Raw genomic sequence first — 57,671 nt, 5'->3', positions numbered from 1 at the left:
AGCTTTGGTTGTCGTAATGATTTATATATGGATGCTCATATGAAATGCTTTCATTTGCTTCGTCACAGCCCTTAGGAGGACCAATATATGTTGATGGCTGAACGGGAGCGACTGCTTTTTTCCATACATTTTCATCAATACAATAGGTGTGCGCCATGATATTCGCAGGTGTAAATTTCAAAATATCTGAACCCAGAATTACCTCAGGTGTTGGAGCATTAAAAATAGCCAGTATATGTGTGTGATCGACAGTAGCAATTTCGTAATGCCACCAACCTTGGGGGACGTTTGCTACCTGTCCGGGTGTAATCGGATAATTTTGAAGTTGTTTTGTAAAAGGGTTCAGTATTGAAACAATAACAGCTCCAGAAATACAATAAACTAACTCTGCAGCATTTTGGTGGTAATGGGGCTCAACAACATTACTAGCACTAAGAAAAATATCAAGTAATGATACATTATCTAGTGTGTTTAATTGGTTGATGCCTAGCACATTAATAAAGTTTTGATTATCTTTCTTGAAAAGTGTACTTTTATTTACATCAAAAGTGTACTGCGTTGTTGGTAAAGTGTAATCCATAGATGATGAACTCATAATTACTTCCTTTCTTAATCATTTCAAATGTGCATGGTTAGAACATTTTATACAGGATATGTATGATTTTGATTTAAGGATGAGCCATTTTATCTTTTTTCTTATGAGTAATGGAAATTTACACTTAGAAATTAATACAACTAAAAATCCGAAATCTGCATCAGCCTAGCGAAGTGACAAAATCTCATCGTTCAGCTTTTTCAAAGCAATCAGGAAACAAACATTATCGATTTAGTTGTAAAAAAGGGACATTTAGATGTAAAAAATCACGTATCTAGTTATAAAATTTAATTAATGGAAACTATAACGAAAGGTTAGGCTGCATTGATATCAATCACAAAAATAGTTACTCAATCCGGAATGCCTCGCATAAATGAAATAGAAGAACTACTAAAATTCTGCGGAAATGTGTCAAAGATGAGCAGTGACTAAGTCGCTGCTTGTTTTTTTCGTAAGATAAGCAGAAGTTATAAACTTGAGACTACAGCGAACCCAGTGATCATGGTAGTTTTTTAGTTTCGCGAATAGAAGCGACCAAACCGCGCATAGTCGACAAAGAACCGCTGATAGTCGACAAAAATTCGCGCATAGACGACACGAATGCGCGCATAGACATGCAATTCAATGAAACCGCTCGCGAATAATATTTATTCACTTAATTAAACATAGTAATTTCTTTTTTGGACAACCTTATAAGAAAGATAAAGTTGTCTGAGGTGATGTTTATGATAATTGAAAAGTCGTCTGAGTGGAAAGAAGGCTTTATAGAACGATTGGAGAATCGTGAAGCTTGGGATAATTGGACATTATACAATATGAGTTACGAAGTAGTGAAAAACAGCTTGATTACTGATTTTGCTGGTCTTCAATCGCCTAAATATCTACCCAATCTGACACCTCTTCAACATCAATTGGAAGTGGCACAGACGGTTATTGAAAGAATGAATGGTAAAGCAATTCTTGCAGACGAAGTAGGACTCGGTAAAACGATTGAAGCTGGTTTGATTTTGAAAGAGTACCTAATCAGAGGCCTTGTGAAAAAAGCGTTAATTTTGGTCCCAGCTTCTTTAGTCAATCAATGGATTGAAGAACTGAACCAAAAATTTTATATTCCAGCCATGCAATATAAAAAGAATTACGATTTAAACACTTGTAATATCGTCGTCATGAGTATGGATATGGCAAAAAGAAGTCCACACAAAGAAAACATATATGAACAAAATTATGATTTAATCATCATTGATGAAGCACATAAATTAAAAAATCATAAAACTAAAAACTACGAGTTTGTTCAAAATTTAAAGAAAAAGTTTTGTCTATTGTTAACTGCAACGCCCATTCAAAACGATGTGTTTGAATTGTTTTATCTCATTTCCTTACTTAAACCGGGTCACCTTGGAAACTACGAGACGTTTCAATCTGCGTTTTCCGCTAGTAAACACAATGTGGAACACGACGACTTTTTAAAAGAACTGGTGAATCAAGTTATGGTGAGAAATAGAAGGCAGGATACAGGTATTGAGTGGACAAAACGTCGCGTTCAAACTATTCCCATCCATTTTACACAAGAAGAAAAAGAAATCTACGAAATGATTCTAGAACTTAAAAATATTTCTCCTGTTTTTTCGGGTGCCTTCTCCATGATCACTCTACAAAAAGAAATGTGTAGTAGCAAAGAAGCTACGTATATGACCTTAAATAAAATGCGACAAAAATGCACCGATCCACAAGAGATTGATTATGTTGAAGGAATTATTCAAAAGCTGATGGTACTCGAAGTAAACTCGAAAGCGGAAAAGGCTTATGAAATTATTTCCGAGGCAAATGATAAGGTCATCATCTTTACCGAATACCGAGCTAGTCAAGCTTATTTGCAGTGGTACTTATATACAAAAGGAATCACAAGCGTCCTCTTTAACGGGAAATTCAAGAAAAACAAACGAGACTGGATGAAGCAATTATTTAAGGATCAAGCGCAAGTCCTCATTGCGACAGAATCCGGAGGCGAAGGAATTAACTTGCAATTTTGTCACCATGTCATAAACTATGATTTACCTTGGAATCCCATGAAGTTAGAACAACGAATTGGACGTGTCCACCGGTTAGGACAAGAACATGACGTTCATATATACAATCTAGCTATTCACAATACCATCGAAGAAGATATATTGGATCTGCTCTATGTGAAACTTGATGTCTTTGAAAAAGTAGTGGGTGACTTAGACGATATTTTATCATCATTCAAAAAAACCATTTGAGATAAAAGTGGCAGCTCATTCTAGGGAGGATGTACATTGTATCCACAACAAATTCATGGTTATTTAGAAAAGTTTTTCACAGAAAACAATTGCGATATTATTATTGGTAATGACCATTATATGACCGTGCAATTAACGATTGATATGGATAAAAAAATTATGAACCGGCCATTCTATTGGAAATACTTAGAAAATATAGATGGCGTGCCAAACCCAGCAAAACTAACCTTCATCACCGATCAAAATCAGCTAGAAGAAGAGATTAAAGGGGAAGTTGTCCATTTTGGTTCCCCTCGGCTCAATCAATTGTTTCAAACAACTAAAAAGCTTGGTTCTTATGTGCAAATGTATGAAAGGGTATTAGATAATCCCAAAACTAAAACCATTTTAACCCCTTGGTTAGGCGTGAATTATAAAGTATCGTATTACAGCGATCAAACGAAAGAGATGTTTCATTCTTTAGGCATAAACTTAATTACAGGGAATATGATAGACAGTTTTCAGGAATGGATAAGTGGCGTGGATTTGGATTCAACCATGTCAAAAGATGCGTTTAATATAACGTATATAATAAAGCCCCTTCGTGCCCTGGAACGGTTAGATGGGGCAATCGAAAATATCATACAACGAGATGATCACACATGGGCTGACGAAGCAAAAATGAGATGGAAAAAGGATCGAGAAGTATTAGAATACTTCTACGAAGGGGTAGAAAACAAGCCAGAATGCTACGATATGGAAAAAGAAGCAATGGACCAACAATACGAAGCAAGAATTAAAATTGAAATCATAAATGGTGGATTGTTTTATTTGAAATGAAATGGCTTCCTTGTTCAATCATAGCAATTGGTGTTTTCAAATCTCTTTGCGAATAATATTTACCGTGATTTTATTGATCCAAAAGTAACTCTTGCAAAATTAACGATGATTACTCGTTCAATGGTATTTGTCGTTATTGGACTAGCATTAATCTTCGGCATTATTTTCCCAACAGCACTAGTTTCTCTTCAACTTCTAGGAGTATCTGGTATGGTTCAAATGTTCCCAGCCGTGGTCTTTAGTATGTTCTAGAGAAACCAAAACCAATTGAAGCAACCATAATTGGATTGCTTGTTGGGCTTTCTGTAACATTTGCTGTGTACGCAACAGGAAATTCATTCGGGATTTATGAAGGGTTCTGGGGACTGACGGCAAACATCATCGCGTAGATTGTCCTATATTCGTTAATAAGGCAAAAAATAAATCCAATCCAATCATGGATCAACTATTTACTAAACAATAAGAGGAGGGAAGTGACTTGGTCACTTTCCTCCTTTGTCATCCTTTCGCTTTTAGCAGTTTTCACAATATTCGTCTTTTTTGCTATCTTTTCGATTGCTGAAAATTTTCTTGAACAGTTCAAACAGAGTCAATTTTGCATTGTTTTTATCTATTTGACGATAAGAAGACTGTTGTTGGATTCGGAGATCTATCTCCATTTTTTTCGCTTCGATTATTTTCTGCATTTCAAAATGATTAATCATGTACTCACCCTTTTCTAAAGTATTTTTTCTTGCAAATATGATCAGTTTATTAAATGTCCATTTAAAGAAAACTGTATTTCAATTTTGACCACATTCAATAGTTATATGCTCGGTAGATAAAAGATGACACTAAAAACACCTTTTTTATTGGTGAAAATAAATCAGTCAATAAATGGTCGATTACCCTAAAAAGTAAGAAGACATTCGTGAACTTAGATAAATCAACAAAAAAGAGACATTCAATTAGAGGTTAATTGAACGTCTCTTTCATCTTTTAGGTTGAATCATACTCGTCAGTACGATTCCTAGTTCTCAATGGTCTTAATACTTCCAGAGTTAAGTAGTATGTCTTGCTGGGCGTGGCCAGATAAAGTAGCTCAATGTGATGAGCAAATCAAGGCCGAGTACAAGCGCCCATACGCGAAGAATTTGTTGGAAAGCTTCCGTTCTTTCGGCATCTCCAACCCATATTGTTAAAACAAACAATAAACCAGCGCCGATCATAAAGGCGAAAAGATGTCTTAGCCAATTGAGGAAATCTTGTTTAGCAAAAGCCATTCCCGTCTTTTTGGCGGGCTTTTCCCTCGTTTTGAGGATATAAAAACAAAACTGATCATCAGCCCAGCGAATCATCGATTTACCGTAAGCGATGGAAACGCCGATGTAGATAGCGGCAATTCCGTGGGCCATCGTGGCAGTCGAACCCTTGTATAAGTCGTAACCTGTCAATCCAAGTAAAGCTAAATCAACCAAAGGTGTCATTGCTAATAGGGCAAAACCGAGTTTTTCTCTTTTTCCTATATATCGAGCGGCAAGACCACTGACAATGAAGACCCAAAATAAAATTTCACAGATGACAATAGCCCAAGCAATTCCATTCATGTGTGCACCTCCATTTTTTATTTAGTACGTTTGTATTAATTAAAATATACCACCGTGTTTTATTTAATACAAGTGTTCTATTTAGATTGTATGCTTGTATATTAGTCGCTATAATGAACCTATGCCAAAACAAGTGAATCACGAAGAACGCAGACAAATTATTGCAGAAGCCACGTGGGAATTGATTATGAAGAAAGGGATTGAAGGGACAACTGTCCGATCGATTGCCGAGGAAGCCAATCTGTCGTTAGGCTCTTTGCGCCATTATTTTTCTTCTCAGGAAGAACTGTTGAGTTATTCGATGGAGCTGGTGAAAGAAAGAGTGACGGAACGGCTTGAGAAGAAGTTTGCACAAGACATGCCTATGGATGAGTTGCTTGTTCATTTCTTTTTGGAAATTATTCCTTTGGATGACCAGTCCCGCCTCGAAATGACGGTTTGGTTCCACTTCATCGCCAATGTCCAGTTCCGCCATAAATTCGAGGGGGATGATGGGATTTTGCAGGCACTCCAGCAACTCCTCCCTGTGCTTGAAGCAAACGGAAGATTGAAACCGGGAATTGATTTCCAGGAAGAAATCGAAACATTGTATGCGCTGGTAGATGGACTGGCCATTCATTGTCTGTTTGCACCGGAACGTCTGACGAAAGAACGAATCGTTCCAATTATCGTCAAGCACGTTAATCGCCTCCTTATACACCCATTGAACAGTTCCCGATTTTTGTAATGTGAATGAAAATAGAAGCACCGCCAATCGACTGTCAATCCGATTGGCGGTGCTTTCTTATATTCGCATAGAAGTTTTTGCCATCGGGAAATAGCTTTATGGGGCAATGGAAAATCATGACATAATCGACTGGAAACAGGTAGGGGTTTGAGAGATAAACCAAAACCCGGCCATCAATCCTTTCTCGCTAGCCAAGATATGGTTAGTCATATCTTCATATTTCACGTGAATTTTTCATTTGTGTTTTAAAATCGTTTTACATGACTGTCCCTTAACTGAGGCGTTATTGAAACGTTAGGGAGGGTAGAAGCTCCAAGTGGGTTAAGAAAAAAGTGCTTAAATCATGATTGGATTGCAATACAAAAGACGAGCTGTGACTTAGTCACAGCTCGTCTTTCTTTAGGTTGTGGAGCAGTAAGTTTTGCGGTCCTAAGCGACCCGGAAACCATTAAGGATACAATTCAATATCCGTATTGTTTTTCTCATTTCTCACACGAAGTGCGACATCAGGTCGGTCTGTAAAAATGCCGTTTACGTCATAGTTCATAAGACTACGCATTGTTTCTTCATCATTGACGGTATAAGGATGAACAAGCAAGTTTTCGCTGTGCATCTTATCGATGAATTTACGATTAATCGCTTCAACATTTACGCCAACGCCTGATGCATATTCGGTCAGTTCTTTAAGTTCTTTTTTAGAAAGATGCGCTTTTTTGCCGAAGGTATATAGTTTAATTAAGGGAATGGATGGCTCCATAGCAAATATTTCTTGCAAGCTTTTTGTGTTAAAGGACTGGATAATCACTTTTGGAATGGGGTCAACTCTATTAAGAAGTTGATGTTCCTGTAGCTGTCGTAACAGTTCTTCTTCAATACCCGGATACACTTTTGGCGATTTTATTTCAATGTAGTAATTGACTCTGTCCCCGAAGTAATTAAGAATCTCCGACAAATCAACAATACGTAACTCAAGAAAATTCGGTAACGTATATGATAAATGGTTTTTATCGAACTCTTTGCCAGGTGAGAGAAGTTGAATTTCGTCAAACGTGACATCAGCCACAGCTTGTTGAGCATTATGTAGCGTGACTACCGAGTCGTGTAAAGCAACAAGTTTTCCATCTTTGGTCATTTGTAAATCAATTTCAATATAGTCCGCACCCATTAGAACAGCCATTTCATAAGCAGCCAGAGTGTGCCCTGCTGCATAAGCTGAAGCGCCACGATGACCTATGATCAGAAAACCATTTTCTGGCAAAGGAGTTGGTGGAATAGTTTGAGGTTGTGGTTTTGATTGTTGTGGGGTACACCCACAAATGAATAAAAGGATTATCAAAAACTTCATTATTTTCATGTAATTCCTCCAACGATGGAATGCAAAATCATTAGTCTAACAAATTATATGATAGATAAGTTGATGTTATTTCCGATACTTTCGTAAGGCTCCTACTTACAAAACGGATTGCCTCTAATAGTCGCCGAATCAATATTCAGAAATTTATGTTTATATCCATTTTATAAGGGGTAAAATTCAATAAGAACGCAAGACATATTCTAAACACATTAAAGGAGGAACATGAACATGGCAGATTATAAAAAGGCATTACTAGCTAGTGGTATTGTTGGCGGATTACTATTTGGTGGTTTAGCAGGTTGTGGCGATGGAGTGGACCAAGATAATGGTATTGATGACGGCGAAGAAAATGACGATATAGATGATGCAAACAAGAATAAAGAAAGCGATGAGTAAGTAGGAAAAAGGAGCAAATTGCTCCTTTTTTCTTGGCTAAAAAATGTGAAATATCAATCCCTTATTGATGTGGAAAAAATTGGTTGATCAAATAAATGCCGATTTCTGTGACCATTTCCTCTCCCAAACGTCTATTATATAATGCACCGATAAAGGGAGTGAGAAGATGAAGAAATTATTTATAACAATTGTGATTTTAGGAGCAATTGGTTATGGTATTTATTATTTTGGAACTAATGTCGCCTCGGATAAACTTCTAGATTCAGCTTCAACTGAACTTGAGAATAGTGGACAAATAAATGACTTAAAGGCCTATATAGAAAGTGATCCAGAATTATCAAGGATGATTAAAGAAGCGGAGTCCGCAGATGAAAGCACTTTGCCATTTACATCTAAAGGAGAAGCTACACGTGTCCTTATCAAAAAGGTGGGCATCACCAAACTCCAAGAAGTTCAGTCACAAGTTCAAAATGGAACAGCATCTAAAGATGAAGTATTACAGGTTCTGAATGAGAAACTAACAGATGAAGAAATGTTGGCGTTACAAGTCATTGCCTATAAAGAAATTTATAAGAAGTAGGTAATAAATTAATATAAGAAAAAGGCGGCTGAATTTACTTCTTCAGCGGTCTTTTTGTGTTTCCCCTATTTTACATTTAATCAAAAAGAACAGCGGTTCACTCCTATGGAATGCGTTAATTAAGGTAACTTGCAGTCTATTTCACTAAAGGTGCAATACGATCGATTCGATTTGTCCATATTCCACCAGAATAATTTGTGGGTAATCTTTTAAAATCTTCTTCTGAATCAAACCCTTCTGACCAATTACCATCACCTGCAACTAAAATAACCCTTGTATCGACCGCATCCATTCGATTCGAAAGTTTATCGGGCCAACCCCAAATCCAAGGAGCATATTTTTCAGGGATATGCACTTCGGTATGTTTACACTCCTCAGGCATCACTCCAGTCCAGCCAATGCCAATATAGGGTAGTAGGCAGCTTTTTAACGTTTCCATCGACATGACGCGTAAATTTGGCAAACGATTCTTTAAGGTGGCGATTGGTTGATCACCACCATAGACGGTTAGTTGCTCTAGTCGATCATTTGAAAGCGTCGAAAGGAAATCAGCCAGTTGCTCTCCCTCTTTCGGGTCATCGCTTTTGATATGAATCAAAAATAATTGATCTGGAAACTGGCTTAATGCTTCGTTCAGTGAAGGCATGAGACCTATACCTTTTCCACGGAAGGGAAATGTTTTCCCATTATCAGCTGTATAACCATAGCCAATATCAATTTTTTTCAGTTCATCCATTGTGTAATCGACTATCATTCCTTTGACGTTTGTTCGACAATCGAGTATCCAGTCATGAAATACTGCGAATTGAGGTTTATCTGATGGAATTTTTGGTGAGCGATTGCTCAGTTGGAAAATATAAGCGCCAAGTTGGAAAAATGGGGAGCCAAGTTGGAAAAAATGAATACCAAGTTGGAATCGATGCAGCCTGGTCGAAGTGTCCGCCTATAAACGATATTTCGGCTGAAGCTGCACCATCTTCAAATGACCTTAAAAGCTTAGTTGTAAAAATTACGACTTAAGTAGTAATAGTGAAATATTAAAGACAGGATGTCACCAACAGAAAAGGCTCTTGGCTGGAGCCAAAAGCAGTAATAAAGCTTTTAAAAGAATAGAGAGCAATTTCAGCCGCAACTCTCGGTGTAAGGAGGCGACGATTCATTATTTCCCAAAACTGACAAAAAAGTTTGTGGATGAGTGGTCGATTTGAAGGCGGCAATCCTTTACAATAGGAAGATATGGTTTTGGACGGGTTAGGAGTTGTAAGGCAGTGAATGTGGTGAAAAGTACAGATGTGACGCGGTGTAATTTGTCCGTGAGCAGCCGGTTTAGGAAAAGTAAACCGAAAATGGCAGATGAATTAACGAGCTTGTTGAATGTGTCGCCTATTCTTGATGTTCATATGGAACGTCTAACAGATGGTCAGGCGAATCAACGACGAGTCTCTTTATATATAGAATCAGAAGTAGTCTCAGGCACCCCAGTAATGGAGTGCGAATGGATTGGAAACGGACTTGAAGTCGCTCATTTCTATGTGACCAAGAAGCGTTTGCAATTAGGAAATAATCGACATATGCAGTTGAAAATGTCGTTTGATCGGAAGGGTTTAGTGTCAACGGAAATGACGCTCTCACTTTACAGAATCATTCAGTCTTTACCGATAGCATCCGATCGATCGGAGTACATAAAGAAGCGGATTTCCGGTTGGGAATCGTATTTGCGTGTGATGGAACGAAATGCAGATGTAGAAAGACTTGAAATTGGGATTCGGAACGCTCGGACAAGTCCGGATTTTCGTAAAGTAACGTTTGAGCTACAAAAGCTGCCGAACGGTTTTGATAAGTATTATAAAAAATCAGCGGTTAAATTGGTTGAGACGAACCAAAGCCTTGGGAATGTCGTGCAAGTCCAAATGGGCAAGCGAACAATCGATGTGGAACTCAGTAAGGATCTTCAAGAAAAAGCGAGAGAAGGAAAATGGAGAGTTCCGGTTAACGGCAAGCTCGCTTTCGATAATGTAGCAGAAATGGCGCAAATCAATCGTCTTAAAGATGGATTTAAACGTCTCGAAAACGGCTGGGCTGTCAATCCCAATCTAGAAAAACTCCTTTTTGAGAAACGTCCGACAGTGCGAAAAGGGAAAGTCCCAGAAGATTTAGCGTTTAAGCAAAATCTCAATGATTTTCAACGACAAGCAGTAGAAGGTGCGATTGCTGCACAAGATTTGTATGTCATTCAAGGTCCTCCTGGAACGGGGAAGACCACGGTTATTTCTGAAATTTGCTATCAACATGCGAAGATGGGGTTAAAAACGCTAGTTGCGTCACAATCAAATTTGGCGGTAGATAATGCACTCGGGAAACTGCTGACAGATCAAGACATTCGGATTTTACGAATTGGTCGTAGCGAGAGTATCGAGGAAGAGGGGCAACGTTTTGTTGAAGAAAAAGTCGCTCTTTACTGGAAACAGCAGACACTATCTTCAATTCAAACACATGTAAGTCAGTTCGAAAAAGAGGGACAGGACCTACTTGTTTCTATTAAAGAAACGGAAAAAACAGTAGAAAATTTGAAAACTGAAATAGCGGAATTGGAATCGCAGAAAATCGAAAAGATTCAAGCGAAAGAAAAGCTAAGTAAGCTTAAGCTCGATTTGACTACTAGTCAGTCTCACGTTCAAGAATTGAATCGTAAAAAAGCCCAAGTCGATTTTCATTTTGACATGGGCAAGGATTTATTTGAAGATGCACAAAGTCGGTATGAGAGATTACAAGGCCAAGTATCTCTCTTTTCAGAATCCGGTGAATTTGCAAAGCTACAAACTCGACTTCAAGATGAGATCCGAGAACTTCAGAAACAGTTGACGTTTGCACAAACGGAAACATCTCTACAACAAAGTAGAACCGATCATCAACAAATAGCGGATAAGCTAAAGACCTTCTCAGCTAAGCACATGATTTTGCAAAACATAACCAAGCAAATCCCAAGCATTAAAAAAATAACAGACCTTCAAGCCTTGATTGGCAATGAACCATGGACACGCGCTTCGGAAATCCGCTCGATTATACATCACATGGACCGATTGCGTTTGAACTATCAAGCTGCTAACCAAACGGGAGGCAAACTTTCCGAAGTAGATGTTACTTTGAATAAAGCCATTGTCTATGCGGAACAGCAGCTGAATGCGCATCAATATAACATGAAGATGTTAGCAAAGAAAATCTCGATGCTCCCAACATTAGAAGGGTCTAAACTAGAGGCACCTTATGTGAACAAAGTGGTGGATGCATTTCGGGAGTATGCAAAAAAAATGAACGGGTTCCGTGAACCTTTAAATCAAGCTGATCGACAAAAACTATCTACTATTTATGAACATATGATGGTTCTAAAAGTGTCGAGATCAGAGGTATCAAAAAGGCGCGATGCACAAGAAAAAGGCAATGAGCAAATAAAGGACGAAATTAAAACTACTTTTGAAAAGTTGAAAGATGTTGTTGGACAAGCATTGGTGAAATATCAGCAAGAAATAGATGCCGAGATTTCTTTATTAACCCCACAACTTAAGGAACTAGACGATGTGATTTCTTCTTTTGAAAAGACTCTTGGCGAAATGTCTGCTATTAAAGATGGGTTAACATCTATGGTTGAAGTGGAAAAGGTTTTAGCAGAAAAAGAGCTTGAACTTGAGCAGATGGGGACAGAAGAAAGCTACGTGGAAGGTTTAGTTCAAGCAACTTCCGTGCAGCAAGCAGTTGTGCAAAAACGAACGCACGAAATGACCCAATTCCAGAATACGATTGATGATATCAAGCAAAAGATTGCTGATGAACAGATGAAACAAACGGCTTTCGTTAAGGAAGTGGCTGATTTAGAAGTAATCGCCCAAATCGACGTGGAAGCTTTATTAATCAAAGTTAAATCGACGCATGAACAAACCTCTTTGCAATTAAATGAGTTAAAGAGAAAAGAAACCTTCCTGAGTGTATCGAACGACATTCGTTTGGAATGGCAAGAAATGCTTGGTGAATCAACGGCTTACGATTTAGACGAAATTAAGAAGTTGTATATCCAGTACGCGAATGTGATTGGTGTAACATGTTCGATTTCAGCCAGTAAAGATTTTGTGAACCAGTATCCCGATTTTGACGTAGTCATAATTGATGAGGTATCAAAAGCGACGCCACCTGAATTATTACTGCCGATGTTAAAAGGGAAGAAAATCATTTTGGTGGGCGACCATCATCAATTGCCTCCTTTAGTTGGGCAGGATACGATGGATGAATTGTTGGAGGATATGGAAGATCCAGCAGAAAAAGCCGAATTGAAATCAATCTTGAAAGAATCGATTTTTGAACGTTTGTTTAAAGATTTACCTGACGACAGCAAGACGACGCTTCGTATTCAATATCGAATGCATGAACACATCATGGAAACGATTAATCCTTTTTACCGTGAGAAAAATTATGGACTCGAGTGCGGTCTAGTTAATTCAAATAAAGACCGAGACCACTTGCTTGACGGGAAATTGTTCAAACGGGGGCAACATATTTTGTGGTATGACATGCCGAATGAGCGAGGCTTCTTAGAGGAGCGGGAACAACATAGCCGAAGCTTTTTCAATGCAGCGGAGCTGAAGAAAACCCGTGAATTGTTGCTCGATTTGAACCAGGCTACAGCAATGGCGAAACAAGAAGGTCGCTTGGACGCAAATGTGAAGAAAAAAGTGGGCATCATCAGTTTTTACGGGGAACAAGTGAAGAAAGTAAATCGCTTGCTCAGTCAAGAACTGGACCTGCCACATCTACATTGCAGAACGGGTACTGTCGACAAATTCCAGGGGATGGAGATGGACGTTATTATCTTGAGCTTCGTACGTAATCATCTTCAGCCTGACGGAAACATTGGTTTCTTGAAAGATTACCGACGATTGAACGTTGCACTCTCTAGAGCTCGTGAACTTCTGATGATTGTCGGAAGCGTGGATATGTTTACACAAAAAGCACACGGTGAATCACAAAAAGCCATGTTCCACCACGTTTTAAAAGTAGTGAAGCAACACGAAGGACTGAAAGAATTGGAAACAAGCGTAAGTAGGAGGTAATGGTTTGAGCAAGAATCTGCAAATCGAGAAAGAGATGTCTCGAATATCTGCCATGTTGCTAGAGCAATCCCATTTGCGTTTACTTGGCAGCGACAGTTGGGCTTTTCCTCTTCAACAAGCAGAAATTCAGATGAAAACGGTTGTTAGGAGTCAAATGGACGTCCTGATGAAAATGATTCTGAAGATATTAGACAGATTGGAAGTAAAAGAGCCGAACGAAATCAGTGAGTTATTGGCGGTTGAAACCATTTTTGTCGACCATATGCTAGAGTTGATGATGCAAAATAACATGGTTGAGAAAATAGATACTATCTATCGACTAACCACTAGTGGTTCTATGCATTTAACCAAAGGTACATTTGCGCATGATCCGATGGATGAAGATATGGAAATCGCTTATAGCTCCTATCATAATGAATCACTAAAACGTGATCACGGTTTTAAAATAGTAGATGAGGACGAAAGTGTACCGGATTTTCGTTTTAAAGAAGTGGCCGAAATGATGGATGTCACTCAACTGGACGATTCAAAGATTAGACAGATGATACAGGACTCAGACTATGAATTTTTAGTTGAGAATGGTCAGAAATTGATCGAAGAAATTTGTTCCGTTGAACTAAAGGAAAACTTGCGAGCGGTGTGCCTAGAATTCCATTTACACGACCGCACGGAAGACACTGTGTTTATAAGAGTTTGGAATACATGGACGGGCAAATTTGATCCATTATTTGAAAACGAACTCAATCAGAAAGATGCCACTAGATTGCGGAAGTTGTATATCGGTTAGGTGATATAGTTACGCATGAATGAATAAGTTGAAAAAATCCCCCCACCAATCGGTCATCAACCTGATTGGTGGGGGGATTTGTGTAAAGAAATATATTTATCTTTGTTTTTGAAGTATCGGTCTTAATCTAAAACCGAACAATCCAGCGAGTACTGCGAGAATGAGATCTTTTGGCAAGGGAACGGCCATCCAAGCCCAAGCCATTTTGTATGAAAAGCCTTCTGGTGCTGCAAACCAAAGCTTATAAGCAGCGTACATCCAGTTAGTACCGAAAAGGTAGTTAAATGCAGTTCCAGCTAATGCGGCTACTACAAATCCAACTTTTGTTGGGAATTTTTCAACAATGAAACCAGCTATGTAAGCGACAAATATAAAGGAAAGAATAAAGCCGAAAGTAGGGCTTATGATTGTATCTAAACCTCCAGAAAAGTTAGCGAAGACAGGTAATCCAGCTAAACCAATCAATGCATATACAAGCATGGCGATTGCACCAGTACGTTTTCCTAATAGGAGACCCGCTAGTATAGCAAAGAATGTTTGGAGTGTAATCGGTACACCACCGATGATTAGAAATGAAGAAATATTGGCGCCAATCATCATTAATGCGGCAAACATCGCGGTTTGTACCAATAGTAACGTACGTGAATAGTTTGCAGTTGTTGTTGCTGTAGAACTAGTCATGTGAACCCTCCAAAAACTCAATATAGCAACAGTATAAAAGAAAATGAATTTATACGTCAACGTAATTTTTTTTTCAGTTTACACAAGTGTGTATCGAAAGATTTGATAAAGAATAATATCTATTGAATTTTAATTAGGTAATAAACTTTAATATATTAACTAATATTTGGATAAAGTTGAAGTATAAGTTAGTATTGTTAAAAAGGGGGTTGAAGTAATGAATCGTGAAGAAATTCCATCTTAGATTTTGTCTTTAGATAAAGAGTCCCTTGAATTTATTAGGAAATTCATTTTAAATTCTTGTTCTCTAAAAAATAGGTCTGCCGTGTAAAAGGATAAAAGAAAGAGCTAGAGAAAATAGAGTTACATGACATATAAAGAATTTAGAGGGGTTTACATATTTTTAAAGAATGGATGGACAAAGGTTTTTTGTTCTTAATAAGAGTTAAAAGGAGATTTCAAGATGTTTGCAATATGTTTACGAGAATTTAAGAGTCTATTCAAAAGTATTCGTTCGATTTTTATTATCATTATAATTCTTGGGGTTACTGTAGGATCGGCAAAAATGTTAAGTAACTTTGGTAATGAATTGCAAGAACTGGGTCTTGAAGATGCTTATATGACTGGGCTGTTCATTATTTTAATGCTTGCTGGTCCTTTATTCGTGACAAGCTTATCCCATGATGTGATAAATGGAGAAATTCACTCTAGAACCATGCGTTTTTTAGTAACAAAGATGTCCCGAGACAAAATTGTTATCGGTAAATTTTTAGGTGTTTCGCTCTTCTGGTTTGTTTGTATTTTGGCTTCTCTGATTCTGGTAGTTCCCTTCGCTAAAACATTCTACTTTGCAGAGTTTGCTGAATCATTTATCTTTATTACATACTTTGTAGCACTTTCTCTATTTCTGTCTACTGTCATTAGTAAGCCTGGACTAAGTATGTTTATAGGCATTGTTCTATCAATTACAATTCCAGTTTTAGGAACCATTGGAATTTTTAGAGATGATTTAATTTTGATAAGAGTATTTAGTTTTATAACTCCTTATTATTATATTGGTCAAGAACAAACAATGTATGTTTATTTTATCCCAATCTTATCCCTTGGTTTTCTTCTTGCGAGTGTAATGATTCTTAGAAAGAGGGACTTTTAATGTATGCTTTTGAAACGAATCAATTAACAAAAAAATATGGACATCATACAGTTGTTAATAAGGTTGATTTGAATGTCACACAAGGTCATATCTTTGGCTTCTTAGGTAAAAACGGGGCAGGTAAATCTACCTTAATCAATATGGTAACGGGTATCATTAAGCCGACATCAGGTGAATTTAAGATACTTGGTTCAAGTGAAATTACGCATGAAAAAGTCAAGAGAAGAATAGGTGTACTTCCGGATTACTCTAAATTTTATGACGAATTAACTGGTATTGAACACTTGAAATATTTTGCAGGTATATTAGGGATGTCTAAGTCTACTTCTGATTTAATAAAGCTATTAGAACTGGTGGAACTTGGAGATGCCATGAAAATTAAAACCAAAAAATATTCATTTGGTATGAAGAAAAAATTGGGTATTGCCCAAACGCTCATCAATGATCCTGAATTAATTTTTCTTGATGAACCTACTTCAGGTGTAGATGCCAACGCCGTTTTAAATATCCATTCCTTAATTAAAAATGTTGCTGCAGATGGGAAGACGATTTTCCTGACATCCCACAACTTAGATGAAGTGGAGAAACTGTGTGATGAAATCGCAATTATGGATAAAGGTGTTATCCGGGCTCAGGGGAGTATGAATCAATTAAGACGCGAGTATCAGTCTCAATTAACGGTTAAAATTAAACATTCACCTTACCCAGAAAAGCAGAAGCCAGAGTTATTACAAATCTTCAATAAAGTTGGAAGAGATGTTCATTTGGGTGAAGAAAATATTACAATAGTGATTGAAGAGGAATCAGATATTCCTGTGATTAATAAAGCTTTAATAAGTGCGGAAATTGACGTTTATCGCATAGAAGTCGATGAACCCTCACTCGAAGACATATTCCTAGACCTTGATTCTAGCCAGTAGATTTGGAAAGGAACATGACTCTCTTCATCAAGTGACTGAAACGCAAGTCGATTTTTACATCAGATGAAAATCAATAGGAATACAAAAAACGAGCGATGACCTAGTCATCGCTCGTTTTCATTATTGAGGATATGATGCAATAAGGTTGCCAGCTAAAGCAATTTGGTACCCCTAGCTATTTCTCTTTGATGGCAATTTATAATCAATTCATCCTTTTTTAACAAATTCGGATTTTAATTTCATAGCGCCAAAACCATCTATCTTACAATCAATATCATGATCTCCATCAACTAGGCGGATACTTTTTACTTTTGTTCCTATTTTTAAAGTTGAAGAACTTCCTTTTACTTTAAGATCTTTTATGATCGTTACAGAATCACCATCGTTTAAGACGTTGCCATTTGCATCTTTAACAACTTTTGTTTCTTCATTCGATTCAGTTTCCCCTACTAACGTCCACTCATGGGCACATTCTGGGCAAATTAAAAGATTTCCATCCTCGTACGTGTATGCTGAATTACATTTTGGGCAATGTGGTAAATCAACCATAATTTCATTTCCTCCATTCATTATTGCAAATTCTGTCTTATAAGAATTATTTTCAATTTCCTTTAGAACCTCGTAAAAAAACCTTACGAAGTAAATTGTATAAAGTGAAATAGATTCTTCTATTATATATGTAAACTTGGGATGATTCATGGTTATATATAAAGATATACTAATAAATGCAAAGGAAAATTAGGGGAAATCAATTTAAGGATAATCATAGTAAGTAAAGTATTCACCTAGATTCTCTTTATTGAGAGCGGTGAATACTTTTTTGGTTTAAATATAACATTACTACCAGAGTTGTGAGATTCAATGAATAAACTATGCGAGATACGCATAGTTTAGAGAATTGAGAGTTGCTGTTGACGACGTAGTCGAAAGTGATTTTTCAGTCCCCGGATCATTCTACTGATTTCAGATGGACAAACATCATATAGAAGGAAATCTTGATTGATTCTATTCCTCGAAACGCACGCGAAATAGGGATGTAGAAGAAATGAAATAGTTTTAAAAATAGAAAGGGGAATGGAAATGAAAAAGAAAGTCATATTGCTGATCATCACTTTTTTTCTAATTAGCCTGATTGAAGGTTGTAATTTTTTTGGAGTAAAAGAAGAAAGTAGTGAAGGGAAAAGTAATGATGACCAGAGTGTATTGGCTCGTATCGAAAAATCCCAAGAATTGAATGTTGCTTTTGAAGGCACGTATCCACCATTTAACTTCTTAGATGACAATGATGAATTTCAAGGTTTTGATGTAGATATTTCGAATGAAATTGCTGAAAGATTAGGTGTTAAAGCCAACTTTATTGCGACAAAATGGGATGGTTTAATTGGTGGACTAAAAGCTGATAAATTCGATATCATTATCGGACAAATGACCGTTACAGAAGAACGGAAAAAAAGTGTCGATTTCACGGATCCCTACGTTATTACTGGTTCTGTTTTAGTCACTCGAGAGGATACGAACGACATTACTAAACTTGAAGATATTAAAGGAAAGAAAGTCGGCGTAGGTGGCGGAACAACTTTTGAAGAAGTTGCAAATAGCGTTGAAGGTGCAGACGTGAAATTATACAAAGCAGTCAGTGATTATATTCAAGATCTTACGAATGAACGATTAGATGTCATCATTAACGACCAGTTATTAATTAGCTACAACATCAAAGAAAATAAGCTTCCAATAAAAATAGCTAGCGATATTGTCAATAAAGACGAAATCGGAATGGCGGTTAATAAAGGCAATGAAGATTTTATTAAAAAGGTTAATACAGCTTTAACGGAAATGAAAGATGATGGGACATATAATGAAATTTATAAAAAATGGTTCGGAACAGAACCGATAAAAAACTAGTAATAGCTTAACCTCTTATGAGCATAGAGAAATCAATGGGAAATTCGATTTCTCTATGCTTTATTTAAACAATAGTTCATTGATAGGGAGGCAAATACATTTGCATATAGTTATTTTAGGAACCGGGATGATTGGGACAACCGTGGTGTGTGAAATTGCGAAATTTAATGGGATTGATTCAGTCACTGCTGTGGATGGGAGACAAGAAAGCATTGATAAGTGTTTAACAATCGCAAAAAACCCAAAAGTAGTAGGCAAAGTGGCATCACTTGAAACAGAAGAAGATATTGCAAACGTTTTAAAAGGTGCTGACGTTGCAGTGGCATGCCTTCCGCATTCTTTGAGTCTTCTCACCATTAAAGCAGCCATTGCATCAAAATGTCATTTAGTAGATTTAGTTGGTTCTAGGTTTCATGAAAAAAGAGCGTTGCATAAAGAAGCACAAGAGGCAGGAGTAATAATTGTCCCAGGGTGTGGGGTTGCCCCTGGAATCACAAACTTTTTAGCTGCGCAAGGTATTGAGATGCTTGATGAAGCTGAGGAAGCAGTAATGATTTGTGGTGGCATTCCGAGACATCCCATTCCACCTTTATGGTATCAAGTCGTTTTCCGCCTCGAAAGTGTGCTAGGCCTTTATACAAAACCTGCGCTGGCAGTTGAAAACGGGGGACTGGTACAGTTACTTCCTCTTACAGGATTAGAAAAAATAACGTTTCCAGAGCCGGTGGGTGTATGTGAAAGTGTTATTACAGATGCCCATAGCACCGCTTACATTCTCAAGGATAAAGTGAAGCATTTATATGAACGCACAGTTCGCTATCCTGGACATTGGCAACAAATGAATGTTTTAAGTGAATTGGGATTCTTCGATAATGATGCCATTTCAGTGGATGGAGTAAGGATTACTCCAAGAGCATTTACAGAAAAAATTCTTGCACCAAAGATGGTTGGAAACTCAAATGAAGATATCACTGTATTACGTGTAGAAGTAAGTGGAATGAAAGACGGCAAATCTACAAAGTATACGTGGGAAATGGTGGACTTCTATGATCATGGACGGAATATCACTTCTATGGCTAAAACAACAGCTATTCCAGCTGCGTTAATGGCTAAATGGATTGCTATGAAAAATATAACAGAAACCGGAGTTATTCCTATTGAGAGCATTATTGTTAGGGAGAGGTTCGAGCCGTTTATAGAAGAAATGAAAAGCTTAGGAATCACCATTGAATTCAATGAGGCAGTATTTGAATAAATGATGAATCTAACTGATTGCTAGTCTGATAGGAGGAGGATTTATGGACCCCACAATCATTATCGATTCCTTGCCATCCTTACTTGAAGCTACATTAATGACCATTTTTTTGGCAGGAATATCAATCGTAATTGCACTGATAATTGGGTTTTTCACCGCAATCGTCAGAATAGTAAAAGTGAGGGTGCTAAATGGAATTGCGAATATATATGTTTCCATTATTCGAGGAACTCCACTTCTTGTCCAAATTTTTGTTATTTATTACGGTTTGCCTCAAATAGGTATTGCTTTGGATCCAATATCTTCAGGAGTCTTGGCCTTAAGTTTAAATGCAGGTGCATACCTATCTGAATCGTTCCGGGCATCTATACTGTCCGTAGATAATGGGCAGATGGAAGCTTCTATGGCAATGGGGATGACCTATTCGCAAGCGTTAAGAAGAATTATTCTTCCACAAAGTTTGCGAATAGCGATTCCCACATTGTCGAATTCGTTTATCGTGTTGATAAAAGATACATCGCTCGTTTCAGTAATTACTGTAACGGAGTTATTGCAAATGTCGAGCTTGATTATCGCAAAAACCTTTGAACCTCTCACCATTTATTTAGTTGCTGCTACAATTTATTGGGTATTAATATCATTTTTCACCAACTTACTAGATAAATTAGAAATTAAAACATCCAGGTACTTAGTACGATAATCCCACGATTTGAAAATACTAATGTTAGGAGATTGCCATGAGTATTATTCAAATACATCAATTAAAAAAGAGCTTTGGAACGAATGAAGTTTTGCAGGGAATCGACTTAAGCGTTAGTAAAAGCGAAGTGGTCGTTATTATGGGTCCTAGCGGCTCTGGGAAATCCACTTTGCTACGTTGTTTAAACTTTTTAGAAGAACCATCGGAAGGCACCATTCAAATTGGTGAATTTCAAGTAATTACAGGTGGGAAAATAGATAGTAAAAGAAAAAAAGCGATAAGAGAGTTGAGAAAACGAACAGGTTTTGTTTTTCAATCTTTCAATTTATTTCCCCATAAAACGGCAATTGAAAATGTTATGGAAGGTCCGATTGTTATACATGGCGCTAAGAAAGAAGAAGCAAGAAAGTTGGGTGAAGCTCTTCTTACTAAAGTCGGACTTGGCGATCGGTGTGACTACTATCCAGCTCAATTGTCCGGTGGTCAGCAGCAAAGAGTAGCAATAGCTAGATCACTAGCGTTGAATCCGATGGTCATGCTCTATGATGAACCAACTTCTGCCTTAGATCCTGAACTTGTAAGAGAAGTTCTGCAGGTTATTAAAGATTTGGCTCAAGAAGGCATGACGATGATAATTGTTACACACGAAATGAGCTTTGCAAAAGATGTTGCGGACAGGGTCGTTTTTATGGATAACGGAGTAATAGTTGAGCAAGGGACATCAGAAGAAATTTTCGGAAATCCCAAAGAAGAAAGAACAAGACAATTTTTATCATCAGTAGAATAGGAAGGTAACAAGCGGCTGAGATTGCATCTTCAGCTGCTTTTTTGAAAGAAAGTATAAACTTTGGGACTACAGCGAAACCAGCATCATGGTAGCTTTTTATAGTTTCGCGAATAGAAGCGACCAAACCGCGCATAGTCGACAGAGAACCGCTCATAGACGACAAAGAACAGCGCATAGTCGACACGAATGCGCGCATAGAACGGCTAAAACCGCGCATAGGAAAAAAATCGTCAGTCATAGGCCCTTCGCTACAGCAGAAGGGCATTTTTTATTTGCACAAAAATGCAATTCTTTCTGTTCATAGAATCAAAGACACTGTATTGATGATTTCTATTGTTATCGACAGGAAGGAAAAGAATCTGTTTGTTACCTGAACTAGAATGGTTGCAGGAAAATACATTGGATTGGTCGAACATGGAAGTATGTATATTCAATGGAGGAGGAAACGGCTATGGAAAAAATTGTTCCGAACTTGTGGTTTGATGATCAAGCCGAAGAAGCGGTGGATTTTTATGCCTCAGTTTTCAAAGAGGTAAATGTAAAGAATGTATCTCGGTTCGGAGCGGTTGGTCCTAGAGAGAAAGGTAAAGTGATGACGATAGCATTTGCACTAAATGGCCAAGATTTTTTTGCGATTAACGGTGGGCCACATTATTCATTCACACCTGCAGTATCGTTTAGTATCAGTTGCGAAACGCAAGCGGATGTCGATCACTACTGGAATCACCTTTCCGAAGGGGGGGAACCAGGTCAATGTGGATGGCTTACGGACAAATTTGGTGTGTCGTGGCAAGTGGTCCCAACGATTTTAGGCAAGTTGATGCAAGACCCTAATCCAGAAAAAGCCCAACGCGTGACAAAGGCAATGCTTGGAATGAAGAAGCTGGATATCGAACAATTACAACAAGCATAAGGGCAAAGTCAAGCCTGCTAAAGTGGGAACAACTTTACGCTGAGAGTTGTCTTCTCCCTATATCTCTTATTAATAAACTTTATCCAGCAGCTGGCCTAGTTGTTGGATTTATTTTTGTTGTTGAGATATGTACTCGAAAAAGTTACACCATAATCTGGAGTATTTCGATGGATTAGAAGGATTTGCTAGGTTCTTAACGACAGCTTTTATTAAGGACAAGAAAATGCGTTCTTCGAGATGGGGGAACGTGTTATTTCACGAGCAATCTTCAGCTACATCTCCAGTAGTGGTGACTCACTATGATTGCTTTATTAAAGTGGATAGTTGGTATGAAACGCTGGATGAGGTTGTTCCTTCAATATGGTTGAAGGGGTTGAAGCCTATATATAAGTGAGGAGAGAATGTCATGTCGGAAATACCAGTACTTGTACAGAACGTTCTAGACGAGTACATTGCTTTGGTGAATGAACGTTTACCAAATACGCTTGAAGGATTGTATATTCAAGGTTCCATTGCACTAGGTGCCTATGTGGGAAAATCGAGTGATATTGATTTCATTACTATTACAAATCGTCGTTTGCAAGAAGCAGATGCCATGGTTCTTTCTGAAATCCATAGCAGGATAGCTACCCAAAATTAAAATCCTGAAATGGATGGAGTGTACATTATGAGGGAGGATGCAGGTAGGCTGACTTTGGGCAATGACAACTACCTCAATTATAACAGTGGCAAGATAAGTTATCGTTCGGACTTTGATCCGATTATTTGGTGGATATTGAAAACGAGGGGAATAAGAATTTTAGGGACAGAACGACATGCACTCAATTTTGACATCCAATCAACTCATTTACTCTCTTATGTAAATGGAAATATGAATTCTTATTGGGCAGAACGAGTTAAACGAATGGAGAACTCGAGTGCAGAGTTATCTAATTTTCCAGCTGAAGATATCGATGAAGAAATTGAATGGGCCGTACTTGGATTATTACGACAATTTTATACCTTAAAAGAACACGACATCATTTCAAAACTTGGTGCTGGCGAATATGCATTGCTACATCTTCCAGTCGAGTGGTATCCAATAATCAAGGAAGCCATGAATATTCGAAAAGGTGAAAAGGAAATAATTTTCACTTCCGATAAGGAGCGAATTAAAATGGCTATAAGATTTTCGAAGTACATAATTCATTACTGCAACGAGGAGAAATGGCAATAGAGTAGAATAAACAAATAAAGGAGTGAATCAAATGGATTTTCAGTAATATTAGAATCCATTAATTATTTAGCCGTTATCGTTGCAGCATTATCAGCATTTATCATTGGCGGATTGTGGTATTCAGTTTTATTTGCAAAGCCTTGGATGGTGGAAAATGGGTTTGATGAAGGGCAATTAAAGAAAGGCAATATGGGGATGATTTTTGGTGGTTCATTAATATTGTCATTGGTCATTTCCTTTGTACTGGTACTGTTTCTCGGTCGAGATTTGGTGCAATGGCAGGACTATTTTGGGTTGCCACTGCAATGGGAATTACTTATTTATTTGAACGAAAGTCAATAAAATTATTTTTGATTAATGCAGGATATCACGTAATTACCTTTACAGACATGGGGTTCATTTTGGGTATTTGGAAATTATTTTTGAATGATGAAATTAAATAGTTAATGGACGTGAAATTATTGAAGAGGTTTTTATCTAGGTATTCTCATTGGATATTACTTATTGTTATAGGCATAAGTTTGATTGCGGGTTTTACTAGCTTTACGTATTCTCAACAAGACATTATAGCGATTGTTTTTGGTGTTATTGGATTAGTAGGAGTTGCCTATATAACGGCTCAAATAGAAGTTCGGAAAAGAGAGGAACAGGACTCAAAATAAATTATTGGTCGCTATAATGGATTAATAAGAAGTCGATTGTTTGATTTGAGAAATTTTAAAGGGATGGTCAGATGTTGATAATTCAATGCACGAAGAAACTGGGAGATTATTTGAAGAAAAATCTTACGAGCAAGCCAAAAGAAACGCAGGATTTGTTTTACTCTTGGCATGCGCATCTATTTCTAATTAACCGTAAGAAGTACATCATGGTGATGAATAGTCAGACGCGTTATCTGTTTGTACTAGGTCCGGTGGTGGCAAAAGATATAAAGAATTTAGATGAGATGATTTATTCAGGAATCCAAGAGAATTTAGAGGCTGACAAGGTCAATCCAATTTTTATTGAGCAATATGTACAACACATGGATAGAATCGAATACATGAAAACAAGTGAACGCTCTATTATTGGTCAAATGAATGACGCCATCTATTATATTGAATGCGTACAGGAAGATGATGGGATTATGGACGTTCAACAATTAAATCGAACATTAAATGATTTTCCTATGATAAAACTTCCTTTAAAGTTTTCGGGTAGGATGATGATGCAAGAGATGGAGAATCGATTTGCGTAACATTTTGTGATGCTAGACTGAGATTCCTGGCACCGATAGGTATACGACGTTCTTTTTTTTCGCATACTGTTGTCGGAAGGAGTGAGTGTCGTGGTTTTGGATAAAGAGGCAAAGCTTCATTTTTCTTTACTTGTCGTCGTTATCTTGGTTTTTATATGGTCCGTTATTAAGCCTGCAGTATTGTGGACATGGGTGGCAGAGGCTAGCCCGTCAGTGGTGGCTGTAATTATTATCATAATTACTTATAAAAAATTTCGACTCACTTCTCTCTCTTATTGGATTATTGCCATATTATCCATTCTTACGTTTATTGGTGGCCACTACACTTATGCTGAGGTACCGTTGTTTAATTGGATAAAGGACGAATTTAATTTACAGCGAAATCATTATGATCGCTTTGGGCATTTTCTGAAAGGCTTATCTGCGATTGTGGTGAGAGAGATCTTGATTAGAAATACACCACTAACTAAAGGCACTTGGTTGTTTGCGATTTCCACTAGTATCGTTCTGGCTATTGCAGCGTTGTATGAAATCATCGAATGGTTGAGTACGAAATTGCCTCATGCTAAAAAAGCAACGGAAGACTTTTTGGGTATGCAAGGTGATGAGTGGGATGCGCAATGGGATATGTCATTTGCTTTAATAGGAGCGATCCTAGCATTGCTGGTTTTTTCCAACCTACATAATCACCAGTTAAAAAAACTTAACAATAAATCTTAAACGTTAATCAAATATAATCCGAACATATGAAAAACACCTCCATTTTTTAATAGTGAGAGGTGTTTTCACTTTTGGCTTAGGCAAAGTACATGGAGCGTGTTAGTTTTTTTCTGTGTGCTCAAATGAACTTATTTAAACCGTTTGTGGGCTAGTTTATTAGAGTACAAAATGGCTCCTACATAGCCAACGACATAAACAAGTATTAATACTAGTAGCGCTGAACCGTTAAGAGTACTGTTGCCAATATACAATTGACTTAGGATAACGAAGAGAGTTGCGGATATTCCTCCAATATGCTTTGAATTTTTGATGAAAAAATGGCTAGCTACTATCCCACCAACAAGTGCAATAATAAAGAAATTGATTTTAATGAGTAAAGCTGTTGATATAGAGTGATTTACAGAAAGTTCAACGAAGATCAACAATTGTTGGATGATGTATTGTGCAATTAATGAAAACAAGATGACAGGCAGCCAATCAAATTTTCTATTTATGATAATAACCTCCTCTTATTATTATTACTATTGTATGCATAACAAGTGACAGATAATTAGTGACAATACCCCAAGGTGAAAATAAAACTACTAATTTGATACTATGATGATAGGAAGTACGCACTCAGTAACTTGTTCATGGCATTAATTAAGGCAATTTTCTGAAAGAGTGGGTATTTATGATACATAAACTAGAACTTGAAACGAAGAACTTCCATGGTTCTTTTAATAAAGGATATGAACCTATCTTAACCATTGATTCAGGAGATTCGATTCAATTAAAAACCCTTGATATTCAATGGGGATATTCAAGCTCTAAGCATGAGTAAGAAGTATCTTTGATTCAAGGGAGAAGGAAGAAAAGCCTGGACATCCGATAATTGGACCTATTTCAATTCGAAAGGCAAAACCGGGAATGGTGTTAGAAGTAAGAGTAAATGAAGTGATACCTGGTTGGTATGGGCGAAATTGGGCGGGTGGAATTCCAAGCTGGCAAAACGAAAAACTAGGACTGATAGATTCGGAGAGGTTACAGGTAAACTGGGAGCTAGACGCAACCACTATGACAGGTAGTGGAATAATAGGAAATCAGACATTTCATGTAGGTTTATCTCCATTTATGGGGGGAATGGGTGGTTGCACCAGTTGAATCTGGTACTCATTCCACTTCTCCACCTCGCTATTGTGGAGGAAATATTGACTGTAAAGAATTGGTGAGAGGGAGTAGTCTCTTCTTGCCAATTTCGGTGGAGGGAGCTTTATTTTCCATTGGTGAAGGTCATGCATTGCAAGGGGATGGCGAAAGTGCTGGAACTGCTATTGAATGTCGGATGGATGTAGTGGATATCACATTGCGTGTTAGAGATGATATGAAGCTAACTATGCCAAGAGCAAATACACCAGCAGGTTGGATTACTTTTGGATTTATGAGGATTTAAATGAGGTTGCAGCTATGGCACTCGACGAAATGGTTGATGCAAAAGTTTTACGGAATTCAAAAGGTAGAGGCGACAGCTCTGGCTAGCGTTTCTGTAGACTTTCGAATTACTGGAGTGGTAAATGGAGTGAAAGGTGTCCATGCCATCTTACCTCATGATGCAATATGGAAATAATAAAAATGATCTGATTCGTAGCAGTATTAAATTCAAAATCAAAGAGCACTACAACATAAAACTGATTGGATCTGGAGGTTAGACAAAATGCATTATGATGTGATTATCGTGGGTGCAGGTTCGATGGGCATGGCAGCAGGGTATTTTTTAGCGAAGAGTGGGAAGCGAACGTTATTAGTAGATTCCTTTAACCCACCTCATGACAAAGGGAGTCATCATGGCGATACGAGAATTATTCGATATGCATATGGTGAAGGGGAAGAGTATGTCCCTTTAGCGTTGAAGGCTAAAGAGTTATGGGATGATTTAGCGAAAGAGACGGATAGGGACATTTTCCTTCAAACAGGCGTGCTTAATGTCGGTGTGGCAGAATCGGAGTTCATCAAGAGTGTTTTGTCTAGTGCTGAGAAGTTCGCTTTACCAGTAGAAGTGATGGATTCTGCTGAAGTGAATCAGAAATGGTCTGGGATGTCTTTACGGACCGATATGATGGGTTGTTTTGAGTCTACTTCGGGCGTGTTGAAATGTGGAGAATGTATTGAAGCATATAGGGAATTAGCTGAGTTGCATGGAGCTACGATTGTAATGAATAGTAGAGTGAAAGATATTGAGATTCATGATGATAGTGTAACAATTAAGACGGATGAACATACGTTTACAGGAAATTCTTTAGTCATTTCAGCTGGTGCTTGGGCAGGGAGTCTCCTTTCTATGGTAGATTTAGGACTTCCTCTTGCACCTGTTAGAAAGACCTTTGCTTGGTTTGACGCTGATGATATGCTTTACGGTCAACAGGATTATCCTGCCTTTAGTTTTGAGACACCACAAGGATTTTATTATGGGTTCCCTAGTATTGATAGCGTTGGTTTAAAAGTAGGTAGACATGATGGTGGAGAGACAATAAACCCGGACGATCCAAGAAGAACTTTTGGTGAAGATGATAAAGGAGATTTACTTAACTTTCTGCAGCAATACATGCCACAACACGGACAGTTTAAATATGGTGAACCATGCTTGTACACATTGACTCCGGATAAAGATTTTATCATCGACTTGCATCCGAACTATTCACATGTTGCCATTGCAGCTGGTTTTTCGGGACATGGCTTTAAATTCAGCAGTGTGGTGGGACAAATATTGAGTGATTTGATTACCGAAGGGAAATGCGAACTTGACATCTCTCCATTTAGAATTGAAAGATTCATTAAGAGATGAATGAGTCCTTAGTGGAGTTATTGGAGTGGAGTAGAGTATAACAAATCTAATTTAATCATGAACAAACGGATGTGGAGTTACTTTGTTCGCACATCCGTCCACTTAACTACTTACAGTAGGTTTCGAGTCTAGTTGAAGTAATGTTGTTATTCAAGAAGGGACATTGGCGGTGGTTGTTAGACTCACAGAACCTTGATCATTAATAAATTTACATCGGGGAAATGACGAACGTATGCGTTATCACGAATAAACGGAATGATAATTTGACTCCTAATACTATGGAATAGGGACAAGATTTGTTGCGAAATGCATCATTCGGTTTAGTTTGATAATCTACATTTCGTAAGAAGGTGACACTCGGAGTCGAACTTAGGACAAAGGCTGTCTTCACCTTTTCCTTGCAACTTGGCTATGTCACCGTGTCGGATAAATGCTTATCCACCCTGGTAATATTGAATTCCTTGTTCTTCAAGGATATCTAACATTTGAAAATATCCGGGCGTGTTCTCAACCTCATAATTTCTGATGCAATCCAATAATTTCATTTTTAATTCTTGAGATAAATCTTCTCTGTATTGCAATTTAGTTTGCTGCAAAGATCGATCGATTTTTGGTGAAAATAAGTCAATAACGATTTCGAGTGAGTTGTTATCCGTTTTAGATTGCTTTACGAGAGTATACAAGCTTTCACTCATTTCTACCCCTTCTTTCTCTATCCGTTTTCAATTATTTCTCTTAGTTTTTTTAATGCTTTTTTATGACTTCTCGAAACTGCTTGTTGGGATTTATTTAGATAAATAGCAATTTCAGAATCATTTAAATCATAAATATAAGCTAAATTTAGAAGTTGACGCTGATTTTCTGTTAATAGATGAATTGCTTTATATAAGGAATAACTTGTTAAATGATCCGCAATATTGGAGGAATCGATCCACACTTCTTGTCCTTCTTGCCATTCTTTTGAAACTAAATAGTCAATTAATGTTAAATTATCACCTTCTTTTAGCTGGGAATCTAAAATTGATTTATTCCTATCTAAAAACAAGTTTACTTTCTTATCAAAATTTATTGCATTAAAGTATATAGCTTTTGACAAATAGTTAGTAAAACGGATTTTGAAGTAATATTCTCTGAACGTATCATCTAGTTTTTTCTTTGATACGTTCGTTGGATTGTTGATTACATCTACTAATAAATCCATATTTTCCTGTATATCTAAAAATGATTTTATTACAGGATTTTGAAGATGTTTTTCGAATTTAGTTAGATAGTTTTCAACACTTTGATTGATACTGGAACTACTGTATACATCTCCCATATTGCAACCCCCTCTTAAAGAACGTTAGTTCGGTTAAGCGGTAAAAAAAAGATATAATCTTACTTGGGTACGAATCTCCAACTCTTTAACTCATTTTGTGGTATCCGTCTTTTATAACTTCATTTAGCTCAAATATGATAACTTCTAATTTTTCGATTTTTTTCTCGAAGCGATAAAATAGATAAATAGTAATCGCAATCGGAAATCCAAAATTCCCTACAATGGCTGTCCATACAGGTACATCTAATCCATTCATAAAATATCCACTCCTTCTTTTTTTTGGTGTTATTTATTAAAGAAGAACGATTGAAATATTTCACAACGTCTAGAGGACAATTTTAAAAAAATTTTTTTATCAATAAATTGGTTCTAAAAAATGCTTTCTAACATATAAAAAATAGATGTGAATAGGGAAGGTAGGAAGGGAACAAAATGAATAGAACCTCTTTTGCTTTGATAGTCAAATATATGAAAAAACAGATGCCTTATAAGAACGTACTGGCATCTGTTTTTTCTCTATATACTTATCAATGCTCGTACAGTTGGTTGATCGAACACTTTTTTTACGTAATCCAAAAGGGTTAAATAAATCAGACCGTTACCTTCAATATTTGGTGAGTTCCCAAGTGGCACTGTTCTTTTTATGAGTTGGGAATACAACTCAGGAACGGTTAATTCTCTTTCAAAGGCAGTATTAGATAGTATTTTTAATAATGCCAATGCCCCTGAAACATGTGGAGTTGCCATAGATGTTCCACTTAATGTGGCATAAGTTCCATTGAGATAGCATGAAATCACTTTCTCTCCAGGTGCAACTAAATCCACTTGATTATTCGAGTTGGTAAATCCGGAGGACTTCCGCTCTAGATTAACGGCGCCTACGCTAATTACTTCGTTGTAGCATCCCGGATACCCAAATTCATCAGTTGAATCTTTCCCATCGCCATCATTGCCAGCTGCACATACAACAAGAATTTTTTGATCTACCGCTTCTATGATTGCATCATGAAGTTCTTGTTTATCAGTCGGACCGCCAAGAGACATCGAGATTATGTCTACTTTTTGCTCAATAGCGTAGCGGATAGCGTTAATAATCCAGTCATATTGCCCTGAACCATTTTTTCCAAGTACCTTCAAAATTAATAAGTTTGCCTCTGGTGCGACCCCTACTACACCACTATTATTTAAATTTCCGGCAATAGTTCCCGCTACATGTGTCCCATGACCATTATAATCTTCGAATTTTAAAGAATCTCCTCCATCATCCTTTGTGAAATTGTATCCGCCAATGATACGATCCACTAAATCAGGATGATCGGTATCACAGCCTGTATCCAAAACCGCGACGGTAATTCCTTTACCTTTTGTTTCCGACCAAATTTCAGGGGCTTGTATAATCTCGACCCCTTTGGGTATTTCATTTACCATTTCTAGCTGCTCTACTAATTCGTATGGGATTAAGCGTACAAAGTTTTCCACGTTCTCCCTCCTCAAATTATTGTTTAAGCCGCTTCTAGATGTAATTTAATTGTATTAATTTTGAAAAAAAAATAATAGATTACAATGTACGATTTTACAGGAAATAAAAATAGGCTATTTTTCTTGAAATTTCTTAAAATATTCCACAAAATATTATGTTTTGATAATGCTCGACAAGATATGACAATAAAAAATTGTAGATTGCAATAACAAAAAAAGCACGTTATCAGGAGGTGGGGATTTGCCAAAAATGTTGCTTCTAGGCATGCCGATTCCTTCAACCATTGACGTTAATAAAGTGTCCAAAGTTCTTTTTAAAGCAACGCTTCTTTTTTGTTCTGTTAGCAAATTCATGGACGTATGTATGTTTCTCCAGGTTGACGAAGTGTCGCTCCAGGTTGATGGAAGAGCTCTACAGGTTGTACAAAATCCGAAATGTTTAGATTCAGTAAGATAAAGGTAGTCATCTAGGTGGACAGAAAATAGAAAAAGGGGGCTGAAATGTTTCAGTCCCCTTTTTTTGTATTGGTGTATATAGAAAGATTCTTCAATGAGTTGCTATGGTTTCTTTGACCATTTGCTTCACGATTTCTTTATTGCGTTTCTTGAAAACGTCGTTGTGAGAGGACACCATTGCAAAACTGTCAGCAGATGGTTCTATGAATTGCTTTGCTTTATTCACAGCATTTGCAGCATCTTGGAAAGTGCCTGCAATCAAATTCAGTTTGGCATCATGCTTAAGGATATCGCCTGCTGCAAAAATACCTGGAATCGAAGCTTCACTATTAATGCTACCTGCGATAAAGGAACCATCCGATAATTCCAATTGTACAGGGCTGTTTTCAAGCAAAGCGATATCACGTTCGTATCCGTGGTTAATCACAATCTCATCCACTGACAAGTACTGGATTTCACCAGTCGTAGCGTGTGTCACTTCAACAGTTTCAATTTTTGAATTATCCCCAGAAGCAATCAATTTAGAAATCGACGAGTGGAACATGCAGATGGCATTGCTTTCAAAAAGCTTGGTGACCTGTGCTTCATGTCCAGTGAAATCGCCTTTTCTGTAAATCACAATCACTTGTTTGGCAATAGGTGAGAGTTCGTTGGCCCAGTCAATTGCTGAATTTCCGCCACCAGAAATCACAACGGTTTTATCTTTAAAGTGCATCAAGGATTTAATGGTGTAATTCAAGTTGCTTACTTCAAATCGATCCGCGCCTTCAATTTGAAGTTTTTGAGGGGTAAGAATACCGCTGCCGATTGCCACGATAATCGTTTTAGAAAAATGATGCTCATACGAATCAGTGACCAATTCGAAAATTTGATCGTCGCCCTGGTGAATTGCTTCCACTTTCGTATTTAGTACGACGGTTGGTTGGAAGGTCAGTCCTTGTTCAACCAGTTTATCGATTAGCATGGCACCCGGAAGTGGAGGGTGTCCACCAACATCCCAAATCATTTTCTCGGGATAGACGTGAATTTTACCACCAAGTTGAGGTTGGAACTCAATAATTTTCGTTTTTAATCCCCGTAGCCCACTATAAAAACTGGCATATAAGCCTGCAGGGCCTCCGCCAATAATCGTTACATCATACAGTTCTGAATGATTCATTCATTCTTCAATCCTTCCCCAACTGGCTTTAAAATCTGAATATTACTACTAATTCCGATAATCTTGACAGTTTTAGCTTACCCTATTATAGTTGCATTGTAAATGAAATTGAGAATCGTTATCACTTAAAAATAGAATTAAAAATAGAGAGGAGGTAGCAAATGGTTCGGCTTCAAGCAAAGGAATTGCAAATCCGATATGGTGATCGAACAATTGTTGAAAACCTGTCTGTTTCCATTCCAGATGAAAAAATAACGGTCATTATTGGACCTAATGGTTGTGGCAAATCAACTTTGTTGAAAGCTTTAACTCGTATTATTCCACATCAAAACGGCTCTATTGTTCTTGACGGTGAAAGTATTGTTAAAGAACCAACAAAAGGTCTTGCAAAGAAAATTGCCGTACTGCCTCAAACTCCTGAAAGCGCAGGTGCGCTAACTGTTGGCGAACTAGTTTCTTACGGACGGTTTCCACATCAAAATCGGTTTGGTCGATTAACCAAAAGAGATTTAGAAATAATTGACTGGGCACTTGATGTGACAGGAACTAAATTCTTCAAGTCACATCCGGTAGATTCGCTCTCGGGTGGACAGCGTCAACGTGTATGGATTGCCTTAGCCCTTGCACAGGAAACAGATATGATTTTCTTGGACGAGCCGACAACTTATCTCGACATGGCGCATCAGCTCGAAATATTAGAATTACTTCAGCATTTGAATGCCACGGAAAAACGCACAATTGTGATGGTGCTACATGATTTAAACCACGCAGCTCGTTTTGCTGATTATATTATCGGCATGAAGTTTGGAAAAATCGTGAAGTCTGGACCAAGTGAAGAAATTATCACAAAACCAGTATTACGCGAGTTGTTTCAAATTGATGCTGAAATTGGTGAAGATCCACGTACAGGAAAACCGATTTGCATTACCTATAATTTAGTAAGAGGAGATTGACCATAATGAAAAAATTATCATTATTATTAATATCGCTACTTGTGATGTTTGTTCTAGCAGCATGCGGGAGCAATAAAGAAGAAGGTACATCTAGTAGCAAGAAAGAAAAAAGTTCAGAACCAACAACGATTACATATGAATCTGAAAACGGACCAGTTGAAGTACCAGCTGATCCGCAACGAGTATTAGTATTATCTTCATTTGCCGGTAACGTCATGGCACTAGATGTTCCTCTAGTAGGAGTTGACTCTTGGTCGAAAATGAATCCTCGTTTTGAAGAAAAACTTGAAGGTGTAGAAGAAGTAACGGATGAAAATCTTGAAAAAATCATTGAACTAGATCCGGATTTGATAGTTGGTCTGTCTAATATCAAAAATGTTGATAAACTGAAAGAAATTGCTCCGACTGTTACATTTACGTATGGTGCAGTTGACTATTTAACACAACACGTAGAAATCGGGAAATTACTTAATAAAGAAAAAGAAGCACAAACTTGGGTGGACGACTTTGAAACTCGCACAAAACAAGTAGGGGACGATATCAAAGCTGAAATAGGCGAAGATGCAACAGTTACTGTGATTGAAAGTTTTGATAAGCAACTATATGTATTCGGCGATAACTGGGGTCGTGGTACAGAAATTCTTTATCAAGAAATGGGTCTAGGCATGCCAGAGAAAGTGAAAGAAATGGCATTGAAAGATGGTTATTATGCTTTGTCAGCAGAAGTACTACCTGAATATACTGGTGACTATTTAATTTTCAGCAAGCATAAAGATGCAGACAATTCATTTGAAGAAACTGAAACATTTAAAAATATCCCTGCAGTGAAAAACGACCAATTGTTTACAGTGGATGCGATGGAATTCTATTTCAATGATCCATTGACACTTGATTATCAATTGGAATTCTTTAAGGAATCTTTCTTGGGGAACTAAAGCATGTTAAATTATCGGATTCAACGCATTCCTTATTCAATTAAACTTGGAATGAGCGTGATTCTGATGATGGTACTTTTCGGTATGGCTTTAGCTTTCGGAGCAGCCGATACGAGTGTAAAAGATGTGTTATCTGCCTTACTATCAACTGCACCGAATGACCAAGCCATCATGTTGCGGGAAATACGTTTTCCGCGAGAAGTAGCCGCTGCCCTTGTAGGCGCGGCTCTTGCCGTTTCAGGTGCCATTATTCAGGGCATGACTCGAAATCCACTTGCCGATCCTGGGCTACTGGGTTTGACTGCTGGAGCAAATGCAGCACTAGCTATTACCGTCGCTTTTTGGCCGTCAGTTAATTATTTTGGTGTCATGCTGACGTGTTTTGTAGGGGCTGCAGTAGGGGCTATTCTCGTATTTGGCTTCAGTTCATTTCATCCAGAAGGATTTACAACTCTACGAATCGTTCTTGCAGGCGCTACCATTTCAGCTTTTCTATATGCCATTGCAGAAGGAATCGGTATCTATTTTAAAATTTCTCAGCAAGTTTCGATGTGGACTGCAGGAGGCATGATTGGTACTACTTGGAATCAAGTACTGTTAATTGCGCCTATTGTTTTGGTAGGGATTATCATTTCATTGATGTGCTCACGCCAACTAACCATCTTGTCGCTAAGTGAAGAAATGGCGGTTGGTCTCGGACAACGTGTTCGATTAATCAAATCGATTTTGTTTGTTCTTGTCATCGTATTAACGGGTGCATCTGTTGCCCTTGTTGGAAATCTTGCCTTTTTCGGTCTGATGATTCCACATATTGTGAGAGCTATTGTGGGCACAGATTATCGCCATGTACTGCCGATGTCAGCTTTCTTAGGTGCTGCATTTATGTTGCTAGCAGATACGTTAGCACGGACCATTAATGCTCCATATGAAACTCCTGTTGCGGCTGTAGTTGCCATTATGGGCTTGCCGTTCTTCTTATACATTGTGCGTAAAGGAGGGCAAAGTTTCTCATGATTGATGCCTCCATTATTCGAAAGCAACGCTTACTGCTCGTCGTCTTTTCTTTATTGATTATTGCAACTGCTGGGGTAGGTCTTGGCCTAGGGTACTCATCGGTTTCTTACAGTCGCATTATTCCGACCTTGCTTGGACAAGGAGAACTTAAAGAAGAGTTTGTGCTATTTTCAGTGCGTTTGCCACGTATTGTCATTACGCTTTTAGCAGGAATGGCCCTTGCATTGTCAGGTGCCTTGTTACAAGGGATCACACGCAATGAATTAGCTGATCCGGGAATTATTGGGATTAATTCGGGCGCAGGAGTTGCAGTCGCGATATTCTTTTTGTACTTTCCTGCAGAGGCTGGTTCATTCATTTACATGTTGCCATTTGTTGCCTTCCTTGGCGCATTGCTGACGGCAGTCATTATTTATGTTTTTTCTTACAGCCGAACGACTGGCATGCAACCAGTGCGACTAGTATTAGTGGGTGTAGGTATGTCAATGGCTTTATCGGGTGTCATGATTGTGATGATTTCATCCGCGGATCGTGTCAAAGTAGATTTCATTGCACGCTGGCTTGCTGGTGATATCTGGGGAACGGATTGGCCGTTTGTCTTAGCAATCTTGCCATGGTTGCTTGTGCTCGTGCCATTTGCTTTGATGAAAGCGAATCGATTGAACATTCTTGGGTTAGGTGAACCGGTAGCAATTGGCGTTGGCCTGTCGGTACAAAAAGAACGTATGGTTCTGACACTAGCTGCAGTTGCATTAGCTGCTTCAGCTGTTTCAGTGACAGGTGGTATTTCATTTATCGGATTGATGGCACCGCATATTGCTCGTGCATTAATTGGCCCACGTCACCAGTTATTTTTACCCCTTAGTTTGCTGATTGGTGGTTGGCTTTTACTTATTGCGGACACAATCGGACGTAATATCGTAGAACCGATTGGCCTTCCTGCAGGGGTAATGGTTGCGTTAATCGGTGCACCATATTTTATCTATTTACTAACAAAGAAATAAATATCATTAGTAGGAAAATGCTCTGTTCATTCGCAACTTGCGAGTGGGCAGGGCATTTTTATTTTAGGACAAGTTGAACTTTTACTCTATTTTTTGAATGACAATAGCGATTAATACCACAAAATGATTTCGGATTTCAAAATCCTTATCAATTTGTGGTTTATTTTCGATAGAGAATCAACTTCAGGAATAATATGGGTGTTAAACCCATATTATTTAGCGAGAAGATGATACTGTTGTCAATCTTATATTAATAGTTTGGTTGAAAAGAACGCCACCTATAAGAGATATTTTGGACTTTTAGAAGAGAAGAGACAAGCAGACGTAATTCGAAAAAGTAAAATCACCGTTTGAAAATGGACAAGTATTCACCAAAACAAAAGAAGTAAAAGGAGGTAATTTTATGAAGACAAAATGGATAATTGGATTAATATCAATCGCTGTTGTATTAGTTGCAGTGGCTGCTTGGTGGGCAAATAATAGTTCAAAAGATGCGAACACTGGGGCAGGTGCAGAATATAATCTTGTGAATCCTGGAAAATTAACAATTGTTTCTTCAGGGGGATTTGTGCCTTTCACCGACATGGAAGACGGTAAAATGGTAGGTTACGACATCGATGTCGGGACTGAAATTGCGAAAATACTAGGTTTAGAACCGAAGTTTGAAAAAGCCGATTTTAGCGGAATGATTACAGGAATCCAAACTGGTCGTTACGACATTGCGATTAATAGCCATACCATTACAGATGAACGCAAAAAACAAGTGAGTTTCACTCAGCCTTATTACTACTCTGGTTCCATGATTTTTTCAGCACCAGACAGCAGTATCAAGACCGTAGATGATTTAAATGGTGCAACAGTAGCCTTGAATAGAAGTTCAAATTATTATGTTGAGGCTCAAGCGTATACGAAAAAATTCGATTTTTATGATGACGACCTTCGGGCGTTGCAGGCTGTGGCTGAAGGACATGGCGATGCTGGAATCACGGATGCGATATCTGGACAACAAGCGATAGCTAATGGGTTGAAGCTTGAGGCGCAACAACAATTCAGCAAAACTGAACAAGCGATACCGATGGCAAAAGACAATGAGAAATTGCTCAAAGCAATCAATGAAGCTATGGATGAGTTGAAAGCGAATGGAAAATTAAAAGAACTTTCTATTAAATGGATTGGTTTTGATGTGACCCAACCACCAGAAGATGTAGTTGAATAGGACTTTCCTCAAATTAAGTCATGGCCATCTTTCTACTGTAGGGAGTGAAACGCTTGAACTCAATCCATCATTTTTTTGAAACGTTTATCACAAGTTTTGACTTATTTATCGTTGGAATGTATTGGACTTTAGCTGTTACAGTTTGCGCATTTTTGATTGCACTTGTTTTAGGAATGTTTTTTGGTTTTTTAAAAATCACTAACATTAAAATACTTGTGTGGATTTCAGACTTCTATGTTTGGATTGTTCGAGGTACTCCTCTTATCGTGCAAATTTTTGTTTTGTTCTATGGCTTAACGAAAATTATTTTGATTCCAACTTTTTGGGCAGTGACGATTGGTCTTGCTGTTCATGTTGGAGGCTACTTGTCTGAAATTATCCGAGGTTCAGTTAGTTCAATAGATAAAGGTCAGCAGGAAGCTGGTCGATCTTTAGGAATGACTGCTTCGTTAACCATGAGAAGAATTATTTTGCCGCAAGCATTTAGACGCTCCATTCCTTCACTTGGAAATCAATTCATTATTACGTTGAAAGACTCTTCACTTGCTTCATTTATTGGCATGCAAGAGTTGTTTGGTGTGGCGAATCTGGAGGGATCAACCAATTTTGATTTTATGACCTATTTATTGGTAGTAGCGGTCTACTATCTGGTAATTGTATATGTACTTACGGTGTTCGTCAGAATCTTAGAGAACAAACTGTCGGTGAGTGATTAGGGGGCTAACCATGGTCGAACAAAACAAAATAATCATAGTAGAAAAACTCAATAAGTATTTTGGTGATCTCCATGTATTAAAGGATTTTGATATGACAGTATGTGAAAGTGAAGTAGTTGTGTTAATTGGTGCAAGCGGTTCAGGGAAAAGTACGTTGTTACGCTGCCTTAATTTTCTTGAAATTAAAGAAAGCGGAACGATAATGCTCGATGGAGAAAAAATTGAAGCGAAGACTCATGACTTAAACAAAGTGCGTGAACGCGTGGGAATGGTGTTCCAGCATTTTAATCTATTTCCACATAAAACCGTGCTCGGTAATGTAATTGAAGCCTTGTTAAAAGTGAAAAAGATGCCGAAGGAGCAAGCAATTAAAGAAGGTAAGGAGTTGCTTGCAAAAGTAGGACTCAGTGACAAAAGTGATGTGTATCCCTCAAAGCTTTCGGGTGGTCAAAAGCAGCGAGTAGCAATCGCCCGCGCATTGGCAATGAAGCCAGAAGTCATGCTGTTTGATGAGCCAACGTCCGCTCTCGATCCAGAGTTAGTTGGAGAGGTCCTGTTAACCATGAAGCAGCTAGCCAAAGAGGGAATGACGATGGTTGTTGTGACTCATGAAATGGGATTTGCTCGGGAAGTCGCTGATGAGGTCATCTATATGCATGACGGTTACATTGTTGAACGGGGGACGCCAAAAGAGATATTTGAAAACCCTTTAAAAGAAAGAACACAGGAATTTTTAAGCAATGTTTTGTAAGGGATGGTCATGACACCTCACATCGATTCAAGATTTGGGGTGTTTTATATGTGTCTGTACTAACTTGAAAAGGGAGGAAAGAGAATGATTTTACTAAATAGAGGTTTTATGGAACGGGATGATGCGATTGTGGATATTGAAGATCGCGGTTATCAGTTTGGGGATGGAGTATACGAGCTCATTCGTGTTTATGACGGTGTCTGTTTTGAAATGGAAGGACATGTGCAACGTCTAAAACTTAGCTCATTAAAAATTGAATTGGCACTGCCATATCCATTGGAGGATATCGCCCGGAATTTAAAGCAGCTTGTTGAAAAAAATGGTTTGTTGAATGGATATATTTATGTTCAGATTACACGTGGCGTAGCTCAAAGAGTTCACCATTTCCCAGGAAGCGTTTCTTCTGTGCTGGTTGCATATGTTCAACATGCGGAGCGTCCAGTGGAAAAAACTAAGCACGGAATTCATGCTATTCTTACTGAGGATATTCGCTGGAAAAGATGCGATATTAAAAGTTTAAACCTACTGCCAAATGTTCTAGCGAAACAACTGGCAAAAAAGCATGGATGTGATGAAGCAATCATGCATCGTGGCTCGACTGTGTCAGAAGGAAGTTCAACCAATGTGTATATTGTAGAAAGAAATGTCATCTACACTCATCCAATAAATAATCTGATTTTGAACGGGATTACTAGAATCGGAGTACTTCAAATGGCAAGAGAGAATGGTTTCAGAGTCGTTGAAGAAGCGTTTACCGTTAACGAACTACTTGAAACGGACGAAGTTTTTGTCACTAGTACCGCGCTTGAAATATGTCCGGTTATTCAAATCGATCATACGTTAATAGGGAACGGTAAACCTGGTCTTGTTACCCGAACTTTTCAACAAGCTTTTGAACATCGTATTGCTTTTAATAGTGGTATCAATTGACTTGATTTCCACAATAAACTAGTATCCAAGGCACTGGTTTTCTTAATGGGAAAATACAATGGTTAAAATTAAATTGTAGACTAGCTTTTAAAATATGAAAACTGTCTTGTATATATAGGAAAAAATAGGTAGTATTAAGTTGGAATATTCAAATATTATATTTGCGATGCAACTAGAATGATCATATAAAAGGCTTGGTGTCAAAATGGAGCTTATCACGAAAGACTTACTTATCAATTTTTTGTTTATCCTTTTTCCCTTATTTTTATTACAAATGTTTTACTCGCTGAAGTTCGTGTATCGAATCGATAAGTTGAAAAATATTTTGTTCACGATTCTATTCATGGTTTCAATCGGCCTTTGTATGCTTTTTCCATTTTCGATGGGAGACGGTCTTAATTGGGATTTGCGCAGAATTCCATTTATTATTGGGATTTTATACGGAGGTCCCAAAAACGGAGTAATATTATTTACATTCCTTCTTGTGACACGTTTTTTTATAGGAGGAGATCCCGGTTTTTATATTTCTGTTATTACTTGCAGCATCATGGCAATTATTTTAAGTCTTTTGTCTAAATATTATTTAAAGATGCCGTTAGGGCAAAAGGTTTTTATGAGTGGTTTATTGGTTATCTTATACACTCAAATCGCATTTTTTGCTTCGATAAATTTAGGTAATGAAGGTTTTCCTGCAAACATGTGGTCAGAATACTTCGTGATTAATATTCTGGCGATTCTAATGGCAACGCTTCTTATTGAAGTAATCCGAATAAACTCGGATATGTTAAAAAAGCTGATGAAAGCAGAGAAACTGGAAGTTGTAAGCCATCTTGCTGCAAGTATTTCCCATGAAGTGAGAAATCCACTTACTACGTGCAAAGGATTCTTGCAACTTTCCCAACAGGAAGAGCCTTCTCCCTACATAAAACAATACCTTGCTACAGCGATACAAGAACTGGACAGGGCATCGGACATCATTAATGATTATTTAACTTTTGCGAGACCTGCACCGGAGAAAATTGAGCAAATTTCGATTTACCAAGAAGTTCGAAATGTAGTGAATATTCTCACGCCCTTAGCAAATATGAATAATGTTCAAATGCTCGTTAATATTGAAAAAAGAGATCAAGCATATATTTTAGGAGATCGAAAAAAACTCGAACAGTCGTTAATCAATATTGTGAAAAATGGGATAGAGTCGATGGGTAATGGAGGGCGGTTGGAAATTAAAATCGACTATCAGTACCCATTGGTCCGTGTTGAGATTCGTGACGAAGGCAAAGGGATGACTCAACATCAAATTAATCGATTGGGTGAACCTTATTTCACGACGAAGGAAGATGGAACGGGACTTGGAATGATGGTGTCCTACAGTATTATCAAAGGCATGGGTGGACAAATCAATGTGGATAGCGAAATTGGCAATTGGACATCCTTTTCGATTGAATTCCCCGTGGCACATTAAACAGAAGTAGTCACCTCTCATTATGGAGGTGGCTATTTGTTTGCAATCAAACACGTGGTGAATCCTAAGATCAGATGATTCAAATAAATTTCAATGGAAATATGTTACTATAGATGGAGAAATATAACTGTGTTTCCTAATCTATCCCAGACGATACATAGCTTTGAATGGTCGTTATATAAATCATTTTTCCGGTTATGATTATTGAATGCCAAAATGGAGAACTTTTTGAGCAGACTATCTGACACATATGGAGTAAGGAATGAAAAGGAGGTTATAAAATGAAAAAAGGATTAATTGGCGTTTTGTCTCTTCTGCTTGTCATTCTCTTAACGGGTTGTCAGGAGAAAGCAACGCCAGAGGAGCGTTTGGCGGAATATGTAGATCACTGGAATAAAGGTGATTTTGCAACCATGTACAAAGACTACTTAAACAAAGGGACGAAAGAAGTGTTTGGGACCGGAAATTTTGTAGAGAGACAAGAAGGTCTACATAAGGATCTAGGCATTAAAAACGTCAAAGTAACTTATAAGAAGCCAGCTAAGGATACGAAATGGGATACAGAGAAACCAGCAGATTTTCCGATAAAAGTGTCCATGGATACAGCTGCAGGCCCAGTGGAATTTGAGAAAACAATCACGTTGGTGAATGAATCGCGTGATAAGGAAGAAAATTGGTATGTGAAGTGGGATACATCGTTCATTTTTCCTGAACTTGGAGAGAAGGATACGATAGGAATTTCTACTAGCAAGCCGGCACGTGGAGAGATTCTGGACCGAAATGGGATGCCCATTGCGAAAAATGGTGAAGGGGAAGAAATAGGCGTCGTGCAAGAAAAATTCATGGATGAAGCAAGTAAGACGAAGCTGGCAGAGCTGTTAGGTACATCCGTTGAGTATATTGATCGTCAGTTAAATCAGAAATGGGTAAGGCCAACTGATTTTGTACCGATTGAAAAAGTAGCCAAGAATGAAACCGCATTGTTAAAACAGGCGATTGAAATCCCAGGAGTCACGTACAAGAAAACACCGATGCGTGAGTATCCGTATGGAGAAGCATTGTCTCATTTATCGGGTTATATAGGAACTATTACAGGGGAACGATTAGAGAAGCTAAAGGACAAAGGATATACAGAAACTGACTTTATCGGTCGTCAAGGCATGGAGCGGTTATTGGAAGATAGACTTCGTGGTACAAGCGGAACACGTATTTACATCCAGCCTCCTGAAAAAGGTGCTGAGACGATTACGGTTGCTGAGAACCCGGCTATTGATGGGGAAACGGTTAAGTTGACGATTGATGCGGAGTTGCAAAAAAAGACATATCAAGCTATGAAGGGTGAAGCGGGAACAAGTGCTGCTGTTGACCCGAAAACTGGTGAAACGCTTGCGCTTGTTAGTTCTCCAGGATTTGATCCGAGCAAATTGATGCTTGGTATGAGTGGAGATAGTTATAAGAAATTGCAGGAAAATCCTTTGAATCCACTGTTGACGCGGTTTGAACATTCGTATGCACCAGGTTCAACATTAAAGCCAATGACGGCAGCGATTGGAATGGAAGCGGGAACCCTCGACCCAACGGAAGGGTTAACAATTGATGGAGAGACATGGGCAAAGGATAACTGGGTTAATTACAAAGTGACGCGTGTCCATGCTGAGGCACCGAATCCGATTGATTTGAATAAAGCACTTGTCTATTCTGACAATATTTATTTTGCTCAGGAAGCGCTTGATATGGGAAGTAAGACATTCGTTGAGGGGCTAAGAGGCTTTGGTTTTGGAGAAGAAACTCCTTTCTTTTATAATGTGAAGGATTCGCAAATTTCAAATGACGGCAAAATTGATTCTCAAGGACAACTTGCGGATACATCGTTCGGACAAGGGGAGATGTTGACGAATATTTTACATCTTACTTCGATGTATGAAGTCTTTATAACGGACGGTGTAATGTACAAGCCGACGTTGTTAATGGAAGATGAAAAGAGCCAAGTGTGGAAAGAGGGACTTGTCAGTGCAGAAAATGCGGCGATTCTACGAAAGAGTTTACGTAATGTTGTCGTAGATGGCTTTGCCCCAGCTGCCAATCTTCCGTCCATTCCACTAGCAGGAAAGACCGGTACAGCTGAATTAAAAGCAGCCGGAGAAGATAGAGGCAAGGAGAATGGATTTTTTGTTACTTATAACTCCGAAAATCCTACCTTTATACTAGCGATGATGATCGAAAGTGTAGAAGATAACGGTGGCAGTGCTTATGTAGCAGAGCTTGTTTCTACAATATTTAAGACAGGTAGTGCAGAATAGTTGTTTTGAATTTCATAGTAACGTGTAAGGACTCTATTAGCCCAACTTTGGCTTTTAGAGTCTTTTTTGAAAGCCTGTGTTAAAGAATGCTGTTGATATTGAAGAGCAAACAAAAGAGTACATTTGCGCCGAACATGCCACAAGAGCGTGAAGAATGAGTGGTTTACATACTTGTTGGCTTATGCGAAACGAGCGGCGAGCGCAAATGTACGATAAACAACATGCCTTTTGAAAATATTAAACCTTCGAACATTGGGATTATTTTTCATCCATTCACTTTAGGTTTTCATCTGTTCAACTTGGGTTTCCATCCACTCATTTGAGCATTTCGTCCATTAAACTTGGATTTTCATCCACTCGCGTAACGTTTTCATCCATTCGCTTGGAGAAAGACACCATTCCTCTAGAGAAAGACACGGGTTCCTATGTCCAAAGTCGAATTTGGCCTGTTCCCATTCTTAACTAGGAGATTTGCTAGAATGAAATTTCCTTGGATCAATGTGACTCCAATTCAAACTTAATCACAAGCATTTGTACCTAAAGAGCAATGTGAATAATTAACTAATTAGCAGAATATTAAGAAATAAACTTAAATCCCCTCCTTCTTTCATGTTAAACTGTTGTTGAAACGTTTCGACAAATAATCCAATACTTAAGTTTGAGAGGAGAAAATCATGAATAAAGTGAAGTTTGTAAGTTTTCTTATCGTATTTAGTTTTTTTACCAACTTAGTACTTACGCCGAGTGCTTCTGCAAGTGATGTTGGAAAAGAGGTTGCTTTACAAGCAGAATTGAAAGCGATTGCAAAGAAGACATATAAATATTTTCAGGACCATACAGACCCAAATACAGGAATGACTTACGATGAGGTTCGTTTTACTGATGAAGGAAAGACAGAAGCAACTCATACATCTCCAACGAATATTGCGATGTATATGATGAGTACAGTATCAGCGGAGCAGATGGGAATTATTACGAGAAAGGATGCTGTTAAACGCCTTCACGTATCGATAAATACGTTAGAAAAGCTAGATAAATGGAACGGTCTTTATTATAACTGGTACTACACGAAAGACGGATCGCTTAAAAAAGACTGGGGACAATTTATTTCCCAAGTTGACAATGGTTGGCTTTCAGCAGGATTAATTGTTGTAGGACAAGCTTATAAAGAATTAAATGGACAAACTAGTAAACTCGTTGAAAATATGGATTATTCAACACTATATGATGCAGAAGTTGGTCAGTTCCGAGGTGGTTATGATGTTGCAGCAGGAAAACTAACTGATCATCATTATGGAATGTTTTACACAGAGCCACGTGTAGGAAGTTATATTTCGATAGGTAAAGGGGATGTGCCCAAAGAACATTGGTGGAAGATGTACAGAACTCTGCCGCAAGAGTGGGATTGGCAAGCACAAATTCCAAACGGATATACCACACAATATGATGGTATTTCTGTATTTGAAGGACACTATGAATATAGCGGAATTAAGTATGTTCCGAGCTGGGGCGGGAGTATGTTTGAAGGACTTATGCCAGGTATCGTATTAAAGGAAAAAGACCTTGGCACAAAAGCATTAGGATTAAACAATCAACGTCATGTTGATGTTCAGATTGCTTATGCAAAGGAAAAAGGGTATAAAGCTTGGGGCTTCTCGCCTTCTGCTACACCTGACGGATATAGTGAATTCGCTGCTACTCCACTTGGGACATCTGGCTATAAAGATGGAGCAACTGTGACTGCACATGCTACATTTTTAGCTCTAGATTATGCACCACGAGAAGTTCAGAAAAACATAAAAGCATTAAAAGAGTTCGACTTATATGGCAAGTATGGTTTTTATGACTCTGTTAACGTCGTGACTGGGGAAGTCGCAAAAGCATATCTCGCACTTGACCAAGGGATGATCATGGTATCAATTGCGAATTACCTAAAAGATGGGGTAATTCGTGAGTACTTCCATCAAGATCCAATTGGTGAAAGACCAGAAGAATTATTAGAACAAGAAGTGTTCTCGATTGAATAGAATAGGACATCTAAACACCAAAATCTTCGGATTCTGGTGTTTATTTTTTACTGTCCTAGTATAGGTCCTTATTAATATTTTCTGAAATTAAAGTAAGAAGTGGAAATTTGGTTACAATAATATTAAAAGTCGCGAATATAAAAGTTAGAATTTTCAATTATATATTATTAAATATTTTTGTCTTTTTATCAAAAGAGTAAAAAAGGTAGGGTGCTGAATGGAACTAATCACAAAAGATTTGCTTATAAATTTTCTATTCATCCTTCTTCCTTTATTTTTACTGCAAATGTTTTATTCGCTGAAGTTTGTATATAGTATCGATAAGTTGAAAGATACCATTTTCACGATTCTTTGTCTTGTATCAATCATCCTCTGTATGCTGTTTCCTTTTTCGGTTGGGGATGGGCTATTCTGGGATTTACGGAGAATTCCATTCATCATTGGCATTCTGTATGGCGGACGAAAAACTGCCTTCATTCTCCTGTCATCTATTCTTGTCATCCGTTTTTTCCTGTGGGGAGAAAATGTAGGGTTTTATATAGCTGTTATCACTTTCACCATCATGGCGATTATCGTGAGCTATGTATCCAGCTTTTATTCGAAAATGTCATTAGGGAACAAGTTATGGGTGAGTAGTTTATTGGTCTTATTATCGACGCAAATCACGTTTGTAACTGCAACCGTGATTTTCAATGTGAATTTGAATGCTGAAATGTGGATTGAATTTTTTGCCATCGCTACTGTGGGGTCTCTGTTGGCAACTCTTTTGATTGAAGTGATTCGAATGAACTCAGATTTGTTGGAGAAGCTTATGAAAGCAGAGAAGTTGGAAGTGGTTAGTCATCTCGCTGCAAGCATATCCCATGAAGTGAGAAATCCCTTGACTACGTGCAAAGGATTTTTGCAACTTTCTTATGAAGGCGAAAAATCACCTGAGATTAAACAATACTTGGGAACAGCAATAAAAGAGCTCGACCGGGCATCGGATATCGTCAATGATTACTTAACGTTTGCAAAACCCGCACCAGAGAAAGTGGAAAAAGTCTTCATTTTCGAAGAAGTCCAAAGAGTCGTAAAAGTACTGACGCCATTGGCAAATATGCAAGATGTGCAGATTTTCACCAATCTGGATGAGAGTGATAATACCTTTATTTTGGGCGATCGAAGAAAACTCGAACAATCCTTAATCAATATCGTGAAAAATGGAATTGAATCGATGCCCGAAGGCGGGAAATTGGAAATCAACACTGTTGTTGACTATCCTGTGGTTCGTATCGAAATACGCGATGAAGGCAAGGGTATGACTCAACAACAAATCCATCGTTTAGGTGAGCCTTATTTCACAATGAAGGACCATGGAACCGGACTTGGAATGATGGTATCGTTCAGCCTAATTAAGAGCATGCATGGTCAAATTACTGTTCAAAGTGAAGTCGGTAAATGGACATTTTTTACAATAGAATTTCCTGTGGCTTAATAGTAAAAATAAGGTAGACGGCTAAAATTGTATTTGAGCCGTCTTTTCTTATGGGCAAAAAGATTAAAGCGTTTACAATTTTGTTTATGTGGACTATCATACTTGTATACAAGTATGCAGAATGTTAATTGAGGAAGTGAGATCATGTCTAAATCAAGTGAATTTATGTATCCTTCTAAATGGAATGCAAACGCTTCCACCGGAGTTCGTTTAGCATGTGAGCTGAGACTTCGGATCATTTCAGGCGTAATTCAACAAGGCAGCGTATTATCAGAGAATAAATTAGCAGCAGATTTTGAAGTTAGCCGATCCCCAATTAGGGAAGCGCTTAAGATATTGGCATCTGAAAACATTATTCGCTTAGAGAGAATGGGCGCAGTTGTTGTTGGTTTATCCGATCAAGACATTAAGGAAATTTATGATGTTCGCTTACTTATAGAAACGTTTGTATATGAACGGATTTTGAAAATAGATACGAGTGAGTTAGTGAGAGAACTAAGTAAAATACGCGAAATGATGGAAGTCGCCATTAAATATAAAGATGCAGATGAGTTTTCCTATCAAGATGTGTTGTTTCACGAAACAATTATTCGTTCGATAAATCATTCCTATATCTTGCTGATTTGGAATAACACAAAACCAGTGATGGAGAGTTTGATTCTGTTATCGATGCGGGTGCGTTTAGAGGAAAAGTCGGATGATTTTTTACGTATCTTGAAAAATCATGAGATTTATATTAAAGCGATTGAAACAAAGGATAGAGAGATTATGATTCAAGCTTTACATCAAAACTTTGAAGATGTGCAAGGGACAGTAGAAGACCTTTGGATGTCGCAACAAATGCTCACGACAGAAAGGGAGCAATAAAATGACGAATTATATGTTAGGCGTAGATATAGGTACGACGAGTACGAAAGCTGTTCTATTTACCGGAAAAGGTGAAATTATTCAACAAGAGAATATTGGTTATCCCCTTCATACACCAGATATTTCGACGGCAGAACAGAATCCGGAAGAAATCTATCAGGCTGTCTTACTAGCCATTAAAAATATAATGGCACATTCTCAAATATCCCCGGAAAAGTTATTGTTTATAGCATTTAGTAGTGCGATGCATAGCGTGATTGTGATAGATGAACATGATCAACCTCTAACGCAGTGTATTACTTGGGCGGATAATCGAAGTGAAGCTTGGACTCGGAAAATTAAAGAAGAGTTAAATGGTCATGAAGTATACAAACGGACGGGGACACCTATTCATCCCATGTCGCCGTTAAGCAAAATTACGTGGATAGTGAACGATCGACCTGAAATAGCAACCAAAGCAAAGAAATATATTGGCATTAAAGAATTCATATTCAAAAAGTTCTTTGACCGATATGTTGTGGATCATTCTTTGGCTTCAGCAATGGGTATGATGAATCTCAAAAATCTGGACTGGGATGAAGAAGCGTTGCAAATTGCCGGTGTAACACCTGAGCAGCTATCTGAGCTTGTGCCGACCACTGAAATTTTCACGAATTGCAACCCGGACATCGCGCGTAAGCTTGGTATAAATGCTGAAACGGCATTTGTTATAGGTGCTAGTGACGGAGTGCTTTCGAATATCGGTGTGAATGCCATTGGCAAAGGTGAAGTAGCGGTAACCATTGGAACGAGTGGCGCTATCCGGACGATTATTGACCGTCCTCAAACGGACGAAAAAGGTCGGATCTTCTGTTATGCATTGACTGAGAAACATTGGGTTATTGGCGGGCCAGTCAACAATGGTGGGATGGTTCTCCGCTGGATTCGAGATGAATTTGCATCTTCAGAAGTAGAGACAGCCAAGAGACTGGGCATTGACCCATATGAAGTGTTAACCAAGATTGCTGAACGTGTTCGACCAGGGGCTGATGGGTTGTTATTCCATCCTTACCTAGCCGGTGAACGTGCACCATTATGGAATCCTGACGTACGAGGTTCATTCTTTGGTTTGACGATGTCTCATAAGAAAGAACACATGATTCGTGCTGCTTTGGAAGGTGTTATTTACAATTTATACACCGTATTTTTAGCCTTACTAGAAGTGATGGATGAACCTGTTGTTCGTATTCAAGCTACAGGTGGCTTCGCACGGTCGGATGTGTGGCGCCAAATGATGGCTGATATTTTTGATCTCGAAGTGGTTGTTCCAGAAAGTTATGAAAGTTCATGTCTAGGTGCTTGTATTTTAGGATTATATGCTACTGGAAAAGTCGATTCATTTGATGTGGTTTCTGAGATGATTGGTAGCACATTCAAACACACACCTATCGAATCTGATGTACAAGAATACCGTGAGTTATTGCCGATATTTATTAATTTATCGAGAGTATTGGAAAAAGAATATTCTAGTATCGCAAATTATCAAAGAAGATTAATAAATAAAAAATAAAGTATTGGGGGAATTGTCATGCCGTTAGTTATTGTTGCGATTGGAATTGTCGCGTTACTTGTTTTAATCATGGGGTTCAAATTAAACACGTTTGTTTCTTTAATTATTGTCGCTTTCTGTGTCGCTTTAGGTTTAGGTATGCCACTAGATAGTATTGTAGGTTCAATTGAAGCTGGATTAGGTGGAACACTTGGCCATTTAGCTTTAATCTTTGGTCTTGGTGCAATGCTAGGTAGTTTAATTGCAGATTCAGGGGGCGCGCAACGTATTGCGATGACTCTAATCGATAAGTTCGGAGAAAAAAATATTCAATGGGCAGTTGTAGTTGCTTCATTTATTATTGGAGTAGCGTTATTCTTTGAAGTAGGATTAGTATTATTAATTCCGATTGTATTTTCGATTTCAAAACAATTACGAGTTTCTATACTATACTTAGGTATTCCAATGGCTGCTGCACTGTCAGTGACACATGGTTTCTTACCACCTCACCCGGGTCCTACAGTAATAGCTGGAGAGTACGGGGCAAATATTGGGGAAGTATTACTTTACGGATTTATTATTGCTATTCCAACTGTTATCATAGCGGGTCCTTTGTTTACGAAACTTGCTAAAAAACTTGTACCTGATTCATTCACTCGTACAGGAGACATTGCTTCTTTAGGTGAACAAAAAACGTTTAAAATTGAAGATACACCTGGTTTTGGTATCAGTGTATTTACAGCTATGTTCCCAGTTATTTTAATGGCGATAGCGACAATTATTACAATGATTCAAAAAACAAATGCTTTAAATGATAATGTTTTTTTCGAAGTTGTTCGTTTTGTAGGTAATGCTTCAACTGCTATGTTGTTATCTTTACTACTTGCTATATATACAATGGGTCTAGCTAGAAATATTCCAATGAAAACAGTCATGAATACGTGTTCGAAAGCAATAGCGAGTATTGGGATGATGCTACTGATTATCGGTGGTGGTGGGGCTTTCAAACAAGTACTTATTGATGGTGGAGTTGGTGACTACGTTGCCGAATTATTCAGCGACACGACACTATCACCTATCCTACTTGCTTGGACGATCGCCGCTATATTACGTATCGCTTTAGGTTCGGCTACAGTTGCTGCATTAACTACAGCTGGTTTGGTTATACCTTTGTTAGGTGCAACAGATGTTAACCTAGCTTTAGTCGTACTGGCAACAGGAGCAGGAAGTTTAATTGCTTCACATGTAAATGATGCAGGCTTCTGGATGTTTAAAGAGTTTTTCGGTTTAACGATGAAAGAAACATTTGCAACATGGACATTACTTGAAACGATTATTTCCATATCTGGATTAGGGTTTATTCTATTATTAAGTTTATTCGTATAAAAAGGAGTTTGAACTAATATGAGTAATACAATTGGTGTTATGGGTTTAGGTGTCATGGGTAGTAGTATTGCTTTAAACATGGCGAGTAAAGGTGAAAAAGTTTCGGTCTATAATTACACGAGAGATTTAACTGACTTACTTATGCAAAAAAATGAATACGAAGAAATGTATCCTTACTATACACTTGAAGAATTTGTGCAGTCTTTACCATCACCACGGAAAATCTTTGTCATGGTCACAGCAGGTCCAGTGGTAGATGCAGTTATTCAATCACTCGTTCCTTATCTTGAGGTAGGCGACATTATCATGGACGGTGGGAATTCAAATTATCAAGACACTGCCCGTCGATTTGAAGAATTAAAAGCGCAAGGAATCGATTATTTAGGTATCGGTGTTTCTGGTGGAGAAGAAGGAGCTTTGAAAGGTCCTTCCATCATGATCGGTGGAGAAAAAGAAGTATATGACAAAGTGGCACCTATTTTCACGAAGATTGCTGCTCAAGTTGAAGGAACCCCTTGCTGTGCATACATGGGTCCTAAAGGAGCAGGTCATTTTGTGAAAATGGTGCATAACGGAATTGAATATGCCGATATGCAACTTATTGCTGAAGCCTATACTTTTTTAAGAAACAGACTTCATCTGCCGTTACATGAAATTGCTGATATCTTTGAAACTTGGAATCAAGGGGAACTGAAAAGTTATTTAATTGAAATCACTGCGGACATTTTAAGAAAAATGGATGACAAAACAGGCAAACCACTTGTTGACGTAATTCTTGATAAAACGGGTCAAAACGGGACAGGTAAATGGACAAGCATTCAAGCAATCGATAATGGAATCCCCGTATCTATTATTACCGAATCGTTATTTGCTCGTAACATTTCTTCTGTTAAAGACGAGCGAGTTCATGCATCAACAATACTTGCAGGACCAGAGGCTCAACTTGAGGACTTAGATCGTGAGTTGTGGATTGAGTATGTCCGCCAAGGATTATACATGGGTAAAATTTGTGCATATGCTCAAGGGTTTACTCAATATAAAATTACTTCTGAACTTAATGGATGGAATTTGCCGTTACAAGATATCGCGCTTATTTTCCGTGGAGGCTGTATTATTCGAGCGGAGTTCTTAAACACTATTAGTGAAGCGTATGAAGCACAAGAAAAAATCGCTAATTTATTGATTGCTCCAACCTTTGTTGAAAAAACGAAGGAGTATCAGCTAGGAATGAGAAAAGTCGTAGCAGAAAGCATGATCTCTGGTTTGTCGTCTCCAGGATTAAGTGCTGCATTAACTTACTATGATAGTTATCGTACAGGTGATTCTAGTGCGAATCTATTACAAGCACAACGTGATTATTTCGGAGCGCATACATATGAGCGCACTGATATTGAAGGTTCTTTCCATACGAATTGGAAATAACAACTATCGGTTTGTGAAATGAAAATATTTGTAAAATAATAGACCTTTCGAGAGTTCAATTGAACTTTTGAAAGGTCTTTTTTTGTATGTTTCTATGTAGAACACTACTCTGCTCCTAAAACATCCATCAAATTAACTAAATATTTTATAGATTCAAAGAACTATTGATGATTTATTAATTGGGTGTTTTAATTATGGAAAGATTTAACTTGTTAAATATGTATTTCCTAACTGGAGTAGCCGAAAAAGCTGCTATTCAATGATCGGAGCAGGCCTTGCTGAGGATGAATTAAAGGAGAAGAAAATTTAGTTAAATAGTTTGCCTGAATTCTTTCAAAAAAAGTATTTCAGGCAAACTATTTCTGTTATTAAAGCATTCACGGGGGTGAGATTTTGTATGATTTACAAGTACTGGGGAAACAAATCGTGATTGAGCTTGCAAGTTTAATTGAGCAGAGCGTAATTGTTACTGATAAAAATGGGATTGTGATTGCAAGTAAGGATCCATCACGTTTAAATTCGTATCATGAAGGTGCGTTTATTTCGATGGAAAATAGAAAGGAAATTCATATAACGAAAGAGATGTGTGACGAACTTCAAGGAGTAAGACCAGGAATTGTTTTGCCGATTGTCATTTCAGATAAGGCTATTGGAGTTATAGGGATTACGGGGAAACCATTGGAGATTGAAAAGTATGCGAAGTTAGTTAGTAAAGTATCGGAGCTTTTTGTTACAGAGTTTATTATGCGCGAACAAAGAGAACGTGTTATTCGTGAAATTGAATTATTTGTTTTTGATTTATTTATGACAGAAGCTAGTATTGATTCGATAGAAAAACGAGCCACATTATTGGATATTGATACATCAATTTACACGCGTGTAGCTGTCATTCAATCTTTTAAACAGTTTGAAATTACGGATATTGAGAACTTGTTACATATTCAAACCATCCACCCTAATTTAAAAATCGTACGTTGGGGAATGGAAAAACTTGTTCTGTTAATCCCCAATATTTCCAAAGAACAATTACAAATAGGATTAGAAAGTTTATCATCGAAAATTCTGAAAATAACTAAACAAAAAGTAAATATCGGAGTTGGAGAAATAAAATCTTTTTACCAGCTGCCTGAATCATTATCACAAGCTGAAATGGCAGTCGATGTTTCTGCGAGAAAAGGAAATATTATTTTCGAGGAAGATTTAAAACTCGAATTACTCTATCATTCAATTCCGAAAGAGATTCGCGAGGAATTTTTAAGACGCACGATTGCTCCACTTCTTGCAGAAGAAGAATTAATGCACAGTCTTGAAGTATGGCTTCATAAGAAAGGTGCTCTTCAAGAAATCGCTGAAGAATTACATATACATAAAAACACATTAAAATATCGTTTAAATAAGATTGAAATGATGCTTGGGATAGATTTAAATAATAAGAACGATTTAACGATGATGTACACAGCGTTTAGCATTTTAGCAAAAAAGTAAGTCGGCACCCTGATTTTAAGGGTGTTTTTTGTATTATAGGACAAAAAAAGCAAATAATTAAGATGTAAATATGGTCCTCACTCTATAGTAGTCTGACTATTTAAATAATATCATTGGTTATGTAAACTGCTTTCAGTCAGAATCAACCAAATAAGGTTAACTAAAAGTGGAGTGAGGTGATGTTTAATAAAGTCTAGAAGCAGTTATTCGGTGGATGTCACTGGACACGTTTCAGCAGAAGAGTTGCAACTGCTGATCTCATTCTCACTGGTTAAAGAGAGAGTAAAATACGAATTCGAAGGAGAAACAAGATGAAAAAATGGACAAATTGTACACTAATTTCTGTTCTGGCACTCTCGTTATTTATACCTTCCGCATCCTTTGCTCAAACAAATGAAAGTCCTCAAGCAGCGAAAAAGGAGTCCTTTCAATATCCGGTGTTAACAAAAGTGAAAAAACCAGAAGATGTCGGCTTTTCCTCAGAGAAGCTTGAAAAAGTGGATCAATTAATTGAAAAAGAAGTGGCAGCAGGTTTTCCGGGTGCTGCTTTAATTGTCATAAAAGATGGGAAAATCGTTAAAAATGAAAGTTACGGCTACAAAAAGAAGTTTGATGGACATACACCCCTTAAGAATTTTTTGGAGATGGAAAACGATACCCTGTTTGATCTTGCTTCAAATACCAAAATGTATGCAGTAAATTTTGCTCTTCAAAAATTAGTTAGCGAAGGCAAGCTTGATGTACATGCAAGAGTTCAGGAATACATTCCTGATTTTAAAGACACAGAGTTAGATGTAATCAAAGGAAAAGATACTATGAAGATTATCGATGTGCTTCATCACACAGCAGGTTTTAAACCAGATCCGCAATATCATAACCCTAAGGTGTCAAAAGAGCTTTACTCACAGGAGCGTGAGAAAACGATTGAATTCATTAATAAAACTCCACTCACTTATGTACCTGGAACGCAAAATGTTTACAGTGATGTCGACTATATGCTGCTGGGTACAATTATAGAAAAAATCACAGGTGAAAAGCTGGACGAGTACGTTGAAAATGAGATGTACAAGCCTTTGAAATTAAAAGATACCGTATATAATCCGCTTCAAAAAGGCTTTAAGCAAAAGGATATCGCAGCAACAGAATTGCTTGGAAATACACGTGACGGAGTCATTGACTTCCCAAATATTAGAAAGTATACGCTTCAAGGGGAAGTTCATGATGAAAAGGCTTTTTATTCGATGGAAGGTGTTTCAGGTCATGCCGGTCTGTTCTCGACTACAAGTGATCTCGCTGTCCTTCTTCAGGTGATGTTAAACGGTGGAGGCTATGGAAATCATACATTGTTTGATCAAGAAACAATCGATGAATTCGTTGCACCTTCAGATATGAATTCCACTTACGGGCTTGGCTGGAGACGAAATGGCAATGACAGTATGGAATGGATGTTCAGTCCTTATGCAAGCGACAGCGCATACGGTCATACTGGCTGGACGGGAACAGTGACAATCATTGATCCTGAAAAAGACTTGGGAATTATCTTGCTGACTAATAAAAAGCATTCGCCGCTTGTGAATCCTGCGGTTAACTCCAATCAATTTTTCGGGGATCTTTTTACAACTGGAAGCTATGGAAGTGTAGTAACAGCTGTTTACGAAGCTTTAGAATCAAAATAAGTAGAGGGGGATGAGAAGATGGTGATAATTAAAAAGAAATGGGTATGTGCTACCTTAGCTGCAGTACTGTCAGTTTCCGTATTAGCAGGTAGCAAACCTGCTAAGGTTTCAGCTGAAACAGATGTGAAAGCAATTGTTGAGGGCATGTCAGTCGATGAAAAAGTCGGTCAAATGCTTATGCCGGATTTTCGGAACTGGCAAAAGCAAGGGGAAAGCAAAGCAACTGGCTTTACAGTGATGAATGATGAAGTGGGAAGCATCATTAAAAAATATCATTTAGGTGGCGTCATTCTATTTGCCGAAAATGTTGTGGGGACGGAGCAAACTGCCCGATTGACAGATGGTCTGCAAAAGGCGAGCCCAGAACTTCCGCTTTTCATCACCATTGATCAAGAAGGTGGTATCGTTACACGCCTGCAAACAGGGACAAACTTGCCGGGCAATATGGCGCTTGGTGCAGCAAGAAGTGAAAAGTATGCTTATCAGACTGGCGAGATCATCGGCAAAGAATTATCATCTCTTGGCGTTAGTGTAAACTTCGGTCCAGCTCTTGATGTAAATAATAATCCAGGAAATCCTGTAATCGGTGTCCGTTCATTCAGCTCAAATCCTGAGCTTGTTTCAAAGCTTGGGATCCAGACAATCAAAGGTCTCCAAAGTCAGAATATGGCTGCAACAACAAAGCATTTCCCAGGACATGGTGATACAGCAGTAGACAGTCATTATGGTTTGCCTTTAGTGTCTCATGATAAGGAAAGATTGCGTTTGGTCGAGCTTGTTCCTTTCCAAAAAGCAATCGATGAAGGCGTAGATATGGTCATGACAGCTCATGTCCAGTTCCCTGCCTTTGATGATACAACTTATACCAGCAAAAAAGATGGTCAGGAAATTATGGTTCCAGCCACTCTTTCAAAAAAAGTGCTAACAGGCCTTCTCCGTGAGGAAATGGGATTTAAAGGTGTTATCGTTACAGATGCGCTTAACATGAAAGCTATTGCGGATAATTTTGGACAAGAAGAAGCTGTTGTTTTAGCCTTAAAATCAGGCGTTGATATTGCGTTAATGCCTGCTCAGGTCAACTCACTCCAAATGGAGGGGAATTTAAGCTCTGTTTTTAATGCTGTTAAGGAAGCAATAGAAATAGGTGATCTTCCAATCGAACAAGTAAATAATTCAGTTCAAAGAATTCTAGAGCTAAAAGAGAAGCGTGGAATTTTAACTCCAGACAACACACCAATCGATGAAAAAGTTGGAAATGCTTTAAACGTTGTTGGAAATCAAGATCATTTGAAAAAAGAAAAGAAAATGGCTGAAGATGCTGTTACTCTTTTGAAAAATGAAGATAAAACATTGCCTTTTAAACCGAAGAAAAATGACAAAGTCCTTGTCCTTGCTCCATTCGCTGATCAAGTAGAAGCAATGACAAGAAGCATTCAGGAATTAAAGGGAAAGAAAAAAGCAGTCAAGGTCAGAGGGCACTGCAAAACGAATACAGAAATTAGGGGAAAGCGCTAGATTCGCTTTTCCCTTTTTCGTTATAATAAATAAAAAGCTCTGAAAGTGTGTGTTAATCATGTTAAATCAATCAAAACAAACTACTT

The 57,671-nt window shown here is 38.0% G+C and carries 56 protein-coding genes and 5 pseudogenes (1 of these 61 running past the window's edge); 48 read left to right on the top strand and 13 right to left on the bottom strand.

The genetic code is table 11. The annotated features are described in order from the left end of the window. A protein-coding gene (locus tag C8K15_RS11315) for a cupin domain-containing protein (RefSeq protein WP_199224100.1) crosses the window boundary here: on the bottom strand, window positions 1-595 show its 5' portion. The gene continues 68 nt to the left of window position 1, outside the view; only the first 595 of its 663 coding nucleotides appear in the window; the start codon lies at window positions 593-595; its stop codon lies off the left edge, out of view. Between the two features lie 725 nt (window positions 596-1,320). Between C8K15_RS11315 and C8K15_RS11310 the strand changes: the two genes are divergently transcribed. The 3 genes and pseudogenes from C8K15_RS11310 to C8K15_RS11300 form a co-directional block, all read left to right on the top strand. After that, the gene (locus C8K15_RS11310) at window positions 1,321-2,853 is read left to right on the top strand and encodes a DEAD/DEAH box helicase (protein WP_199224099.1); all 1,533 of its coding nucleotides are present in this window, start codon (window positions 1,321-1,323) and stop codon (window positions 2,851-2,853) included. A 36-nt stretch (window positions 2,854-2,889) separates the two neighbouring features. Next, on the top strand, window positions 2,890-3,672 hold the full coding sequence (locus C8K15_RS11305) for a YqhG family protein (protein WP_108586517.1): 783 nt from the start codon (window positions 2,890-2,892) through the stop codon (window positions 3,670-3,672). 5 nt (window positions 3,673-3,677) lie between these two features. After that, window positions 3,678-4,135: pseudogene (locus C8K15_RS11300) on the top strand (sodium:solute symporter family protein); the annotation flags it as partial. Between the two features lie 49 nt (window positions 4,136-4,184). Here the strand turns inward: C8K15_RS11300 and C8K15_RS11295 are convergent. Beyond that, complete coding sequence (locus tag C8K15_RS11295; RefSeq protein ID WP_158268303.1) at window positions 4,185-4,358, bottom strand: hypothetical protein; 174 nt, start codon at window positions 4,356-4,358, stop codon at window positions 4,185-4,187. 354 nt (window positions 4,359-4,712) lie between these two features. After that, window positions 4,713-5,258: a hypothetical protein gene (locus tag C8K15_RS11290; RefSeq protein WP_108586515.1), complete on the bottom strand. Its 546-nt coding sequence runs from the start codon at window positions 5,256-5,258 to the stop codon at window positions 4,713-4,715. A gap of 121 nt (window positions 5,259-5,379) precedes the next feature. On the opposite strand from C8K15_RS11290, the gene C8K15_RS11285 reads away from it, so the two are divergent. Next, on the top strand, window positions 5,380-5,985 hold the full coding sequence (locus tag C8K15_RS11285; RefSeq protein WP_108586552.1) for a TetR/AcrR family transcriptional regulator: 606 nt from the start codon (window positions 5,380-5,382) through the stop codon (window positions 5,983-5,985). A gap of 448 nt (window positions 5,986-6,433) precedes the next feature. Here the strand turns inward: C8K15_RS11285 and C8K15_RS11280 are convergent, their stop codons facing one another. Next, the gene (locus C8K15_RS11280; protein ID WP_108586514.1) at window positions 6,434-7,339 is read right to left on the bottom strand and encodes a glycerophosphodiester phosphodiesterase family protein; all 906 of its coding nucleotides are present in this window, start codon (window positions 7,337-7,339) and stop codon (window positions 6,434-6,436) included. Window positions 7,340-7,567: 228 nt separating this feature from the next. Here C8K15_RS11280 and C8K15_RS20310 point away from each other — a divergent pair, with 228 nt between their 5' ends. Both C8K15_RS20310 and C8K15_RS11275 read left to right on the top strand, forming a co-directional pair. Then, the gene (locus C8K15_RS20310; protein WP_233260453.1) at window positions 7,568-7,735 is read left to right on the top strand and encodes a hypothetical protein; all 168 of its coding nucleotides are present in this window, start codon (window positions 7,568-7,570) and stop codon (window positions 7,733-7,735) included. Between the two features lie 166 nt (window positions 7,736-7,901). Continuing rightward, complete coding sequence (locus tag C8K15_RS11275) at window positions 7,902-8,315, top strand: hypothetical protein (RefSeq protein WP_108586513.1); 414 nt, start codon at window positions 7,902-7,904, stop codon at window positions 8,313-8,315. A 136-nt stretch (window positions 8,316-8,451) separates the two neighbouring features. Here the strand turns inward: C8K15_RS11275 and C8K15_RS11270 are convergent. After that, a pseudogene (locus C8K15_RS11270) lies at window positions 8,452-9,189 on the bottom strand (PI-PLC domain-containing protein); the annotation flags it as partial. On the opposite strand from C8K15_RS11270, the gene C8K15_RS11265 reads away from it, so the two are divergent. The 3 genes from C8K15_RS11265 to C8K15_RS11255 all read left to right on the top strand — a co-directional run bounded on the left by C8K15_RS11265 (window position 9,135) and on the right by C8K15_RS11255 (window position 14,201). After that, window positions 9,135-9,335: a hypothetical protein gene (locus tag C8K15_RS11265; RefSeq protein WP_108586512.1), complete on the top strand. Its 201-nt coding sequence runs from the start codon at window positions 9,135-9,137 to the stop codon at window positions 9,333-9,335. The pseudogene C8K15_RS11270 and the gene C8K15_RS11265 overlap by 55 nt on opposite strands. Window positions 9,336-9,661: 326 nt before the next feature. Then, the gene (locus C8K15_RS11260) at window positions 9,662-13,414 is read left to right on the top strand and encodes an AAA domain-containing protein (RefSeq protein WP_108586511.1); all 3,753 of its coding nucleotides are present in this window, start codon (window positions 9,662-9,664) and stop codon (window positions 13,412-13,414) included. Window positions 13,415-13,418: 4 nt separating this feature from the next. Next, window positions 13,419-14,201 carry a hypothetical protein gene (locus C8K15_RS11255; RefSeq protein WP_108586510.1) on the top strand — a complete coding sequence of 261 codons (783 nt, stop codon included), beginning with the start codon at window positions 13,419-13,421 and terminating at the stop codon, window positions 14,199-14,201. 96 nt (window positions 14,202-14,297) lie between these two features. Here C8K15_RS11255 and C8K15_RS11250 read toward each other — a convergent pair whose 3' ends face one another. Continuing rightward, window positions 14,298-14,882, bottom strand: a complete 585-nt coding sequence (locus C8K15_RS11250) for a biotin transporter BioY (protein WP_108586509.1) — start codon at window positions 14,880-14,882, stop codon at window positions 14,298-14,300. Between the two features lie 244 nt (window positions 14,883-15,126). Between C8K15_RS11250 and C8K15_RS21495 the strand changes: the two are divergent. The 3 genes and pseudogenes from C8K15_RS21495 to C8K15_RS11240 form a co-directional block, all read left to right on the top strand. Further along, window positions 15,127-15,204 (top strand): annotated as a pseudogene (locus C8K15_RS21495) (DUF2089 family protein); the annotation flags it as partial. Window positions 15,205-15,345: 141 nt separating this feature from the next. After that, on the top strand, window positions 15,346-16,035 hold the full coding sequence (locus C8K15_RS11245; protein WP_108586508.1) for an ABC transporter permease: 690 nt from the start codon (window positions 15,346-15,348) through the stop codon (window positions 16,033-16,035). Continuing rightward, on the top strand, window positions 16,035-16,955 hold the full coding sequence (locus tag C8K15_RS11240; RefSeq protein WP_108586507.1) for an ABC transporter ATP-binding protein: 921 nt from the start codon (window positions 16,035-16,037) through the stop codon (window positions 16,953-16,955). Before C8K15_RS11245 ends, C8K15_RS11240 begins: the two co-directional genes overlap by 1 nt. 207 nt (window positions 16,956-17,162) lie before the next feature. On the opposite strand, the gene C8K15_RS11235 is transcribed toward C8K15_RS11240, so the two are convergent. Further along, window positions 17,163-17,504, bottom strand: coding sequence for a zinc ribbon domain-containing protein YjdM (locus C8K15_RS11235; RefSeq protein ID WP_146173653.1), 342 nt, complete (start codon window positions 17,502-17,504; stop codon window positions 17,163-17,165). A gap of 531 nt (window positions 17,505-18,035) precedes the next feature. Between C8K15_RS11235 and C8K15_RS11230 the strand changes: the two genes are divergently transcribed. The 12 genes and pseudogenes from C8K15_RS11230 (at window position 18,036) to C8K15_RS11175 (ending at window position 25,685) form a co-directional block, all read left to right on the top strand. Continuing rightward, window positions 18,036-18,857 (top strand): transporter substrate-binding domain-containing protein, encoded by an 822-nt coding sequence (locus C8K15_RS11230; protein ID WP_108586505.1) that lies wholly within the window; start codon window positions 18,036-18,038, stop codon window positions 18,855-18,857. Window positions 18,858-18,957: 100 nt separating this feature from the next. After that, window positions 18,958-20,112 (top strand): saccharopine dehydrogenase family protein, encoded by a 1,155-nt coding sequence (locus C8K15_RS11225; protein WP_108586504.1) that lies wholly within the window; start codon window positions 18,958-18,960, stop codon window positions 20,110-20,112. 43 nt (window positions 20,113-20,155) lie between these two features. Continuing rightward, complete coding sequence (locus tag C8K15_RS11220; RefSeq protein WP_108586503.1) at window positions 20,156-20,812, top strand: amino acid ABC transporter permease; 657 nt, start codon at window positions 20,156-20,158, stop codon at window positions 20,810-20,812. Between the two features lie 37 nt (window positions 20,813-20,849). Continuing rightward, window positions 20,850-21,599 carry an amino acid ABC transporter ATP-binding protein gene (locus C8K15_RS11215; protein ID WP_108586502.1) on the top strand — a complete coding sequence of 250 codons (750 nt, stop codon included), beginning with the start codon at window positions 20,850-20,852 and terminating at the stop codon, window positions 21,597-21,599. 451 nt (window positions 21,600-22,050) lie between these two features. After that, a complete protein-coding gene (locus tag C8K15_RS11210) occupies window positions 22,051-22,512 on the top strand; it encodes a VOC family protein (protein ID WP_108586501.1) in 462 nt (153 codons plus the stop codon). 127 nt (window positions 22,513-22,639) lie between these two features. After that, window positions 22,640-22,906: a hypothetical protein gene (locus C8K15_RS11205; protein WP_199224098.1), complete on the top strand. Its 267-nt coding sequence runs from the start codon at window positions 22,640-22,642 to the stop codon at window positions 22,904-22,906. Window positions 22,907-22,918: 12 nt separating this feature from the next. After that, complete coding sequence (locus tag C8K15_RS11200; protein WP_108586500.1) at window positions 22,919-23,152, top strand: hypothetical protein; 234 nt, start codon at window positions 22,919-22,921, stop codon at window positions 23,150-23,152. Window positions 23,153-23,161: 9 nt separating this feature from the next. Continuing rightward, a complete protein-coding gene (locus C8K15_RS11195) occupies window positions 23,162-23,728 on the top strand; it encodes an aminoglycoside adenylyltransferase domain-containing protein (RefSeq protein ID WP_108586499.1) in 567 nt (188 codons plus the stop codon). 111 nt (window positions 23,729-23,839) lie between these two features. Beyond that, window positions 23,840-24,171 (top strand): annotated as a pseudogene (locus C8K15_RS21385) (DUF1761 domain-containing protein). A gap of 3 nt (window positions 24,172-24,174) precedes the next feature. After that, on the top strand, window positions 24,175-24,390 hold the full coding sequence (locus tag C8K15_RS11185) for a hypothetical protein (RefSeq protein WP_158268300.1): 216 nt from the start codon (window positions 24,175-24,177) through the stop codon (window positions 24,388-24,390). 74 nt (window positions 24,391-24,464) lie between these two features. Continuing rightward, a complete protein-coding gene (locus tag C8K15_RS11180; protein WP_146173652.1) occupies window positions 24,465-24,965 on the top strand; it encodes a DUF6933 domain-containing protein in 501 nt (166 codons plus the stop codon). Between the two features lie 90 nt (window positions 24,966-25,055). Then, complete coding sequence (locus C8K15_RS11175; protein ID WP_304590798.1) at window positions 25,056-25,685, top strand: DUF2238 domain-containing protein; 630 nt, start codon at window positions 25,056-25,058, stop codon at window positions 25,683-25,685. A gap of 128 nt (window positions 25,686-25,813) precedes the next feature. On the opposite strand, the gene C8K15_RS11170 is transcribed toward C8K15_RS11175, so the two are convergent. After that, window positions 25,814-26,146, bottom strand: a complete 333-nt coding sequence (locus C8K15_RS11170) for a hypothetical protein (RefSeq protein ID WP_233260450.1) — start codon at window positions 26,144-26,146, stop codon at window positions 25,814-25,816. A 212-nt stretch (window positions 26,147-26,358) separates the two neighbouring features. Between C8K15_RS11170 and C8K15_RS21380 the strand changes: the two genes are divergently transcribed. From C8K15_RS21380 to solA, 5 genes are all read left to right on the top strand, one after another. After that, window positions 26,359-26,508: a hypothetical protein gene (locus C8K15_RS21380; protein WP_369973736.1), complete on the top strand. Its 150-nt coding sequence runs from the start codon at window positions 26,359-26,361 to the stop codon at window positions 26,506-26,508. A gap of 86 nt (window positions 26,509-26,594) precedes the next feature. After that, on the top strand, window positions 26,595-26,828 hold the full coding sequence (locus tag C8K15_RS21375; protein ID WP_369973735.1) for a hypothetical protein: 234 nt from the start codon (window positions 26,595-26,597) through the stop codon (window positions 26,826-26,828). Next, complete coding sequence (locus C8K15_RS21370) at window positions 26,812-27,117, top strand: acetamidase/formamidase family protein (protein WP_369973734.1); 306 nt, start codon at window positions 26,812-26,814, stop codon at window positions 27,115-27,117. Before C8K15_RS21375 ends, C8K15_RS21370 begins: the two co-directional genes overlap by 17 nt. Before the next feature lie 36 nt (window positions 27,118-27,153). After that, window positions 27,154-27,291 carry a hypothetical protein gene (locus C8K15_RS21365; RefSeq protein WP_369973733.1) on the top strand — a complete coding sequence of 46 codons (138 nt, stop codon included), beginning with the start codon at window positions 27,154-27,156 and terminating at the stop codon, window positions 27,289-27,291. Window positions 27,292-27,378: 87 nt separating this feature from the next. Further along, complete coding sequence (gene solA, locus C8K15_RS11160) at window positions 27,379-28,506, top strand: N-methyl-L-tryptophan oxidase (protein WP_108586494.1); 1,128 nt, start codon at window positions 27,379-27,381, stop codon at window positions 28,504-28,506. 434 nt (window positions 28,507-28,940) lie between these two features. Here solA and C8K15_RS11155 read toward each other — a convergent pair whose 3' ends face one another. The 5 genes from C8K15_RS11155 to C8K15_RS11130 all read right to left on the bottom strand — a co-directional run bounded on the left by C8K15_RS11155 (window position 28,941) and on the right by C8K15_RS11130 (window position 32,918). Continuing rightward, window positions 28,941-29,201 carry a helix-turn-helix domain-containing protein gene (locus C8K15_RS11155; protein WP_108586493.1) on the bottom strand — a complete coding sequence of 87 codons (261 nt, stop codon included), beginning with the start codon at window positions 29,199-29,201 and terminating at the stop codon, window positions 28,941-28,943. 17 nt (window positions 29,202-29,218) lie between these two features. Next, window positions 29,219-29,824: a sigma factor-like helix-turn-helix DNA-binding protein gene (locus C8K15_RS11150; protein ID WP_108586492.1), complete on the bottom strand. Its 606-nt coding sequence runs from the start codon at window positions 29,822-29,824 to the stop codon at window positions 29,219-29,221. Between the two features lie 85 nt (window positions 29,825-29,909). Next, entirely contained in the window at window positions 29,910-30,080 is a 171-nt protein-coding gene (locus C8K15_RS11145) for a YvrJ family protein (RefSeq protein ID WP_108586491.1), read from the bottom strand. Window positions 30,081-30,340: 260 nt separating this feature from the next. Beyond that, window positions 30,341-31,303 carry a S8 family peptidase gene (locus tag C8K15_RS11140; RefSeq protein ID WP_108586490.1) on the bottom strand — a complete coding sequence of 321 codons (963 nt, stop codon included), beginning with the start codon at window positions 31,301-31,303 and terminating at the stop codon, window positions 30,341-30,343. Window positions 31,304-31,850: 547 nt separating this feature from the next. Then, on the bottom strand, window positions 31,851-32,918 hold the full coding sequence (locus C8K15_RS11130; RefSeq protein ID WP_108586488.1) for an NAD(P)/FAD-dependent oxidoreductase: 1,068 nt from the start codon (window positions 32,916-32,918) through the stop codon (window positions 31,851-31,853). Between the two features lie 161 nt (window positions 32,919-33,079). Between C8K15_RS11130 and C8K15_RS11125 the strand changes: the two genes are divergently transcribed. The 19 genes and pseudogenes from C8K15_RS11125 to C8K15_RS11035 all read left to right on the top strand — a co-directional run. Continuing rightward, window positions 33,080-33,871 carry an ABC transporter ATP-binding protein gene (locus tag C8K15_RS11125; RefSeq protein WP_108586487.1) on the top strand — a complete coding sequence of 264 codons (792 nt, stop codon included), beginning with the start codon at window positions 33,080-33,082 and terminating at the stop codon, window positions 33,869-33,871. A 5-nt stretch (window positions 33,872-33,876) separates the two neighbouring features. Further along, window positions 33,877-34,806: an iron-hydroxamate ABC transporter substrate-binding protein gene (locus C8K15_RS11120; protein ID WP_108586486.1), complete on the top strand. Its 930-nt coding sequence runs from the start codon at window positions 33,877-33,879 to the stop codon at window positions 34,804-34,806. A gap of 3 nt (window positions 34,807-34,809) precedes the next feature. Beyond that, window positions 34,810-35,820 carry a FecCD family ABC transporter permease gene (locus tag C8K15_RS11115; RefSeq protein ID WP_108586485.1) on the top strand — a complete coding sequence of 337 codons (1,011 nt, stop codon included), beginning with the start codon at window positions 34,810-34,812 and terminating at the stop codon, window positions 35,818-35,820. Then, a complete protein-coding gene (locus C8K15_RS11110; RefSeq protein WP_108586484.1) occupies window positions 35,817-36,824 on the top strand; it encodes a FecCD family ABC transporter permease in 1,008 nt (335 codons plus the stop codon). Before C8K15_RS11115 ends, C8K15_RS11110 begins: the two co-directional genes overlap by 4 nt. 403 nt (window positions 36,825-37,227) lie before the next feature. After that, window positions 37,228-38,040 (top strand): transporter substrate-binding domain-containing protein, encoded by an 813-nt coding sequence (locus C8K15_RS11105; protein WP_108586483.1) that lies wholly within the window; start codon window positions 37,228-37,230, stop codon window positions 38,038-38,040. A gap of 53 nt (window positions 38,041-38,093) precedes the next feature. Further along, window positions 38,094-38,756 carry an amino acid ABC transporter permease gene (locus C8K15_RS11100; protein WP_108586482.1) on the top strand — a complete coding sequence of 221 codons (663 nt, stop codon included), beginning with the start codon at window positions 38,094-38,096 and terminating at the stop codon, window positions 38,754-38,756. Between the two features lie 10 nt (window positions 38,757-38,766). After that, entirely contained in the window at window positions 38,767-39,507 is a 741-nt protein-coding gene (locus tag C8K15_RS11095; protein WP_108586481.1) for an amino acid ABC transporter ATP-binding protein, read from the top strand. A gap of 84 nt (window positions 39,508-39,591) precedes the next feature. Next, entirely contained in the window at window positions 39,592-40,437 is an 846-nt protein-coding gene (dat, locus tag C8K15_RS11090; RefSeq protein ID WP_108586480.1) for a D-amino-acid transaminase, read from the top strand. Window positions 40,438-40,732: 295 nt separating this feature from the next. Further along, window positions 40,733-41,902: an ATP-binding protein gene (locus tag C8K15_RS11085; protein WP_158268299.1), complete on the top strand. Its 1,170-nt coding sequence runs from the start codon at window positions 40,733-40,735 to the stop codon at window positions 41,900-41,902. 281 nt (window positions 41,903-42,183) lie between these two features. After that, complete coding sequence (locus C8K15_RS11080) at window positions 42,184-44,202, top strand: penicillin-binding transpeptidase domain-containing protein (RefSeq protein ID WP_108586478.1); 2,019 nt, start codon at window positions 42,184-42,186, stop codon at window positions 44,200-44,202. Window positions 44,203-44,876: 674 nt separating this feature from the next. After that, complete coding sequence (locus C8K15_RS11075) at window positions 44,877-46,229, top strand: glucoamylase family protein (protein WP_108586477.1); 1,353 nt, start codon at window positions 44,877-44,879, stop codon at window positions 46,227-46,229. Between the two features lie 217 nt (window positions 46,230-46,446). Further along, complete coding sequence (locus C8K15_RS11070; RefSeq protein WP_108586476.1) at window positions 46,447-47,706, top strand: ATP-binding protein; 1,260 nt, start codon at window positions 46,447-46,449, stop codon at window positions 47,704-47,706. A 144-nt stretch (window positions 47,707-47,850) separates the two neighbouring features. After that, window positions 47,851-48,573, top strand: coding sequence for a GntR family transcriptional regulator (locus tag C8K15_RS11065; protein ID WP_108586475.1), 723 nt, complete (start codon window positions 47,851-47,853; stop codon window positions 48,571-48,573). A gap of 1 nt (window position 48,574) precedes the next feature. Beyond that, a complete protein-coding gene (gene gntK, locus C8K15_RS11060; RefSeq protein ID WP_108586474.1) occupies window positions 48,575-50,122 on the top strand; it encodes a gluconokinase in 1,548 nt (515 codons plus the stop codon). Between the two features lie 18 nt (window positions 50,123-50,140). Further along, window positions 50,141-51,487, top strand: a complete 1,347-nt coding sequence (locus C8K15_RS11055) for a GntP family permease (RefSeq protein ID WP_108586473.1) — start codon at window positions 50,141-50,143, stop codon at window positions 51,485-51,487. 18 nt (window positions 51,488-51,505) lie between these two features. Further along, entirely contained in the window at window positions 51,506-52,909 is a 1,404-nt protein-coding gene (gene gnd / locus C8K15_RS11050; protein WP_108586472.1) for a decarboxylating NADP(+)-dependent phosphogluconate dehydrogenase, read from the top strand. Window positions 52,910-53,302: 393 nt separating this feature from the next. After that, complete coding sequence (locus C8K15_RS11045; protein WP_233260449.1) at window positions 53,303-54,394, top strand: CdaR family transcriptional regulator; 1,092 nt, start codon at window positions 53,303-53,305, stop codon at window positions 54,392-54,394. A 311-nt stretch (window positions 54,395-54,705) separates the two neighbouring features. Then, complete coding sequence (gene pbp4b / locus C8K15_RS11040) at window positions 54,706-56,070, top strand: penicillin binding protein PBP4B (RefSeq protein ID WP_108586470.1); 1,365 nt, start codon at window positions 54,706-54,708, stop codon at window positions 56,068-56,070. Between the two features lie 18 nt (window positions 56,071-56,088). After that, window positions 56,089-57,540 (top strand): annotated as a pseudogene (locus C8K15_RS11035) (glycoside hydrolase family 3 protein); the annotation flags it as partial. Window positions 57,541-57,671: the final 131 nt, after the last annotated feature.

Origin of the sequence: Paenisporosarcina sp. OV554 (genome assembly GCF_003058165.1) — a bacterium.
Lineage (GTDB): Bacteria > Bacillota > Bacilli > Bacillales_A > Planococcaceae > Paenisporosarcina.
Note: the sequence above shows the minus strand (reverse complement) of the source record. Positions and strands in the feature narration are given on the sequence as shown.

Excerpts from the sequence above, each read along its gene's own strand:
- C8K15_RS11065 (WP_108586475.1), top strand. The coding sequence starts at position 47,851 with ATGTCTAAATCAAGTGAATTTATGTATCCTTCTAAATGGAATGCAAAC.
- C8K15_RS11200 (WP_108586500.1), top strand. The coding sequence starts at position 22,919 with ATGTCGGAAATACCAGTACTTGTACAGAACGTTCTAGACGAGTACATT.
- C8K15_RS11205 (WP_199224098.1), top strand. The coding sequence starts at position 22,640 with ATGTACTCGAAAAAGTTACACCATAATCTGGAGTATTTCGATGGATTA.
- C8K15_RS11210 (WP_108586501.1), top strand. The coding sequence starts at position 22,051 with ATGGAAAAAATTGTTCCGAACTTGTGGTTTGATGATCAAGCCGAAGAA.
- C8K15_RS11055 (WP_108586473.1), top strand. The coding sequence starts at position 50,141 with ATGCCGTTAGTTATTGTTGCGATTGGAATTGTCGCGTTACTTGTTTTA.
- C8K15_RS11275 (WP_108586513.1), top strand. The coding sequence starts at position 7,902 with ATGAAGAAATTATTTATAACAATTGTGATTTTAGGAGCAATTGGTTAT.
- C8K15_RS11290 (WP_108586515.1), bottom strand. The coding sequence starts at position 5,258 with ATGAATGGAATTGCTTGGGCTATTGTCATCTGTGAAATTTTATTTTGG.
- C8K15_RS11150 (WP_108586492.1), bottom strand. The coding sequence starts at position 29,824 with ATGGGAGATGTATACAGTAGTTCCAGTATCAATCAAAGTGTTGAAAAC.
- C8K15_RS11230 (WP_108586505.1), top strand. The coding sequence starts at position 18,036 with ATGAAAAAGAAAGTCATATTGCTGATCATCACTTTTTTTCTAATTAGC.
- pbp4b (WP_108586470.1), top strand. The coding sequence starts at position 54,706 with ATGAAAAAATGGACAAATTGTACACTAATTTCTGTTCTGGCACTCTCG.
- dat (WP_108586480.1), top strand. The coding sequence starts at position 39,592 with ATGATTTTACTAAATAGAGGTTTTATGGAACGGGATGATGCGATTGTG.
- C8K15_RS11220 (WP_108586503.1), top strand. The coding sequence starts at position 20,156 with ATGGACCCCACAATCATTATCGATTCCTTGCCATCCTTACTTGAAGCT.
- C8K15_RS11295 (WP_158268303.1), bottom strand. The coding sequence starts at position 4,358 with ATGCAGAAAATAATCGAAGCGAAAAAAATGGAGATAGATCTCCGAATC.
- C8K15_RS11075 (WP_108586477.1), top strand. The coding sequence starts at position 44,877 with ATGAATAAAGTGAAGTTTGTAAGTTTTCTTATCGTATTTAGTTTTTTT.
- solA (WP_108586494.1), top strand. The coding sequence starts at position 27,379 with ATGCATTATGATGTGATTATCGTGGGTGCAGGTTCGATGGGCATGGCA.
- gnd (WP_108586472.1), top strand. The coding sequence starts at position 51,506 with ATGAGTAATACAATTGGTGTTATGGGTTTAGGTGTCATGGGTAGTAGT.
- C8K15_RS11185 (WP_158268300.1), top strand. The coding sequence starts at position 24,175 with ATGGACGTGAAATTATTGAAGAGGTTTTTATCTAGGTATTCTCATTGG.
- gntK (WP_108586474.1), top strand. The coding sequence starts at position 48,575 with ATGACGAATTATATGTTAGGCGTAGATATAGGTACGACGAGTACGAAA.
- C8K15_RS11215 (WP_108586502.1), top strand. The coding sequence starts at position 20,850 with ATGAGTATTATTCAAATACATCAATTAAAAAAGAGCTTTGGAACGAAT.
- C8K15_RS21375 (WP_369973735.1), top strand. The coding sequence starts at position 26,595 with ATGGTGTTAGAAGTAAGAGTAAATGAAGTGATACCTGGTTGGTATGGG.
- C8K15_RS11115 (WP_108586485.1), top strand. The coding sequence starts at position 34,810 with ATGTTAAATTATCGGATTCAACGCATTCCTTATTCAATTAAACTTGGA.
- C8K15_RS11130 (WP_108586488.1), bottom strand. The coding sequence starts at position 32,918 with ATGAATCATTCAGAACTGTATGATGTAACGATTATTGGCGGAGGCCCT.
- C8K15_RS11280 (WP_108586514.1), bottom strand. The coding sequence starts at position 7,339 with ATGAAAATAATGAAGTTTTTGATAATCCTTTTATTCATTTGTGGGTGT.
- C8K15_RS11080 (WP_108586478.1), top strand. The coding sequence starts at position 42,184 with ATGAAAAAAGGATTAATTGGCGTTTTGTCTCTTCTGCTTGTCATTCTC.
- C8K15_RS21365 (WP_369973733.1), top strand. The coding sequence starts at position 27,154 with ATGCAAAAGTTTTACGGAATTCAAAAGGTAGAGGCGACAGCTCTGGCT.
- C8K15_RS11095 (WP_108586481.1), top strand. The coding sequence starts at position 38,767 with ATGGTCGAACAAAACAAAATAATCATAGTAGAAAAACTCAATAAGTAT.
- C8K15_RS11070 (WP_108586476.1), top strand. The coding sequence starts at position 46,447 with ATGGAACTAATCACAAAAGATTTGCTTATAAATTTTCTATTCATCCTT.
- C8K15_RS11240 (WP_108586507.1), top strand. The coding sequence starts at position 16,035 with ATGTATGCTTTTGAAACGAATCAATTAACAAAAAAATATGGACATCAT.
- C8K15_RS11265 (WP_108586512.1), top strand. The coding sequence starts at position 9,135 with ATGGAATTTTTGGTGAGCGATTGCTCAGTTGGAAAATATAAGCGCCAA.
- C8K15_RS11250 (WP_108586509.1), bottom strand. The coding sequence starts at position 14,882 with ATGACTAGTTCTACAGCAACAACAACTGCAAACTATTCACGTACGTTA.
- C8K15_RS20310 (WP_233260453.1), top strand. The coding sequence starts at position 7,568 with ATGGCAGATTATAAAAAGGCATTACTAGCTAGTGGTATTGTTGGCGGA.
- C8K15_RS11125 (WP_108586487.1), top strand. The coding sequence starts at position 33,080 with ATGGTTCGGCTTCAAGCAAAGGAATTGCAAATCCGATATGGTGATCGA.
- C8K15_RS21380 (WP_369973736.1), top strand. The coding sequence starts at position 26,359 with ATGATACATAAACTAGAACTTGAAACGAAGAACTTCCATGGTTCTTTT.
- C8K15_RS11285 (WP_108586552.1), top strand. The coding sequence starts at position 5,380 with ATGCCAAAACAAGTGAATCACGAAGAACGCAGACAAATTATTGCAGAA.
- C8K15_RS11245 (WP_108586508.1), top strand. The coding sequence starts at position 15,346 with ATGTTTGCAATATGTTTACGAGAATTTAAGAGTCTATTCAAAAGTATT.
- C8K15_RS11105 (WP_108586483.1), top strand. The coding sequence starts at position 37,228 with ATGAAGACAAAATGGATAATTGGATTAATATCAATCGCTGTTGTATTA.
- C8K15_RS11310 (WP_199224099.1), top strand. The coding sequence starts at position 1,321 with ATGATAATTGAAAAGTCGTCTGAGTGGAAAGAAGGCTTTATAGAACGA.
- C8K15_RS11120 (WP_108586486.1), top strand. The coding sequence starts at position 33,877 with ATGAAAAAATTATCATTATTATTAATATCGCTACTTGTGATGTTTGTT.
- C8K15_RS11155 (WP_108586493.1), bottom strand. The coding sequence starts at position 29,201 with ATGAGTGAAAGCTTGTATACTCTCGTAAAGCAATCTAAAACGGATAAC.
- C8K15_RS11145 (WP_108586491.1), bottom strand. The coding sequence starts at position 30,080 with ATGAATGGATTAGATGTACCTGTATGGACAGCCATTGTAGGGAATTTT.
- C8K15_RS11260 (WP_108586511.1), top strand. The coding sequence starts at position 9,662 with ATGGCAGATGAATTAACGAGCTTGTTGAATGTGTCGCCTATTCTTGAT.
- C8K15_RS11110 (WP_108586484.1), top strand. The coding sequence starts at position 35,817 with ATGATTGATGCCTCCATTATTCGAAAGCAACGCTTACTGCTCGTCGTC.
- C8K15_RS11195 (WP_108586499.1), top strand. The coding sequence starts at position 23,162 with ATGGATGGAGTGTACATTATGAGGGAGGATGCAGGTAGGCTGACTTTG.
- C8K15_RS11235 (WP_146173653.1), bottom strand. The coding sequence starts at position 17,504 with ATGGTTGATTTACCACATTGCCCAAAATGTAATTCAGCATACACGTAC.